Genomic DNA, 54648 nt, shown 5'->3' on the forward strand with positions numbered 1-54648 from the left:
GCCAACCGCCTACAGGAGAGCCTGCCCATGCTGTCGGAAATCCACCGCCGCTTCGAACACTGGATCGACGTGTTCCGCGACGCCCCGAGCGACGCGCCGCCTGGCACGGTGTGGGCTTTCTACGTGTACTACATCCGCCAGGTGTGGCCAGTGTTCCTCACCCTGATGGTGGTGGGCCTGGTCGCGGCGCTGATCGAGGTGGCGCTGTTCAGCTACCTCTCGCAGATCATCGACATGGCCAACGCCACCGGGCCGAAGGATTTCTTCCGCGAACACTGGGGCGCGCTGGTGTGGATGGTCGTGGTGGCGCTGGTATTGCGGCCGATTTTCGTCGGCCTGCACGACCTGATCGTGCACCAGACCATCACCCCCGGGATGACCAGCCTGATCCGCTGGCAAAACCATAATTACGTGCTGCGCCAGAGCATGACGTTCTTCCAGAACGACTTCGCCGGGCGCATCGCCCAACGCATCATGCAAACCGGCAACTCGCTGCGCGACTCCGCGGTGCAGGCCATGGACGCCCTCTGGCACGTGACCATCTACGCGGCCAGCTCGCTGGTGCTGTTCGCCGAGGCCGACTGGCGGCTGATGATCCCGCTGATCGTGTGGATTTTCGGCTTCGCCGCGGCGCTGATGTACTTTGTACCGCGGGTGCAGGCGCGCTCGGTGGTGTCGTCCGATGCCCGCTCCAAGCTGATGGGCCGCATCGTTGACGGCTACAGCAACATCACCACCTTGAAGCTGTTCGCCCACACCAACCTCGAGCAGCAGTACGCCCGCGAGGCGATTGCCGAGCAAACCGAAAAAACCCAGGTGGCCAACCGCACCATCACCGAGATGGACGTGGTCATCACCACCCTCAACGGCTTGCTGATCGTGTTCACCACCGGCCTGGCGCTGTGGCTGTGGACGCAATCGCTGCTGAGCGTCGGGGTGATCGCCCTGGCCACCGGCCTGGTGATCCGGATCGTCAACATGTCGGGCTGGATCATGTGGGTGGTCAACGGCATTTTCGAGAACATCGGCATGGTCCAGGACGGCCTGCAGACCATCAGCCAGCCGGTGGCGGTGGCCGACAAGCCCAGCGCCCCGCCACTGAATATCGAACGCGGCGGCATCCAGTTCGAGCATGTGGACTTCCACTACGGCAAGGCGCGGCCGATCATCACCGGCATGGACCTGACCATCCGCCCGGGCGAGAAAATCGGCCTACTGGGCCCCTCCGGCGCCGGCAAGTCGACCTTGGTCAACCTGCTGCTGCGCCTGTATGACCTCGACGGCGGGCGCATCCTGATCGACGGCCAAGACATCGCCAGCGTACAGCAGGAAAGCCTGCGCTCGCAGATCGGCCTGATCACCCAGGACACCTCGCTGCTGCACCGCTCGATCCGCGAGAACCTCATGTACGGCCGGCCCTACGCCAGCGAAGACGAGCTGCTCGAGGCGATCCAGAAGGCCAAGGCCGACGAATTCATCCCGCTGCTCTCCGACGCCCAGGGCCGGGTGGGGCTGGATTCGCACGTGGGCGAGCGCGGGGTGAAGTTGTCGGGTGGCCAGCGCCAGCGCATCGCCATTGCCCGCGTGTTGCTGAAGAACGCCCCGATCCTGGTGATGGACGAAGCCACCTCGGCGCTCGACTCCGAGGTCGAAGCGGCGATCCAGGAAAGCCTCGAAAGCCTGATGGAAGGCAAAACCGTGATCGCCATCGCCCACCGCCTGTCGACCATCGCCCAGATGGACCGCCTGGTGGTGATGGAAAAAGGCCGCATCGTCGAGCTGGGCAACCACGAAGAGCTGCTGGCCCACAACGGCCTCTACGCGCGGCTGTGGAAGCACCAGACCGGCGGCTTCGTCGGGCTGCATTAAGGCCATGGCGATGGACCTGGTCATCGCCCGCCCGGAGGGCCTGTACTGCCCGCCGGGCGACTTCTACATCGACCCCTGGAAGCCCGTGGCGCGGGCGGTGATCACCCACGGCCACGGCGACCACGCCCGCACCGGCAGCGAGCATTACCTGGCCGCCGAGCCCGGCGAAGGCATTTTGCGCACCCGCCTGGGCGCCGGCATCAACCTGCAAACCTTGGACTATGGCGAGCGCCTGTTGCACCACGGCGTGACCGTGAGCCTGCACCCGGCCGGCCATGTGCTGGGCTCGGCGCAAGTGCGCCTGGAATATCAGGGCCAGGTGTGGGTCGCCTCGGGCGACTACAAGGTCGAGGCCGACGGAACCTGCGCGCCGTTCGAGCCGGTGCGCTGCCACACGTTCATCAGCGAATCGACCTTCGGCCTGCCGATCTACCGCTGGCAGGCGCAACGGGAGATCTTCGAAGAGATCAACCAATGGTGGCGCGCCAACGCCGCCGCCGGCCGCCCCAGCGTGCTGTTCGCCTACGCCTTCGGCAAGGCGCAACGCATCCTCCATGGCATCGACCGCGGCATCGGCCCGATCCTCGCCCATGGCGCGGTCGAGCCGCTGAACCGGGTGTACCGCGAGGCCGGCGTGGACATTCCGCCCACGCTGTACGCCACCGACTTCAAAAAAACCGACCCGGCCCTGCGCGAGGCGCTGATCATCGCCCCGCCGTCGGCCGCCGGCAGCACCTGGATGCGCCGCTTCGGCCACTACAGCGACGGCTTCGCCAGCGGCTGGATGCGCCTGCGCGGCACCCGCCGGCGGCGTGGGGTCGACCGCGGCTTCGTGCTCTCGGACCACGCCGACTGGCCGGGGCTGCTGTGGGCCATCGAGCAGACCGGCGCCGAACGGGTGATGGTCACCCACGGCTCGGTGGAGGAACTCTCGCGCTACCTGCGCGAGGCCCGGGGGCTAGACGCCCGGGGCTTCAGCAAGGCAGGCTTGGAGGGTTTCGAAGCCAACGAGGATGACTGATGACCCCCACCCTGCGCCCCGCCGTGGCGGCGGACATTCCGGCGATCACCGCCATCTACGCCCACCACGTGCTCAACGGCACCGCCAGCTTCGAACTGGCCGCGCCCACCGAAGCCGAGATGCACGCGCGCAGTGCCGGGGTGCAGGAAAAACAACTGCCGTACCTGGTTGCCGAGGCCGCCGGCGAGGTCATCGGCTATGCCTACGCCACGCCCTACCGGCCACGCCCGGCCTACCGCTTTACCGTGGAAACCTCCGTGTACATGCGCCATGACCAAGCCGGCCGAGGCCTGGGCCGGGCGTTGATGGAACAGGTGATCGCCCGCTGCCAGGCCCAGGGCTACCGGCAGATGATCGCAGTGATCGGCGACAGCCAGAACCACGCCTCGATCGGCCTGCACCAGCGCCTGGGCTTTCGCCAGGTCGGGGTGTTCGAGGCGGTGGGCTTCAAGTTCGGCCGCTGGCTCGACACCGTGCTGATGCAACGCGCCCTCGGCGAAGGCCAGGGTAGCTTGCCATGACGCCACTCGGCGTACTGCGCCGGCGCTTGTCTTCGGTACGCTGGCGTACCCGCATCACCCTGTGGGCCGCGGCCACCCTCGCCGGCCTGCTGGTGGTGATGTTCGCGCGCCTGGCCGACCTCGCGCTGGCCACCTTCGCCGGTATCAGCGCCGGCCGGCCATGGTTGCCGTTTGTGCTCACGCCCGCGTTGGGCATGCTGGTGGTGTGGCTGACCACCCGTTATTTTGCCGGCAGCCAGGGCAGCGGCATCCCCCAGGTGATCGCCGCCACGCGCCTGGCGCAGCAGCACAAGCCGATCGGCCACCTGGTGTCACTGCGTATTGCCGCGGGCAAGATCGGGCTGGGCTGCATGGCCTTGCTCGGCGGGTTTTCCGCCGGCCGCGAGGGGCCGTCGGTGCAGGTCGCGGCGTCGGTCATGCATTACTTTCACCGGTGGCTGCCCCATGCGCGGATCATCCGCGCGCCAGACCTGATCCTCGCCGGCGGCGCCGCGGGCATTGCCGCGGCCTTCAATACGCCGCTGGCAGGCATCGCCTTCGCCGTCGAAGAACTGGGGCGCAAGCTTGAAACCCGCACCAGCGGCGTACTGCTCAGCACCATCATCCTCTCCGGGATGGTCGCCATCGGGCTGCAGGGCAATTACAACTATTTTGGCCAGCTCAACGCCCAGGATGGTCACTGGCAGGTGGTTTGGCTGGTGCTGGGCGCGGGCGTTGGCTGTGGCCTGCTGGGTGGGCTGTTCAGCCGCCTGCTGCTGTGGCCGCAACGCCGCCCGGAGCTGGCGCTGTGGCGCTGGCGGCGGGCCAGGCCGGTGTGGTTCGCCGGCGCCTGCGGCCTGCTGGTGGCGCTGTTGGGTTGGCTCAGCGGCGGGATGTCGTTCGGCAGCGGCTATGGCATTACCGCGCAGATGGTCAACAGCGGCGCCGACCTGCCCTGGCACGCGGCGCTCGCGCGCTTCCTGGCCACGGCGGTCACGTATTTCTCCGGCATCCCCGGAGGGATTTTCGCGCCGTCGCTGGCGGTGGGCGCCGCGGTGGGGGCCAACGTTGCCCACTGGGCGGGCCTGGGCAGCCAGGCGCTGCCGGTGGTGGCGCTGTGCATGGTGGGGTTTCTCGCCGCCGTGACCCAGTCGCCGATCACCTCGGCGATCATCGTGATGGAAATGATCGACAGCCACGGCATGGTCATCAGCCTGCTGGCCGCAGCGTTGATCGCCCGCGCGGTCAGCTCGCGGCTGGGCCCAGAGCTGTACCAGCAACTGGCCCACGGTTTTATCAAGGCGCCGCCGCCTTAGGTGTACGGGCCCGGCCATCGCGGCTAAGCTGGCAGCACCGCACATTGAACGGGCCCCACCATGACCGAACCCCGCCCCCCGCTGCCGCCGTTCGAAAGCTTCGAGCAGGCCGCGCAAAAAGCCCGCCTGGCCGAAGACGCCTGGAACAGCCGCGACCCCGCCCGGGTCGCATTGGCTTATACCGAAGACAGCCGCTGGCGTAACCGTGACAAATTCATCAGCGGCCGCGCACAGATCGAGGCCTTCCTCAAGCAAAAATGGGCGCGCGAGCGCGAGTACCGGTTGATCAAAGAAGTCTGGGCCTACACCGCCGAGCGCATCGCCGTGCGCTTCGCCTACGAGTGGCACGACAACCTCGGCCGCTGGTGGCGCAGCTACGGCAACGAAAACTGGGAGTTCGACGAGCATGGCCTGATGCGCTACCGCCACGCCAGCATCAACGACCTGGCCCTGAGCAGCGCCAGCGAGCGGCTGTTCCACTGGCCCCAGGGGCGCCGCCCGGACGACCACCCCGGGCTGAGCGACCTGGGCCTTTAACGCCATTTGAATGCCACGCACAAGGAGATGCCCATGCCACCGCAACAGCGCCTGACCGCCAAGGATTTCTCGCCCGAGCTGCTGGAAATCTACGACGGCTACGTACACGGCAAGATCAACCGCCGGGAGTTTCTCGACCGCGCCGCGGCCTTCACCGTGCTCGGCATGACCGGCCCGGCGCTGGTGGCGGCGCTGGCGCCGAACTACGCGCTGGCCGAGCAGGTACCCTTCACTGACCCGGAGATCGTCGCCGACTACGTGCACTACCCCTCACCCAAGGGCCACGGCAACGTGCGCGGCTACCTGGTACGCCCAGCGAAAGCCGCCGGCAAGGTGCCGGCGGTGGTGGTGGTGCATGAGAACCGCGGGCTGAACCCCTACATTGAAGATGTCGCCCGGCGCGTGGCCAAGGCCGGGTACATCGCCTTGGCGCCGGATGGCTTGAGCTCAGTGGGCGGCTACCCCGGTAATGACGACAAGGGCCGTGAACTGCAGGCCAAAGTCGACCCGGCCAAGCTGATGAACGATTTCTTTGCCGCGATCGAGTGGATGGCCAAGCACGAAGGCGCCACCGGCAAGGTGGGCATCACCGGGTTCTGCTATGGCGGCGGCGTGGCCAACGCGGCAGCGGTGGCCTACCCGGAGCTGGCCTGCGCGGTGCCCTACTACGGCCGCCAGCCCAAGGCCGAAGAGGTGGCGCGGATCAAGGCGCCGCTGCTGCTGCACTACGCCGAGCTGGACAAACCCATCACCGACGGCTGGCCAGCCTATGAGCAGGCGCTGAAGGCCGATGGCAAGGTGTACCAGGGGTATGTGTACCCAGGGGTGAACCACGGCTTCCACAACGACTCCACCCCGCGCTATGACAAGGCGGCGGCGGAGCTGTCGTGGCAGCGGACGCTGGCGTGGTTCAAGCAATACCTGGTGTAGCGGGTGGCCCTTCGCCCGGCACAGCCGGAGTGCCGGACCACGGCCTCCCACGGATTCTGTGTTGCCTCGTAAATCAAGTACTTACACAAAACCGTGGGAGGCCGTGGTCCGGCACTCCGGCTGTGCCGGGCGAAGGGCCCTTGAAACTTACTTCACAAACCGCGGCCCCTGGTTCTTCTCGGGCTCGTAGAACACCGGGTCGTCCTTGCCTATCTCCATCGCCCCCACCAGTTTGAGGTAGGCCTCCAGGTCGTCGGTGCTGAGCTTGCCGTCAGCGCCGTCACGTTTCCAGAACACGTCGAGCATGTCGAAGAAGCCCTTGTTGTCGAGCAGGAACTGCGCGGCGTCCTTCTCCTGCTGGCTGCCATCGCCGCTGGCGATCTTGCGCAGGTCTTTGTCGCTGACGATCTTGTCCTTGCCGTTCCAGTCGTCCCAGCGCTCGTGGATATAGTCGATCACCTCCTTGTGCGCTTCGTAGAACGGCTTGCCGTACTGGTCCATCGCCAGGCCGTTGGTGTTGTAGCCCTGGATGCCGTTGTCGTCCTTGTGCAGGCCTTCATCCAGGCGGTTGACCGAGCTGCCTTGGTCTTGCGGGGTTTGCTGGAAGTGCTCCCACTCCTGGTCCTGGTAGTCGAAAATGCTCTGGTCGGTCGGGCCGTCGCGGCCTTCGTACTGGTAGAAGCTGTAGCGCGCGTATTCAAGCTTGTCGCCCCAGTCGTCCTGGGCCAGGCCGAGGTCGGCGAGGTCCTTGAACCACTGGCCTTCCTTGTCGGTGGCTTTCTGTTTTTTCTGGTGGTCCACGAACACACCGATGATGCCGGTGATGAAGCCCAACGCCGCGGTGACGAAAAACAGCGGCGCGGTGGCCCCGGCCAGGGCGCCGATGCTGCCCATCAGGCCGGCGATGCCGATGCCGCCGGCCACTGTGCCGGCCACCCCGGACACGATCTGCAGGCTGCCGTTGGCGATCGCCAGGCCGCTGCCGGACTTCATGCCGTCCTTGATGGCGATGCCGCCCATCACGATGTCGGCGATGCTCATCACGTCCGGCGCCACCCCCAGCACCTTGACCACCGAGCCGGCGACCTTGGCGCCAATCCCCGGCTTCGGCACCCCGGCACCGCTGGCGGCGCTTTCCACGTCGCTGGCGATGCTCGAAGCGTCGAACAGGCTGGAACCGTCGCGGCCGGGCAGCGGTGTATTGATCGCCTCGTCGAGGTTGCCGGCCAGGCCGTCGATCACCTCGCTGGCCGGCGGCGTGCGGCCGTCCTTCTCGAACATCACGTTGATCGAATCGCGGTCCAGGCCGCCGTCGTCGAACAGCTCGGCGATGCCGCTATAGCGCGCGTCGTCGTCGGGAATCGCCTGGCCGTCGCGGCTCAGGCGGTCTTCGATGCCGGCGTTGAAGGCTTCGCGGGTGGGCGGCGGGATGTCGCGGGCGGTGAAGTACTCCACCGCGCTTTCATACAGGCTGCTGACCGCGTCGTAGTAGGTGGTGGCCCCTGAACTGGCCACCGACGGCGCGCGGCTAGCGGCGTTGGACACATCCTGGGCAACGTCTTCGACCACCTCGGCATCCAGCGCCGGCAGGCCGTTCTGCGCGCGCTGGGCGTTGATCGCGTCGGTCACGGTCTGCTCGTTGATGGTGATGCCTTGCTCGTCGGCCAGTTGGTTCAGGCCGCGGAAATCATCGTAGTTGGCCGGCGGCTGGCCGCCGCTGCGGGTGATGATGTCATCGAGCAGGGCGCGGGTCTGATCGTTGCTCCAGGTGCCGCCGTCGTTCACTTCGTTGATCAGGTTGAGCTGGTCGACCACGCTGCCGCTGCCATTGCCGGCGGTGATCTCGCTCAGCTCGTAGGCGCTGTTGAGGCGGTCCTGGAAGCCTTCGTCCATGTCGGGCACATGGTTGCTGGCCTGGCCGTCTTCGATCTTCTTGCCCCACAGGCCCTCTTTGCCCCAGATCTCCGGCAACGACTTCGACAGCCCGAGCAGGTCGGCGGTGTTGGTCTTGGTGAAGAGGTCGAACACCTTGGTTTTTTCGAACTGCGCGCCGGTGCCGAGGAAGGTGATGAAGTCCTTGGCGATCGCCAGGCGCTCGAGCGGGTCGTCGCTGAGCTGGCCGTTCTTCGCCGAGAGCATGTAGATGGCCCCGCCCAGCGAGGCAAAGCCTGAAATCGAGCCGAGCACGCCGTACTTGTTGAGGGTGCCGAGGGCTTTCTTGAAGCCGTCTTTGTCCTCCATGCCCACGTACTTGTTGGCCATGCTTTCTTCGAACTGCTCCTGGGTGATTTCACCGCGGTTCAGCCGGTCGAGCTGGTTGGAGAAGTCGCCCATCTTTTCTTTGTCGTTCATCAATTCGTTGATGAACTTCTCCAGGGTGTCCTGGGTGCGCCGCGGCAGGTCGGCGATGCCTTTCACCCCGGACTTGATCGCCTGGAAGATGTCCTTGAGGGCCAGCTCTTTGTATTCCTCGGGGATCGCGCTGGGGTCGGCCATCAGTTGGTCGACTTCGGCCTGGATGCTGTTCTTCTTCAACTCGTTCTGGGCGTCTTTGGCCAGGTCCGGGTTGAGCATCTCCAGGCTGGAGAGCAGCCGCGCCACTTCGGTCTGGCCCTCGGCCTGCATGCCGTTGGCTTCGAGGTCGTTGAGGTAGTCGGTGAAGTCGCGGCTGACCAGCTTGTCGTGCAGGTCCTGGGCGAGGGCGTCTTTGTCGCCACCGCTGACCTTGCCGATGGCGTCGTCGAGGGCGTCCTGGTACTCCTTGCCGATCTTGGCGTTCTCGCCGTCGCCGTTGGTGAACAGCTCGGTCAGGGTTTTATCGATGGCGTCGCCGTCGAGGATGTCCTGCATGTCGGAGTTGGTCAGGTCTTCGCCTTCGTCGTCGAACATCCGCCAGGATTCGGCGCCGCGCGGGTCTTCGATGTACGGGGTGATGGTGTGGCCGCTTTCCAGGGTGGCCTTGGCCTCGATGGCCTTGACCAGCTTGTAGATGTCGCTGTCCTTGCCGACCTTGCCGTCATCGACCAGCTTCTTGTACTTGTCCATCAGGTTCTTGGTGGCCAGCTCCACCACGCTGAGGTCTTCACCGTCGTCGGTTTTCTCGCCGGTGGGCTTGCTGAGGATGTCGAGCGCGTCGAGGTCGCCCAGGTTGTGCTTGTCGCGCAGGTCCTGGATGTCGCCCTTGTCGTAGTCGCTGCGCTTGTCGGCCACGCGGTCGTACAGCTCTTTGTTGTCGAACTGCGACACCACGTAGTGCTTGCCATCCTTGGTGTCGAACTGGATCACGCCGTTGCCGAACTCGTCCGGCCAGCCGAAGGTGGAAATGTCGTGGTCGGCGACGTAGGTATCGGCGCCAGCCACCTCGCGGCCAGAGTCCTTGGCGCGGCTTTCGAGGGTAAAGCGCGACAGGCCCATGGCCTTGACCGTTTCGAACAGCTCGGGGGTGAGCGCCTTGCTGACGCTGACCTTGTCGCCCTCCTGGGTGGTGTAGGTCACCACTTCGGCGTCTTCCAGGTTGCCTTGCCACTCAAACTGCTTCACATCACCCCAGGCCGGCGCCTGGCTATTACGGTCGGCCACCACATTGCCGTCTTCGATCGCCTTTTCGACCTGGGCCTTCTGCCCGGGCGCCTGGTTCAGCTCGTTGAGCTGGGTCAGGAACTTGAACAACTGCGGGTTTACCGCAGCCTCGACCACCACCCCTTGCCCATCGCGTTCGTAGCGGATCTGCCCGTTGCTCGGCGCCTCGACGGTGGTGCCGTCGATGGGCGGCCACACTTCGTTGTCGGTGGCGGTGCGGTCGGGCTTTTTCTCGTTCTTGCCCTGGGTGGCCAGGACCACGCGCTTGATCAACGCGTCGAAGGTGGGCTTGCTTTTGTTATCAGGGGTTTCAGTCTTGGGCTGAATTTGCATCGTGGCCTCGCGGAGCGATAGGGGCGCGGCACCCAGCGATGCGCGCGAACGAAAAGGGCGGGCAGGCTAGCCCCCTGCGCGGCCATGCCGCCGTCTTGCGCGGGCGTGCACACCAAGGGCCGGAGGTGGCGGGTAAATTCTGTTGTTCATGGGCTTGTCATGGTTGTGAAACGTTGTGGCTTTTCGTGAACGGCGCCGCGGCGCTGCGGTACACCTGCCCGTCGCTACCGGACACAACCCCCCTGCCCCAGGCGCGGATCATCACGGCATAAGCACGACCGCCTTGTGGGTATGCCCGCACGGGGTGCCCCCAGGTTGAAGGCCTATAACGATAATCAGGAGCCTTGTATGCCGGGTACGCCCCTCACCCTCGACGAACTGCCCATCGGCCGGTTTCATATCAAGATCGCCGCGCTGACCTTCGGCGCGCACTTCACCGACGGCTACATCCTTGGGCTGGTGGGCATCGCGCTGACGCTGATCACCCCGCACATGGACCTCTCGCCCTTCTGGCAGGGGCTGGTGGCGGCCTCGGCGCTGTTCGGCTTGTTCATCGGCAGTTTGTTCTTTGGCTGGTTGTCCGACCGCCTGGGCCGGCAGAAGATTTTCCTGCTCAGCTTCGGCCTGATCACCCTGGCCAGCGTGGCGCAGTTTTTCGCCGACACGCCCACCCAACTGTTCGTGTGCCGGTTGTTGCTGGGCATCGCCCTGGGTGGGGACTTTTGCGTCGGCCATGCGATGCTCGCGGAGTTCTCGCCCAAGCGCCACCGCGGCGTACTGCTGGGCTCGTTCAGCGTGATCTGGACCTTCGGCTACGTGGCCGCGACCCTCGTCGGCAGTTGGATGACCGGCTGGGGCGACGACGCCTGGCGCTGGATGCTCGCCTCTTCGGCGGTGCCGGCGGCGCTGGTGCTGGTGGGGCGCATCGGCACGCCCGAGTCGCCACGCTGGCTGGTGCACCATGGGCGCATCGACGAAGCCCGGGCCATCGTGCGCAAGCACCTGGGGCCCAACGTGCGCCTGGACGACGAAATCGGCGAGCCCGAGCACGCCGGCTTCGGCCAGTTGTTCAGCCGGCTGTACCTCACCCGCACGCTGTTCAACTGTTTGTTCTTTGTGTGCATCGTGATGCCGTATTTCGCCATCTATACCTTTTTGCCGGTGATCCTCAACACCATGGGCCTGGCCGAGGGGTTGGGCACGGAAATCCTGCTCAATGGCTTGCTGGTGCTGGGGGTGTTGATCGGCATCCTGTGCACGGTGAAATTCAGCCGCCGCGGCTTTTTGATCAACTCGTTCCTGATCCTGGCGGCGGCGCTGTTCCTGCTGGCGGCCATGCCCGGCAGCCTGGCCTGGGCGACGGTGGCGCTGTTCGGGGTGTTCACCCTGGTGTTGTCGGCGGTGAGCAACCTGGTGGGGGTGTACCCGGCCGAGAGCTTCCCCACCGAGCTGCGCGCCAGTGGCATTGGCCTGGCCACCGCCTGCAGCCGGCTCAGTTCGGGCTTGAGCACCTTCTTGCTGCCGATGAGCGTGGCCGGGCTGGGGCTGATGCCGACCATGGCGATGCTGGCGGGCATCCTGCTGCTGGGGGCGATCGTGTCGATTGCCTGGGTGCCGGAAACCAAGGCGCTGTCGCTCACCGCCGCTGGCCGGGGCGAGGCCGCCGGCGCGGCCGAACCGCTGGCGGGCTGCAAGGCGGCGGCCAGCGTGCGATGATCCCCGCCTTGCACCACGGGGAGCCTTGACCATGCCATTGAACTGGCGCTGCAAACACCACAGCACACTGACCATCCACGAGCTGTACGCCTTGCTGCAACTGCGCTGCGAGGTGTTCGTGGTGGAACAGCAGTGCGCCTACCTCGACGTAGACGGCCAGGACCTGGCCGCGGATAACCACCACCTGATGGCCTGGCAGGGCGAGCAGTTGCTGGCCTACGCGCGGCTGCTGGTGCCGGCCGAAGGCGAGGTGGCGATCGGCCGGGTGATCATCGCCGCCGCCGGGCGCGGCCAGGGGCTGGGGCACCAACTGATGGCGCACGCCCTGGCCGAGGCCACGGCGCGCTGGCCGGGGCGGCCGTTGTTTCTCGCGGCCCAGGCGCACTTGACCGGGTATTACGGGCGCTATGGCTTCGTCGCCCAAGGGGAGGCCTACCTGGAAGATGGCATCCCCCACGTGGACATGCGCCGGGGGTAGGCTACTTCACCTGTGCCTGTTCATCCCGCGGCCGGTAGAACACGAACCGTGCCGTACGCTCGGTGCGCACCATGTTCTTGAAAATCGCCGGCGCCACGCTGTGGTCGTGGAAGAACTGCGCGCCATGGGTGCGGTCCGCCAGTTGGCGATTCAGGGCCTTGCGCGCCACGTCCTTGGCCAGGGTGTAACGGTCATCCTCCTGCACCTGGTCCGGCTTGCCGTCGCACCACCAGGAGAACTGGCAGCCGGCTTTTTCCGAGCCCTGCTTGACCACCCCGCACACGGTGTCGGGGAAGTCCGGCTGGCCGAGGCGGTTCATCACCACGCTGGCCACATCTTCCATGTCCTGGCGGCTGCCGCCCTTGGCTTCCCAGTAGATCGAGCGCGCCATGCAGGTGAGCGCGTCGTCCAGCGGCGCCTGGCCGGCTGGGTCTACCGCCTGGGCCTCGGCGGGGGTGATCGCCTGGCTGGGCGGCGCGGGTTTGGCCAGCGGGTCGCTGGCGGCTTTTTCCTCGAGCACTTCGGCTTTTTGCGTGGCGCTGGAGGCGGGGGTTTGGGCGGCATGGGCCAGGCCCATGGAGGTGCACAGTAACGCGATGAGAACGTAGGTAGGGCGCATGATCGAACCTTCTGTCGGGCTTTTCTGATCCTGGGGTACGCGCCGTGTCGGGCCAGCCTTCTCCGAGGCTCGTTGGCCAGGGCGGGCAGCCTGCGGGCAACCCACCGTGGTGACTGTGCGGTGCGCTATTGACCGCGGCGCCAGGTAATCATTCCCTGCCCCCTTGCCAGCGGGCGCATCGCCCTGCGATAAAAGCCCCATGAACCCCGACACGCTGCACCTCATCCCGCTGCTGGTCTTTACCTTTGTCGCCGCCGGGCTGGTCAAGGGCGTGACCGGCATGGGCCTGCCCACCGTGGCCATGGCCCTGCTCACCACGGCGCTGCCACCGCTGGCCGCGGCGGCGCTGCTGGTGGTGCCATCGTTCGTCACCAACCTCTGGCAACTGCTGGCCGGCCCCAGCACCCGCGCCGTGCTGCGGCGGCTGTGGCCGATGATGCTCGGCATCGTGCTCGGCACCGTCGGCGGTGCCGCCGGCCTGGCGCGGGTTGACCCGCGTTGGTCTGGGGTGGGCCTGGGCCTGGCGCTGATCCTCTACGCCGCCTACGCCCTGCGCGCGCCACAGTTGGCGGTGCCAAAGGCCGCCGAGCCCTGGCTGGGGCCGCTGGTGGGCGTGCTCACCGGGCTGATCACCGGCGCCACCGGGGTGTTCGTGATGCCCGCGGTGCCCTACCTGCAGGCACTGCGGCTGAGCAAGGACGACCTGGTGCAGGCGCTGGGCTTGAGCTTCACCGTCTCAACCGTGGCACTGGCCGTGGGCCTGAGCGGGCACGGGGCGTTCAGCGTGGGGCAACTGGGGCTGTCGGTGCTGGTGATCCTCCCGGCGTTGGCGGGGATGTGGCTGGGGCAGGTGATCCGCCAGCGGATCAGCGCGGTGTGGTTCAGGCGTGGGTTTTTGCTGTTTTTGTTGGGGTTGGGGGTGGAGTTGGTGGTGCGGCCGTTTTGGTAAATGGCCACGTAGGCAACGCTGATGAACGGTTCCTCGCGAACATGGGCAACTGTCAAAAAATGTAGTAACGTTGCTACATGTTTTTGTAGGAGTACCGACATGCCCACTTCCATGACCAGCAGGGAATTTAACCAAGACACCAGTGGGGCCAAGAAAGCCGCAGCCCAGGGACCTGTGTTCATCACAGATCGCGGAAAGCCTGCACATGTTCTGCTCAGCTTTGATGACTATGAACGCTTGAGTGGCTCACGGCCGTCCATCGTCGACTTGCTCGCCATGCCCGGCGATGAATACTTCGATTTTGATCCACCAAAATCGAACGTAAAAAGCAAACCGGCGGAATTTGACTGATGTTTGTACTCGACACAAACATAGTATCTGAGTTGCGCAAAGCTAAATACGGACGCGCTAACAGTGGCGTATTCGATTGGGCGAAGGCGACACCCGACCACTTGATGTTTATCAGTGCACTGACGCTCATGGAAATTCAGGAGGGTATTTTACGAGTTCAGCATCGGGGCGATACTCAACAGGCGGCGCTTCTGACACAGTGGCTGGAACACGGCGTCCTACCAAGCTTCAGAGGAAGAGTATTGCCTATCGATACCCATGTCGCATTGCTCTGTGCGCGGTATCACGTACCTGATAGAAAGTGTGACCGGGATGCGCTGATTGCAGCAACTGCCCAGGCAAATGGCATGACGGTCGTAACCCGAAACGAAAAAGATTTTTGCGAAACCGGCGCCGACATCCTGAACCCTTGGGTTTAGCGTCATATCTTCTAAGCTTCCCAGCCTCTAAAACAATTCCAACCACAGGAGCGCCCCATGCAACCCATCCGCCTCGGGCTGGCCGGCTACGGCAAGATCGCCCAGGACCAGCACCTTCCCGCCATCACCAGCAACCCGGCGTTCGAGCTGGTAGCGGTGGCCAGCCAAGGCGCGCCCTGCCCTGGCGTGGCGAACTTCGGCTCGCTCGGCGAGTTGCTGGCCACGGGCCCAACGGTGGATGCTATTGCCTTTTGCACGCCGCCCCAGGGCCGCTTCGCGCTGGTGCAGCAGGCGCTGGCGGCGGGCAAGCATGTGCTGGTGGAAAAACCACCCTGCGCCAGCGTTGGCGAAGCCCTGGCGTTGGTTGCCGTGGCCGAGCGGCAGCAACTGGCCGGGTTGTTCGCCTGGCATTCGCGCTTCGCCCCGGGGGTGGAGCTGGCGCGAGAGTGGCTGGCCAACTTGGCCCTGCAGCAGGTGCACATCCAGTGGAAGGAGCAGGTGCGCAAATGGCACCCTGGCCAGGAGTGGATCTGGCAGCCCGGCGGCCTGGGGGTGTTCGACCCGGGTATCAACGCGCTGTCGATCGCCACGGCGCTGTTGCCGGCGCCGCTGTTGCTGCAGGGCGCCGAGCTGAGCTTCCCCAGCAACCGCCAGGCGCCGATCGCCGCGCAATTGCAGATGCAGGCCGGCAGCGTGCAGGTGCGCGCCGAGTTCGGCTTCGACCACCCGGGCGATGACGAGCTGTGGAGCATCGAGCTGCGCGGCGCCGAGGGCACCCTGCGGCTGGACAACGGCGGCGCCGTAGTGCACGTCGATGGCGTGCCGCGGGCACTGGCCGATGAGGGCGAATACACCCTGCTGTACCGGCATTTCGAGCAACTGGTGCGCAGCGGCCAGCGCGACATGGACGTGCAGCCGCTGCGGGTGGTGGCCGATGCGTTCTTGATGGGCAGCCGGCGCCAGGGCGCGGCGTTCGAGTGGTGAGGGAGCCGGGGCAAGGCTTGGGGCTGGGCCTTCCGGGCAAGGTTTCAGGGCCTATCGCCCGGCACAGCCGGAGTGCCGGACCACGGCCTCCCACGGGTTCTGTGTTGCCACTTAAATCAAGTACTTACACAAATCTGGTGGGAGGCCGGCTGTGCTGGGCGATAGGCCCTGAAGCTCATGCACTCAGTAAAACCACTTGAAGCAATCAGTGCTTTTCACACCCTGATTGCTCACGTGAACCGCAGGCTCACGCCTGTGGCTGCCTGATAGCCCGAATCAGTACCCGGCATTGCCCTATCCCCCGCGCTAACAGCACCGCGGCGATAATCACCACACAGCCCAAGTTGGTGTGCCACCAGCCCACCTGGGCCATCAACAGCGACGGCAAAAAAGCCCCCGCGGCGGCAAACAGGCCGATGGTCGTGTCGTTGATCCCCTGCCAACGGTGGCCGATGCCCTCAGGAAACATCCCGGCCAACAACGCCCCACCGCCGACATAGGTGAAATTCCACCCAATGCCCAACAGCACCAACGCAGCCGCCATGGCCTCGTACCCCTGCGCCAGCAGGTTGAGCAGCGCGGTGGCCATCAGCAGTACCAGGCCCGCGCTGGCGATTGCCTGGCTGCCAAACCGCTGTATCAAGCGGCCGGCAAAAAAAGAGGGAACGAACATCGCCAGCACGTGCCATTGGATGGCAAGCCGAACCTGTTCAAAACCCTGGTGCTGATGGGCCATTTGCAGTGAAGCCTGCACCATCAGCAGGTTCATCACGCCATACCCCAGGGCCGCCAGCAGAATCGTCCCGTATACCCGGGCGCTGGGCGCCTGGGCGAAAGTGCCGCCAGTATCGCCGCTGCTGGCCGGGGCCACCGGGTTGGCCGGCAAGCGCCAGGCGATCAGCGCCGCACCCGCCGCCAGGCCGATAAACGCCAGATAGCACAGGGCGAAGTCCACCTCCCCCGCCACCACCCGCAAGCCCTGCACCAGTAACGGCCCGGCCACCGCCGCCACCACGCCGCCGGCGACCACCAGCGATAGAGCCCTGGGCCGCAAGGGCGCAGGCAGGCCATCGGTGGCGGCAAAGCGATTGTAATTGGCGAAGGCAATGTACACCCCCAACGCCCCATGGCTGAGGATCAACCCTGGGAAGCTTGCACGCCCCACTGCAAGGTACCCGCACACCCCAGCCACGGCCAACGCCGCCGCGCCCAGCAGGAACCCGGCACGCCGGCCAACACGGCGCATCACGGCCGCAGCGGGGTAGGTAACCAACAGCATCGCCAGGAACTGCACCCCATACGGCACCGTCGCCCAGCCCACCGCCGGGGCCAATGCCGCGCCCACCGCAGCAGCCATGGTCACCGACATCACCGCCGTGGTGAGGTTGATCGACTGGGCGCTGAAGTACAGCCAGGTACGCAGCGGCAACCTGTTCATGCTGGCACCTCTAGGCCTGGGTTGATGGCACCGCGCGCGGGCAGTGTGGCCAGGTAGGGATGGGCGCAAGGCCACTGGGGGATATGGCGTGATTGCGGGGTGTGCATGGGGGCCTCCTTAACGTGCCGTGGAGCCACGAATCATCGCGTGTGGCGCGCCGGTGCGGCCGATCAGTTGGCGTTGTATCCCGCCATCTGTTAGGTTTTTCCATCGATCAGTTCACGGCAACGAACCATGCCCGGTACGCCCTTCTACCTTCAACTCAAGCAGCGCATCGCCCGCGGCGAGTGGGCCGCGGGCCAACGTTTGCCGTCGGTGCGGCAACTGGTGGCCAGCGCCGGGGTGAGTTACCACCAGGTGGTCAGCGCCTGTGGCCGGCTGGTCAGTGAAGGGCTGCTCGATGCCCAGCAGGGCCGGGGGTATTTCGTGACCCCACTGGGGGTGGCGGCGGCGCCGCGGCCAGTGCCGCCCAGCGGGCTTAACGACCCGTTGTTCAAACTGCTGCAGGCCGGCCCTGGCAGCGTGCCTTTGGGCGGCGGCTGGCTACCGGCGGCGTGGCGCGACAGCGCGCTGCTGGCCCGGGCGATCCGCCGCACCGCGCGGCTGGAGCCAGGCTCGCTGGGGGACTACGGCGACATCGCCGGCTACCTGCCGCTGCGCCAGCAACTGTGCAACCACCTGCGCCGGCTGGCGCGGCTCGACCTCCCGGCCAGCCAGGTGCTGACCACCCTCGGCGCCACCCAAGCGCTGGACCTGGTGCTGCGGCTATTGGTGCAGCCAGGGGACGTGGTGCTGGTAGACGAACCCGGCAACGGCAACCTGATCAAGCTTATCCAACTGGCCGGGGCCCAGGTGCTGGGCGTGCCGCGCACCCAGCTGGGGCCCGACACCCAAGCCCTGCAACAACTGGCCCGGCAGCACAAGATCAAAGCCTTTGTGTGCAACAGCACCCTGCACAACCCCACTGGCGGCAGCCTCTCGCCACGCACAGCGTTCGAGCTGGTACGGCTGGCCGGCGAGCATGGCTTCTGGCTGATCGAAGACGACGTGTATGGCGACTTTTGCCTTGGCCCGCGGCAAACCCTGGCCGAGCTGGACCACCTGGAGCGGGTGATCTACATCGGCAGTTTTTCCAAAAGCCTGTCGGCGTCGCTGCGGGTGGGCTTTATCGCCTGCGCCGCCGAGCTGATCGAACCGCTCACCCGGCTCAAGCTGCTCACCTCAGTGGCGGTACCGGGCTTTTGCGAGCGTTTTACCAACACCATCCTCAGCGACGGCACCTACCGCAGCCACATCCAGCACATCCAGCAACAACTGCTTACCCGCCAGGCACACACCCAACGGCAGTTGAAGGCGCTCGGCTGGGCGTTCGACATCCAGCCCGAAGGCGGCATGTTCCTTTGGGTGCACCACCCCGAACGGCCCAACCTGGCGCGGTTCATCCAGGCCCTCGGGCAACGGCGCATCCTGCTGATGCCGGGCACGGCGTTCGCGGTCGATCAGCCCTGCGCCCACCTCACCCGGCTGAACTGCGCGCACTTCAGCGAAGAGGTGGCGGCGGCCTTTGCCGCCGCGCCCTAGCCGCTACCACTGGATGAGGTCACGCAACCCGGTGCCGCTGGCCAGCCGGTCGAAACCGGCGTTGATGCCTTCGAGGGGGATTTTCTCGCCGATCAGGCGGTTCACCGGCAAGCGCCCGGCCTTGTACAGGCCGATGTAGCGCGGGATGTCGCGGGCCGGGATGCACGAGCCAATGTAACTGCCCTTGACCGTGCGTTCCTCGGCGGTCAGCGACAATTGCAGCAGCGGCCACTGCGCCTCTGGGTGTGGCAGGCCGGCGGTGACCGTGGTGCCGCCGCGGCGGGTGGCGGCGTAGGCCAGTTGCATCGCCGGCACCGCGCCGGCGAACTCGAAGGCGTAATCCGCGCCGCCCTGGGTGTACTCACGGATTTTCGCCACGGCGTCCGGGTCGGTGGCGTTCACCGCGTGGGTGGCGCCCAGTTGCAGTGCCAGCTCCAGTTTGCCGGCGTGCATGTCGACCGCCACCAACGGCTGCGCCCCAGCCGCCCGCGCGCCCAGCAGCGCCGCCAGGCCGACACCGCCCAGGCCCACCACCAGCGCTGAAGAGCCCGCCTTGAGCTGGCCGGTGTTGATCACCGCACCCACCCCAGTGAGCACCGCGCAGCCAAATACCGCCGCCTCGACCGGGTCGATGTCGTCGGGGATCGGGATGCACGAACGCGCCGACACCACCGCGTGGTCGGAAAACGCCGACACCCCACAGTGGTGGCGCACGTGCTCGCCGGCCTCGCTCAGCCGCTGGCCACCGCCAAGCAGCACGCCCTCGGCGTTGGCCGCGCCGCCCGGCTCGCAGAGCGCCGGGCGGCCTTCCATGCACGGCGTGCAATGCCCGCAGCTGGGCACGAACACCAGCGCCACTGGCTGCCCGGGGCGCACATGGGTCACCCCCGGGCCGACCTCGACCACCCGCGCGCTGGCCTCGTGGCCCAGCGCCATGGGCAGCGGCCGCGGGCGCACACCGGTGATCACCGACAAGTCCGAATGGCACAGGCCGGAGGCTATCAGCTTGACCAGCACCTCGCCCGGCCCGGGTGGCGCGAGCTCGAGTTCAGTGATAACCAACGGCTGGCTGTTGGCGAACGGAGGGGCCGCGCCCATCTGGCGCAGTACCGCGGAGCGTATTTTCATTGTTATGCCTCGTGGGTGTTTGCCCACGAGTGTAGTGCGCCGCTGGCAGTGCTGCGCCGCCGCGGTAGAATCGCTGGGCAGGCCCCTACCTTTTCGCAGCGAGGCATCATGGACCGATTACTCAGCGCAAGCGCCCTGGCCACCCTGGCGCAACAGGCGCACAACGCAGCGCCCTGCGCCTGCCTGGCGCGCGACCTCAGTGCCTGGAGCGCCTGGCCGGTGGGCTACCGCGAAGCGCAGTTCAGCGAAGTGGGCACCCTCTGCCGCTACGCCGCGGAAGACGCGATCATTAGCGAGTACCACCCTGGCGGTACCTCGTATTGGTCCGCCGAGGCGCCGATCGCCCCGCGTTACTACCCCTACAACCAAAGCACCGTGTGGGCCTGCGTCAGCTGCCAGCGGCTGTACCTGCGCCACAACGACGACGGCGCCTACCACGTGGCGCCGCGCATTCGCCGGGTGCAGCCCGAGCTGATCGTCGATGCGCCGCATGCCTATGACGGCCGCGAGGCGCCCAGGGCGTTCTAGGCCAGCCAGTCCAGGGTCAGAATCAACCGCCGTTCCTCGGCGCTGGCGCTGGGTGAACGGTGCGCCAGCCCGTGCCCCTCGTTCCCCACCCAGCGTTCGCCCTTGAGCAGCGCCACGTCACCGGCGCGCATCTGCTCCGGCGCCTGGCTGTGTTCCGGCCCCGGCAGCCATTGGGTGGCCGGGCCCTGGTAAGTGGTGATCAAGCGCACCGGCACTTGGTCAACGTGAAAGCGCGGGCACATGGGTTTATCCAGCGTGCGCAGGCGCAGCCCTACCCGGCTGACGCCCAGCAGGCAGGCGTAGGCCTCCACCAGCCAGGTCACATCCTCAACGAACGCGGCATGCCCGGGCAGGTGCTTGAAGGTGCTGGCCAGGCTCGGCATGGCGGCGCTGTTGGCCACCTCGATGTGCGCTTGCTCCAGCAACGGCGCCTGCTGCGCCAGCACATGCTCCACGAACAAGGCGGCCGCGCTGGGCAGATCACGCTGCCAGACGGCGAGGTTCACTTCATCCTGGTGGATTTGCGCCAGGACCGCGGGGCCAGTGCCCAGCGCTTGGCGGCGAGTGTCGGAACGGGGGGCGATTGCGAGTACCTGGCCCATGGGGCGTGGCTCCTGTGTGCGGGAGGGGGCAGGCGCCTATAGTATTGTTATGTTATAACACTAACAAGTGGTGACGGTGATAACGGCGACAATGCGGGCAAGGGCGACGCTGCATTTGCCAACAGCCCTACCGGGCCACCATGAGTTGGTCCAGCCGCGTGGTGTAGCTCTGGCTCATCAATTCACGGCGCATGCCCCACTCCGCCAGCAACGGCACCGAGCCGGTACGCAAGGTGCCCCTGCCCCAGCGGCCGTTGATTGCATCGAGCACGCCCATCAAGCGCTCGGCCGCCGCCGGCTGGGTGCGGGCGAACAGGTCGCCGGTGTATTCCCCGCGCTGGCACAGCTCCAGCAGCATCACTTCGGCCTTGCTGTAGCGAAACCCCGGGCGGTACAGCCGCTGCAGCGCTTCGCAGGCGGCGCGCGTCATCAAGCGCGTATCGTCGGTCGGGTACGGCAACTCGATCACCACGCCCTTGGCATATTTAGCTTCATCGGGGTTGAACAGCCCAGTGCGGATGGCCACGCGCATCTTTTTGCACAGCGAGCCTTGGCTGCGCAGCTTCTCGGCCGCGCGGAAGGTATAGCTGGCCACCGCCTCGCGGATAGGCGCCAACTCGGTGAGGCAGTCACCGAACATGCGGCTGCAGCAGATTTCCTGGCGCGGTGGGTTCACGTCTTCGAGCTCCAGGCACGGCGTGCCGGCCAGCTCGCGGATGGTTTTTTCCAACACCACGCTGAACCGCAGGCCAAGCTGGCGCGCATCGGCCTGGGCCAGGTCCCAGGCGGTCTTGATGCCCAGGGGCTCGAGGTGGGCCTTCATGCGCCGGCCAATGCCCCACACTTCGCCCACGTCACAATGCTTGAGCACCCAATCGCGCGCGTGGGCCGGGCGCAGGTCTACCACGCCGCCGGTGTGTGTTTGCCAGGCCTTGGCGGCGTGGTTGGCCAGCTTGGCCAGGGTTTTAGTGCCGGCAATGCCCACGCCCACCGGGATGCCGGTCCATTGCCGGACCCGGCTGCGGATGTCTCGGCCCAGCCGCTCCAGGCTGCCGGGCACGCCGCTGAGGTCGGCGAAGGCCTCGTCGATGCTGTACACCTCAAGGCGCGGTACCAGGCCTTCGATGGCGGCCATCACCCGCTCGCTCATTTCGCCGTACAGCGCATAATTGGAGGAGAACGCCAGAATGCCGTGGCGGCGCAGCACGTCCCTGACCTGAAAGTACGGCTGGCCCATTTTCACGAACGGCTTGGCGCAGGCGGAACGGGCGATCACGCAGCCATCGTTGTTGCTCAGCACCACGATCGGGGTTTTCGCCAGGTCTGGCCTGAATACCCGCTCACAGCTGGCATAGAAGCTGTTGCAGTCGATCAGCGCGTAAGCTGGCTCAAGCGTTTGGTGCATGGCTGCGCACGCTGAAGGTGACCACGCCCCAGATCTGCAACTCGTCGCCCTCGAGAATGTAGCGCGGCGGGAAGCGTGGGTTCTCCGACAGCAAGGTGACCTCCTGGCCCTCGCGGCGCAGGCGCTTGCACAAAGGCTCGCCGTTCACCGCGGCGATCACGATCTGCCCGCTGGCAGGCTCCAGGGCGCGGTCGACGATCACCAGGTCGCCATCGAAGATGCCCGCGCCGACCATGCTGTCGCCCTCGATCCGTACCAGGTACACGTGCGGCGCGCGCAGGCAAAGCAGTTCGTCCAATGAAATGGCCTGCTCCAGGTGGTCAGTGGCCGGCGATGGGAACCCCGCCGGGACGCGAAAGGAATACACCGGCAGGCGGGCCGCGCCGGGCGAAAGTGAACCGATGTAGGTGACCATGTTGAACAACCACTATACTGTATACACATACAGTTAACCTCTTTCGCCCGGCGATGGTCAATCACCGGGTGAAGCAACGCGATAGGTGGCAACCGTGTGTGGGCGATTCGTACAAGACCGCAGCCTGGCCGATTATGTCGACTGGCTGGGCATCCGGCCCAGCAGCGGCTACGACGGCGTGCCGCTGCAGCGCTATAACATCGCGCCCACGGCGCAGGTGAGCGCGTTTCATCGCGGCGCCGAAGGGCTGCTGATCAGCGCCCTCAAGTGGGGCTGGCAGCCCCATTGGGCCAGCGGCCAGCGGCCGCCGCCGATCAACGCACGGGTCGAAACAGTGGCCAGCAACCGCTTCTTCAAGGAGGCCTGGCCCCATCGCCTGCTGGTGCCGGCCACGGGCTGGTATGAGTGGCTGCCAGCAGCGGAAGGGCCCAAGCGCAAGCAGCCGTATTTCATTCACCTGGCCTCGGGCGAGCCGCTGTTTTTCGCGGCCATCGGCCGAGAGGGCGAAGGGTTTGTGATCCTCACCGCGGACGCGTTGGGCGGGATGGTCGACATCCATGACCGCCGGCCGATCGTGCTGGCGCCGGAACTGGCGCGTGAATGGCTGGATGAGCGCACCTCCGCGGCGCGGGCGGAGGTGATCATGCGCGAGCTGGGGACCGGGCCCGACGCGTTCAGCTGGTATGCGGTGGGGCGGGAGGTGGGGAATGTGCGTAGTCAGGGGCGGCAGTTGCTGTTGCCGTTGGTTGAGGGGGGGCTGGAGGGGCTTTTTTAACGTTTGGTGTGTGTGTGCCGCGCCAAAGGGCTGTTTGTGCAGGGCCAAAAACGCAAAAACCCTCACGGGGAGGGTTTCTACAAGAAAATGGTGGGTCGTGTAGGATTCGAACCTACGACCAATTGGTTAAAAGCCAACTGCTCTACCAACTGAGCTAACGACCCTCTTGGTGGCGTGCATGATACTGATTTATAACAACTATTCAATACCCTGCGGCAAAAAAACTCACACGTAGCGGGTCGGGTCGCTCACACCGGCGTTGGCGAAGCCCTCGGCGCGCAGGCGGCAGCTGTCGCACTTGCCGCAGGCCTGGCCCTCGTCGTTGGCCTGGTAGCACGACACCGTCAGGCTGTAGTCCACCCCATGCTGAATACCGGCACGGATGATGTCTGCCTTGCTGAGCATCTGCAGCGGCGCCTGGATGCGGAACGGCTGCCCTTCCACACCGGCCTTGGTGGCCAGGTTGGCCATGCGCTCAAAGGCTTCGACGAACTCGGGGCGGCAGTCTGGGTAGCCGGAATAGTCCACCGCGTTCACGCCGATGAAAATGTCCTGCGCGCCCAGCACCTCGGCCCAGCCGAGCGCCAGGGAGAGAAACACCGTGTTGCGCGCCGGCACGTAGGTGACCGGGATGCCTTCGGTGGGCGCTTCGGGTACGGCAATGCTGCTGTCGGTCAGGGCCGAGCCGCCGATGCCGTTGAGGTTCAGGCCGATCACCTTGTGCTCGGCCACGCCCAGGTCTTGGGCGACACGGGCCGCGGCGTTGAGCTCGGCGCGGTGGCGCTGGCCGTAGTCGAAACTCATGGTGTAGCAGGTGTAACCCTCGGCGCGGGCCATGGCCACGACGGTGGCCGAGTCCAGGCCACCCGACAACAAAATAACAGCGTTCTTGGTACTCATCGGGGGCTCCTCAGCGGCCGGGCTCGTCGTTCCACAGGATTTTATGCAACTGCAACTGCATGCGTACCGGCAGGTTGTCGGCCACCACCCAGTCGGCCAGCTCGCGGGCGCTGACTTCCTGGTGGCTGGGCGAAATCAGCACTTCGCCGGCGCGCCGCTCCAGGCCGTACTCGATCAACTTGCTCACCGCCCAGTCGTAGTCTTCCCGCGAACAGATCACGAATTTGACCTGGTCGTTGCGGGTGAGCAGCGCCATGTTTTCATAGCGGTTGCGGTGCACTTCCTTGGAGCCTGGGGTTTTCAAATCGACCACCCGGCTCACGCGCGGGTCGACGGCGCTGATGTCCAGCGCGCCGCTGGTTTCCAGCGACACTTCGTAACCGGCGTCGCACAGGCGCTCGAGCAGCGGGATGCAGTTGGGCTGGGCCAGCGGTTCGCCGCCGGTCACGCACACATAGCGTGGGCGAAAACCAGCCACCTGTTCGAGGATGTCATCGAGGCTGCGCACGGTGCCGCCACTGAAGGCGTAAGCGCTGTCGCAGTATTGGCAGCGCAGCGGGCAGCCGGTGAGGCGTACGAACACGGTGGGCAGCCCACTGGTCCGCGTCTCCCCCTGCAATGAGTAGAAGACTTCGGTAATGCGTAATGTGTTGTGCATGGTCGCCACGGGCGTGACAGCTAAACAGGCCGTCCGCCTCCGTAAGCACCCTCGCCGCCCGCGTGAGCGCCGCGTGCGAGGGTTGTGTTCAAAGGGGCGCTGATTCTAACGAAAAAACCCGCGCCAGGCGCGGGTTTCTTCATGAAAGCGACGAGGTTACATCCGCGCCAGGTCACGCTGTGCGAGCGTGGCAGCCGAGGTACCGGGGTACTGGTTGACCACCTGCTGCAGGATCGGCTTGACCCGGTCGGTGTGCCCCAGGCGGCGCTCGACATCCGCCAGCTTATAGAGCGAATCCGGCACTTTCGGGTGCTTCGGGTAGGCCTGGCTGACTTTGGCGAACGCCTGGCCGGCGCCCTGCAGGTCACCCTTGGCGAGGTTGACTTCACCCAACCAGTACTGCGCGTTACCGGCGTACTGGCTGTTCGGGTAGCGGCGCAGGAAGGCGGTGAACGCCTGGCTGGCCTTGTCGAAATCCTTGGCTTTGATCAGGTCGAAGGCAGCATCGTAGTAGAGCTTTTCCTTCGCTGGGTCGGCCGGCTCACCGCCACTGGCGGGAGGTTGCGCGCTGGCCTGGTTGTCGGCCGCGGCGGGGGCGCCCCCGGCGTTGATCGCGCCGTTGGCTTGAGAATTGTCGGCGGGCATGGCTGGCTGCTGGGCAGCAGCGCCTGCGCCTATACGGCTGTCGAGGTCTTTGTAGCGGTCCAGGGCTTCCTGCTTCATTTGCTGGATCTGGTTCTGCTGGACTTCGACCTGGCCACGCAAGCTGGCGATGTCTTCCTGCATACGTTGCAGTTGCATGAACAGCTCGCCCTGCGCCGAGACGGGGGCCTGTTGGCCTCCCGACCCGGCATAGGCGCCGCTCGTGCCGTAACCGGAGGGTGGGTTGCTGCTGCCGCCATAGTTATTGGCGTCACCATCGACCACGGGAACCGCTGCCATCACCGAGACCGGCAAGGACAGCGCCAAAGCAGTTACGACCAAACGGCACTTTCGCATGGCAACTTACTTACGCAGTTCTACGCGACGGTTTTGAGCCCAGGATTGCTCGTCGTTGCCGGTAGCAACTGGACGCTCTTCACCGTAGGAAACGACTTCCAGCTGAGCAGGCGAAACGCCTTGCAGAACCAGGTAGCGCTGAACGGCCTTGGCGCGACGCTCGCCCAGAGCCATGTTGTACTCACGGGTACCGCGCTCGTCGGTGTTACCTTCCAGCACGACGTGAGCGCCGTTACCTTTCAGGTCCTTGGCGTGGACGTCCAGAGCACGCATAGCTTCCGGCTTCAGGTCGGAGCTGTCGTATTCGAAGTAGAAGGTGGTGATAGCGCGCAGAGCGGCTTCTTCACTCAGGCTACCGTCAACGGCGCCGGTGTTTGCACCGTAGCCAGCGTTCGGGTCAACGGCGCCAGCGCCGGCACCGGCGTTGTCGCCGCCTTTGGACGAGCAACCTACAGCTACAGCCATGGCCAGAGCCAGCGCAGCGAACTTACCAAACTTCAGCATTTCCATCGTGAAACTCCTAATGAACCCCAGTGTGTTAAGTAAAACGTCTTGCGCCGCGTCAGTTCAAGAAAGGGGACCAGGATGGTTCTCTGACTTCGCCTTGTGCGGTTGGAAGTGGAATCCTGACGCGTCCGTTCAAGGACACCAGCATCAAGACGCCCCGCCCCTGAGAACGGGTGGCGTAGATTACCATGGTGCCGTTGGGCGCAACAGTAGGCGACTCATCGAGACTTGAGTCCGTGAGTATCTTCACATTACCCCGCTCCAGGTCCTGCGAAGCGACCTTGAAGTTGGTAAAGCCGTCCTGGCGGTGAATCATCACCAGGGTTTTTTCATCAGCCGACAGTTTCGGGGCCGCGTTGTAGTTACCGACGAAGGTCACCCGCTCCGCATTGCCAGCGCCGAGGCTGGTTTTGTAGATCTGCGGCTTGCCGCCACGGTCGGACGTGAAGTAGATGGTGCGGCCGTCTTTACCCCAGGTCGGTTCGGTGTCGATCGACGGGCTGTTGGTCACGCGGGTCAGGTTACGGCTGCCCAGGTCCATCACGTAGATTTCCGGGTTGCCGTCTTTGGACAACACGAATGCCAGCTTGGTGCCATCGGGCGAAAACGCCGGGGCGCCGTTCAGGCCTTCGAAGTTGGTGATCATCTCACGGCGGCCCGTGTCGACGTATTGGATGAAAATGCGCGGCTTGCGCTGTTCGAACGACACATACGCGATGCGCTTGCCGTCAGCGGCGTAACGCGGCGAAAGAATCGGCTCGCGCGATTGCAGCAGGGTCACCGCGCGGGCACCGTCGTAGTCGGAGCGCTGCAGGGTGTAACGGGTGTTGCCTTCGGAGAAGCGCTCGGCGGTGACATAAAGGATGCGCGTGGAGAACGCGCCCTTGATGCCGGTGAGCTTCTCGAACGCCTGGTCGGCGATGTAGTGCGACATGTCGCGCAACTGGTCGGTACCGCCAGACACACTACCGGTCAACACTTGCTGCTGGCTGTTCACGTCGTACAGGCCGTAGGTCACCTGCAGGCGGCCGCCGTTGGGCACGATGCTGCCGATCACCACGTAGCGGGCACCCAGTGCTTGCCAGTCGCGGTAGATGATGTCGGCCGGCTGAGTGGGCTGGCTGATCATGTTCTGCCGCGGGATGGGCGCGTAGTAGCCCGAGTTGCGCAGGTCGTTGCCGATGATGTCGGACATGTCCTCGGGCAACACCGCGCCGCCCTGGAAGCCGAACGGTACTACCGCGATCGGGGTGGCGCGGTCGGTACCGCTGGTGACCAGGATGTTTTTTTCATCCGCGCTAGCGAACCCTGCCACGCAGCAGAGCACGATGAGCAGTCCTCGAAAAAGGTTTATCACAACGCAAGATCCTCAGGTGTGAAGGTGATCGTGAAATTACGGTACGGGGCGAAGTCCTGTGGGCTCAACCCTTGCATTTCCGTGAGGCGGCCGATGTTCTGCACCGCGGCCACCGCCGAGGCATCGAACGCCGAATCGCCGCTGCTCTTGTCGACTACAACCCTGCTCACGGTGCCATCAGGCAGCATGTTGATGCGTACTCTAACCGCCATGCCTTTACGGGCCGATGGCGGCCGGTTCCAGTTTTCCGCGGTGCGAGAGCGAATCAGGTCGTCGAAGTCGCCCGCGACCGAATCACCCATTTCGTCAGCCTTGGTGGCCTGGCGCTCGACCTTGTCGCCCAGCAAATCGGCCAGTGCCTGGGCCTTTTTGTCTTCCTGGGCCTTACGCGCCTTGTCCTGCGCCTGTTGCTTCTTGGCGGCGTCGGCGGCCGCCTGTTTCTTGGCGTCGTCAGCGGCTTTTTTCTTCGCGTCGTCGGCAGCCTGTTTTTTGGCGTCTTCGGCGGCTTTCTTTTTAGCGTCCTCGGCGGCCTGTTTCTTGGCATCCTCGGCGGCTTTTTTCTTCGCGTCTTCCTCGGCCTGCTTCTTGGCGTCGTCCTCGGCCTTTTTCAGGGCGATGGCGGCGTCTTCAGCCTTCTTGGCTTCAGCGGCCTTGGCGGCATCAGCGGCTTTCTTCGCGTCGGCGGCCTTGGCGGCGTCGGCGGCGGCCTGCTTCTTGGCTTCATCGGCCTGGCGTGCCTGTTCGGCTTTTTGAGCAGCGTCGGCTTTCTTTTGTTCCGCTTCGGCCACAGCCTCCTGCTCGGCCTTCTTCTGCTCCATCTGGTCGATTTCAGTCTGGCGCGCAGCCGTGCGCTTGGACTCGCCGGCGATCTTCTGGTTGGTCTGGGTGGTGGCCGGGCTCTTGGACTTGAGCTGGTACAAGGTGGCCTGCACGATCGGTTTGCTCGGCGGCAGTTCAGGGGTGAAAGCAAAGCTCACGAACAGCGCGCCAAAAATGAACACGTGCAGCAAGATGGCCCAGAAGCTGGGCCAGAAATAGCTTTCAGAGCTGGATGGCTCACGCTCTCGCATTACGGCGCCTCGGTGATCAGGCCGACGTTATCGATACCGGCCTTCTGCAGCCCACCCATCGCGCCCATCACCGAGCCATAGTCGACGGTTTTGTCGGCGCGGATGAACACCTGGGTTTTCTTGCCGTTCTGCACGCCCTGGCGAATGATCGCGCCAGCGGCCTGGGCCATCTGGTCGAGGGTTTGCGCGCGGTCCATCTGCTTCTGCGTATCGACCTCGGTGCCGACGTTCCAGTAGTAGGTTTTGTCGGGTTTGATCGAGATGGTCAGAATCTGGACGTTGTTGTCCTGGGGCAGGGCCGAGTTGGAGACCTTGGGCAGGTCTACCTTCACGCCCTGTTGGATCATCGGTGCGGTAACCATGAAGATGACCAGCAGCACCAGCATCACGTCGATGTAGGGCACTACGTTCATCTCGGCTACCGGCTTGCGTTTTTGCCGGACTCGAGCCATGGGAAATTACCTGCTTATTCTTCGCTGGTGTGCACCTTGCGGTGCAGGATGGCCTGAAACTCGTCGGCGAAGGTGTAGTACCGGTTGATCAGGGTTTCGCTGCGAGCGGCAAAGCGGTTGTAGGCGATGACCGCCGGGATCGCCGCGAACAGGCCGATGGCGGTGGCGACCAGGGCTTCGGAAATACCCGGGGCGACGGTGGCGAGGGTAGCCTGCTGCGCGGTGGCCAGGCCGCGGAAGGAGTTCATGATCCCCCACACGGTGCCGAACAGGCCGATGTACGGGCTGGTGGAACCGACGGTGGCCAGGAACGGCAGGGTCGATTCGAGTTTTTCTTCCTCGCGGGAGATCGCCACGCGCATGGCCCGGCCAACGCCTTCCATGACCGCGTCAGGGTCTACACCCGGTTGCTGGCGCAGGCGCGAGAATTCCTTGAAGCCGGCGCGGAAGACTTGCTCCACGCCGGAGTCTGGGTCTGGGTTGCTGCCGGCCTGGCGGTACAGTTTGGACAGGTCGATGCCCGACCAGAAGCGCTCTTCGAAACTGTCGAGCGCGCGGCGGCCAGCGCGGATCATGTTACTGCGCTGGAAAATCATGACCCAGGAGGTGACCGAGGCGGCCACCAGGATCAGCATCACCAACTGGACCACGATACTGGCGTTGCTGACCAGGCTCCACATGGAGGTATGGTCGACGGCGGTTGCTTCCACGCTTGTTCTCCTGATGTTTCAGTTTAAGCCCGGGCCATCGGCGGCGAACGCGGTTCGCAACGCGGCAGGCATGGCCTGGGGTTTGAAATTGCTGGCATTTACACAGGCCACCGTTACGTGGCCCTCGCAGAGCAGCGTGCCATCACTGGCGCGAACCACCTGCTGGCGGAAGCGCACCCGGGCACGCCCCAACTCAACCACCTCGGCGCTGACCGCGAGTTCGTCGTCCAGCCGGGCCGGCACCAGGTAACGGGCCTCGCTGCTGTGGACCACGAACAACAGCCCTTCGGCGGCCATCCGTGATTGTACGAACCCTAGCTCGCGCAAGCGTTCGGTACGCGCCCGCTCCATGAACTTGAGGTAATTGACGTAATAAACGATGCCGCCCGCGTCGGTGTCTTCGTAATAAACGCGACAGCGAAGGGAGAACGGCCCTGACCCGTTTTGCGCGCGCATACTCTAGTGCTTACTCCTCGGGTTGCCAATCCGGCCGGGCAACTGTTTTTTGCCAATTGCCCGGGTAACGGCCCATATCGCACCTATGACCCTAAAAACCCTGAATAAATCATTGTGTAGCATGATTTTTCATTCACCCTCCAGGCCGCCCTGGCTCAGGGGCCCGAGGGTACCTGGCACATTGAGGCCAAAATGCAGGTAGGCGTGGCGGGTGACCACCCGCCCGCGGGGTGTGCGCATGATGTACCCCTGCTGGATCAGGTACGGTTCGAGCACGTCCTCGATGGTGTGGCGTTCCTCGCCAATGGCCGCGCTGAGGTTGTCGAGCCCCACCGGGCCGCCGTCGAATTTCTCGATCATGGTCAGCAGCAGGCGGCGGTCCTGATGGTCGAAGCCGCGCTCGTCGACGTCGAGCAGGTTCAGCGCCATGTCGGCGGTGGCCTTGTCGATGTGGCCCTTGCCGCGCACCTGGGCGTAGTCGCGCACCCGCCGCAGCAGGCGGTTGGCGATCCGCGGGGTGCCGCGGGCACGGCGGGCGATCTCGAAGGCGCCCTGCTCGTCGATGGCCAGGCCAAGGATGCCGCCGGAGCGCGACACGATGGTCGCCAGGTCTGCGGTGTTGTAGAACTCCAGCCGCTGGACGATACCGAAACGGTCCCGCAGGGGGTTGGTGAGCATGCCCGCGCGGGTGGTGGCGCCGACCAGGGTGAACGGCGGCAGGTCGAGCTTGATCGACCGCGCTGCGGGGCCCTCGCCGATCATGATGTCGAGCTGGAAGTCTTCCATGGCTGGGTACAGCACTTCTTCGACCACCGGCGACAAGCGGTGAATTTCGTCGATGAACAGTACATCGTGGGGCTCGAGGTTGGTCAGCATTGCCGCCAGGTCGCCCGGGCGCTCGAGCACTGGGCCCGAGGTGCTTTTGATCGACACGCCCATTTCTTCGGCAATGATGTTGGCCAGGGTGGTTTTACCCAGCCCCGGCGGGCCGAAGATCAGCGTGTGGTCGAGCGACTCGCTGCGCGAGCGGGCGGCCTGGATGAACAGCTCCATTTGCTCGCGCACCACCGGCTGGCCGATGTATTCGGCCAGGCGCAGTGGGCGAATGGCGCGGTCTTGCTGTTCTTCGCGGTTCGGCCCGCTGCCGCCCGCGCCACCGGCGGCAGACACCAGGCGATCGGCTTCGATCACTTAAATCATCCCCTTCAGTGCGCGGCGGATCAGCTCTTCGCTCGGCAGGCCCTTCTCGCGGATCGCCCCCACCGCCTTGCTCGCCTCCTGGGGTTTGTAGCCCAGGGAAATCAACGCGCTGACCGCATCGGCTTCGGCCGACGCCACCGGCGCGGCCGGCATGGCGGCATCGCTGGGCACCAGTTCGAACATCGCCGGGGTGGTTTGCCAGGCCTTGAAGCGGTCCTTGAGTTCGACCAGCAAGCGCTCGGCGGTTTTCTTGCCCACGCCCGGTACCTTGATAAAGGCACTGGTGTCCTGGGCCTGCACCGCGCGCACCAGCTCATCGGCCTCAAAGCCGGACATCAACGCCAGGGCCAGCTTGGGGCCCACGCCATTGAGCCGGATCAGCTCGCGAAACAGCTCTCGCTCGCGCTTTTCGAAAAACCCATAGAGTAGCTGGGCGTCTTCGCGCACCACCAGGTGAGTGTGCAGGGTGACCGGCTGGCCGACCGACGGCAGGCGGTAGAGGGTGGTCATCGGCACCTCGAGCTCATAGCCCAGGCCGTTGACGTCGAGAATCAGGAACGGCGGTTGTTTTTCCGCCAGGGTGCCACGCAAACGTCCGATCACATCGTCTTCCAGAGGGCTGCCGGCACAGGCCGCGCATGCCCGGTTCGAATGAAATTCACAGCCTCAGGCGCCCGCCACGGCGGCGCGCGCTGCCCAGGCCGTGGGGCACCAGGCTGGAGCGGGTATGAGCATGACACAACGCGATGGCCAGGGCATCCGACGCGTCGATCTGTGGCTTCTGCGTGAGCTTGAGCAGGTGCATGACCATCAACTGCACCTGCTCTTTATTCGCCGCGCCGCTGCCGGTCACCGCCTGCTTGACCTGGGTGGCGCTGTATTCGGCAACCTCCAGCCCCTCCTCCACCGCCGCGACGATCGCCGCGCCGCGGGCCTGGCCGAGCTTGAGCGCCGAGTCGGCGTTGCGCGCCATGAACACCCGTTCGATGCCCATGGTCACCGGGCCATGCCCACGGATGATTTCGCGCACGCTGCGAAACACCACCTGCAGGCGCTCGGGCAGCTCGCCGTTGCCGGTGCGGATGCAGCCCGAGGCCACGTACTCACAGCCGCGGCCCGGGCCGAGGTCACGCACCACACCATAACCGGTGATGCGCGAGCCGGGGTCGATGCCGAGAATGAGGGTCATGCATGCATCCTGAAATAAACCGGGGCCGGCCACGCCTGCGCGCGCCCGGCCCCGGACAGTGGTAACGCGGGATCAGCCAAGCTGTTCCATGATCTCGTCGGAGATCGACGCATTGGAGTACACGTTCTGTACGTCGTCGAGGTCTTCGAGCATGTCGATCAGCTTGATCACCTTCTCGGCCATGTCTTTGTCGAGCTCGGCGCTGGTGCTCGGCTGCATGATGATTTCAGCATCGGCGGCCTTGAACTGCGCGGCTTCCAGCGCGTTGCGCACGCTGTAGAACTCGCTGAAGGAGGTGAACACGTCGGCCGAACCGTCTTCGTGGGTGACCACGTCGTCGGCGCCGGCTTCCAGGGCCGCCTCCATCAGGGCGTCTTCGTCGAAGCCCGGGGCGAAGCTGAGCTGGCCCTTGCGTTCGAACAGGTACGCCACCGAGCCGTCGGTGCCGAGGTTGCCGCCACACTTGCTGAACGCGTGGCGCACGGCCGCCGCGGTGCGGTTGCGGTTGTCGGTCATGGCTTCGACCATCACCGCCACGCCCCCGGGGCCGTAGCCTTCGTAGCTGAGCTCTTCGACGTTTTCGCTGTCGTTGGTGCCGGCACCACGGGCGACCGCACGGTCGATGATGTCGCGGCTCATGTTGGCGCCGAGGGCTTTGTCGAGCGCCAGGCGCAGCCGTGGGTTGGAGGCCGGGTCACCGCCCCCCTGCTTGGCGGCGACGGTCAGTTCGCGAATCCATTTGGTGAAGATCTTGCCACGCTTGGCATCCTGGCGTTCTTTGCGGTGCTTGATGTTAGCCCACTTGGAATGACCGGCCATATTGACTCCGAATTCTTGTTTCTAGAGGTTGCAGACAAAGCCCCGGCCACGGGGCCAGGGCTTTGTCGAAGGGCGTGCGGCTACCCGACGGGCTTATTCGGCCTTGGCCTGCTCGCGCAGGCGAATGTGCAGCTCACGCAGGGCTTTGGCGTCTACCGCGCCTGGGGCCTGGGTCATCACGTCGGCGGCGCTCTGGGTTTTCGGGAAGGCGATCACTTCACGAATCGACTGCGCGCCGGTCATCAGCATCACCAGGCGATCGAGGCCGAAGGCCAGGCCGCCATGGGGCGGCGCGCCGAACTTCAGGGCGTCGAGCAGGAAGCCGAACTTCTCTTCCTGTTCCGCGGCCTCGATGCCGAGGATGCGGAACACCGCCTGCTGCATGTCTTTGCGGTGGATACGGATCGAACCACCGCCCAGCTCGGTGCCGTTCAGCACCATGTCGTAGGCACGCGAGAGCGCGCCGGCCGGGTTGGCTTCGAGCTCCTCGGGGGAACACTTCGGCGCGGTGAACGGGTGGTGCAAGGCGGCGAAACCGCCGTCTTCGCCTTCTTCGAACATCGGGAAGTCGATCACCCACATCGGTGCCCACTGGGTGGTCAGCAGCTCGAAGTCGTGGCCCAGGCGGATACGCAGGGCGCCCAGCGCCTCGCTGACCACCTTGGCTTTGTCGGCGCCGAAGAACACGATGTCGCCGTCGACCGCGCCGACGCGATCGAGGATCACGTTCAGGTTGGCCTCGGGGATGTTCTTCACGATCGGCGACTGCAGGCCTTCGACGCCTTTGGCGCGTTCGTTGACCTTGATGTACGCCAGGCCCTTGGCACCGTAGATGCCGACGAACTTGGTGTAGTCGTCGATCTTGCTGCGCGGCATGCTCGCCCCGCCCGGCAGGCGCAGGGCCGCCACGCGGCATTTCGGGTCATTGGCCGGGCCGCTGAACACCTTGAAGTCGACACCCTTGAGCTGGTCTTCGACGTCGACCAGTTCCAGCGGGATGCGCAGGTCGGGTTTGTCCGAACCGTAGCGGCGCATGGCCTCGGCGTAGGTCATGTGGGGGAATTCGCCGAATTCCAGGTCGAGCACTTCCTTGAACAGCTTGCGGATCATGCCTTCGGTCAGGCCCATGATGTCGCTTTCTTCGAGGAAGCTGGTCTCGATGTCGATCTGGGTGAATTCAGGCTGGCGATCGGCGCGCAGGTCTTCGTCGCGGAAGCACTTGGCGATCTGGTAGTAGCGGTCGAAGCCGGCGACCATCAGCAGTTGCTTGAACAGCTGCGGCGACTGCGGCAGGGCGAAGAAGCTGCCGGGGTGGGTGCGGCTGGGCACCAGGTAGTCGCGGGCACCCTCGGGGGTGGCGCGGGTCAGGATCGGCGTTTCGACGTCGAGGAAGCCGTTTTCATCGAGGTAGCGGCGGATGCTGCTGGTGATCCGCGAACGCAGGCGCAGCTTGTCGGCCATTTCCGGGCGGCGCAGGTCGATGAAGCGGTAGCGCAGGCGGGTTTCTTCGCCGACGTCGGAGTATTCGTTGAGCGGGAACGGCGGGGTTTCGGCTTCGTTGAGCACGGTCAGCTCGTAGCCCAGCACCTCGATGGCGCCACTGGCCATGTTCGGGTTGACCGCGCCGGCCGGGCGCAGGCGCACCTTGCCGGTGAGCTTGACCACGTACTCGCTGCGCACGCGGTCGGCGGTGGCGAAGGTGTCGGCGCGGTCGGGGTCGAAGACCACCTGGGCCATGCCCTCGCGGTCACGGATGTCGAGGAAGATGACCCCGCCGTGGTCGCGGCGGCGGTGCACCCAGCCGCAAAGAGTGACTTCCTGGCCGTCCAGGCTTTCGTTCAGTTGGCCGCAATAGTGGCTGCGCATCATCGGTCTATTCACTTCTCGTTCGGTAATCGGGCGTGCCGGCCAGTGTGTGCGGCGCGGCGGCTCGGTTCAACTCAATCGGCCTTGTCGCCGGCGAGGTTCTTTTTCGCGCCGGTTTTGAAGTCGGTTTCGTACCAGCCGGTGCCCCCCAGGCGGAAACCCGGCATGGACAGCAGCTTCTTGAGTTGCGGCGTATTGCAGGCTGGGCAATCGGCCAGTGGTGCTTCGCTGAGGTTCTGGATGATTTCCAGTTGATGGCCGCAGCCATCGCATTGGTAGTCGTAGAGCGGCATTTCCGGGCGTCTCGAGGGTGATCTGCGCACACAGGCGCCAACAGGGACAAAGAGCGGGAGTATATCCGGTAAATCGGCGCCGTGCAGCACCGCGCCTAACCGTGGCGGGCCTGGTAGGCCACGCAGATCACCCGCACCAGGCCACTGAAGTTTTTCACCCCGCCATGGCGCAGGTGCACTTCGCGATCGAGGTACGACAGCACCTGGCTGACGGTGCAGGCGTTGTCGCGGGCGATGCGCTCGAGCAACGCCCAGTAGACACGCTCCAGGCGCAGGCAGGTGGCAAAGCCGTTGAGGCGCACCGAGCGCGAGATCGGCGTGGCCAGGTCCATGTCGAAGTCTGCGGCAAAGGGGTCGCTGAGTACCGTTCCGGCACGCTGGCACAGCCATTTGGAAGAAGAGCAAGGCGCAGGCATAGGGGGTGACCATCCGTGGTTCAGCGGCCCGAAACATGGCTGGCGACGCGCCAGCCCCATGGCCCCATGAAACCCCGTGCGCCCACGTTGGCCGTACGTACCTGAGCACGCCGGCCATGTAGGAAAGATCATCCAGCGTTGTGGGAACGCTGGCGATGCAATCAGCCCTCGAGCAGCGAACGCAGCATCCAGGCGGTTTTCTCGTGGGTCTGCATGCGTTGGGTCAGCAGGTCCGCGGTGGGCTCGTCGCTGGCTTCGTCAACCACCGGGAAGATGCTCCGGGCGGTGCGGGTTACCGCTTCCTGGCCTTCGACCAGTTGGCGGATCATCACTTCAGCCGGCGGCACGCCTTCTTCTTCCTTGATCGAAGACAAGCGGGCGTAGGTCGCGTAAGTGCCCGGCGCCGGGTAGCCCAGCGCGCGAATGCGTTCGGCGATCGAGTCCACCGCCAGCGCCAGTTCGTTGTACTGCTCTTCGAACATCAGGTGCAGGGTGCGGAACATCGGGCCGCTGACGTTCCAGTGGAAGTTGTGGGTTTTCAGGTAGAGCACGTAGGTGTCCGAGAGCAGGCGCGAGAGCCCGTCGACGATGGCCTTGCGGTGTTCTTCACTGATGCCGATATCGATAGCCATGGGATTTTCCTTCATCGGGATGGGTTGATATTTTCAGCGAATTTAACAAGTTGCTCGGGCGCTGGCAGCTTGATTATGCCTATGGCGGGTATAGGCAAAGGTGTTACACCCTGAAACTCAACATCCTTGGGCATGGCGCCCAGCGGGTTTGAGTAGGGGCGGGCTTTGCGGTTAAATAAAGCCTGCGCGTTTCGCTGGGCTTCAACACCCGGCAGCGCCGCGCAGGTTCCCGCCAGGTTTTTCCCGTGTCATTCATCTGCCGACCGCCCTGCCGGGATCCGCTTTCAATCGTGATCCTGAGAAGAGTCAAGCACCATGTTGAAAATCGTTCACACCCTCACCGGCGCAGCCGCCCTGGCGCTGTCGCTCATACCCAGCCTGCATCCGGAGGCTGATCCCTTCCTTTATCAACCCGATGCTATCTACCTGGCCTTCATCGGCCTGCTCAACCTGCTGCTGGCACCCATCGTGCCGACCTGGAAAAAAGCCCCGCGCCAACACGTGCAGGCATTCGTCAGCGCCGCCCTGGTGCTGGCCGCCGTGCTCCAGGCGCTGGTACTGCTGGCGCCGCTGCCTGTAGTCGGCGAACAACCGGCGGTGTTGCTCAGCCTGCTGGCCACCGCGCTGGCGGTAGTGCTGCAAGCGGTCGCCAGCCTGCCGAAAAAACACACCCTGGCGCCACCACCGGCCAATTACGACCCCGCCAAGCGCGATACCGGCACCGTGAAGTGGTTCAACACCTCCAAGGGCTTCGGTTTCATCTCGCGCGACTCGGGCGATGACATCTTCGTGCACTTTCGCGCCATCCGCGGTGAAGGCCACCGCGTGCTGGTCGAAGGCCAGCGCGTGGAGTTTTCCGTCATGAACCGCGACAAAGGCCTGCAGGCCGAAGACGTCGTCGCCACCTCGGCCCGCCGCTAAGCCGCCGGTGCGCCCCCGCCTCTATCAGTAATGGGGCGGCGGCGCGTCGTCTGGCTCGCCGGGCACTTGTACCGCCATCTCCTCGAAGCGCCGGATCAACTCGCGCATTTGCAACTGCAAGTGGTCGAGTTCGCGCCGTTGCTGCACCAGCGCATCGTTCAGGGCCTGAATGGTGTCATCCTGGAACGCGCCGCGGGTTTCCAGCTCGGTGATGCGCTCCTGCAGTTCCAGCATGCTTATGCCGCCCATATGAAACCCTCGCCCAGCAGGGGTTGCAGCCGCGCGCGCAGGGCATCGGCTTCGGCCGCCTGATACGGCTTGGCCGGCAGCTTGCCCCACACCGGCGCTGGCCAGGCCGGGTCATGGGTAAAGCGCGCGATCACGTGCACGTGCAGCTGGCGCACCACGTTGCCCAAGGCGGCGATATTCACCTTGTCGGCGCCAAACGCCTGCTGCACGCAGGCACCCAGGTGCGTTGCCTCTTGCCACAGTTGTTGCTGCTCGCTGGCCGGCAGTTCGAAGATCTCGGCGATGCCTTCGCGGCGCGGTACCAGGATCAACCAAGGGTATTGGCTGTCGTTGCTGAGCAACAGGCGGCACAACGGAAAATCACCCAGCGGATGGGTGTCGGCCTGCAAACGGGGATCGAGCGAAAACACAGGTAGGCGCCTCGGCGTGTTGGTAAACGTCCGCCAAGGATACCCCCTCGCGCCCGCTACGCCGAGCGCCCTCGGTGCGCGGCGGCGCACCAAGAGGCAGCACGCCGGCGGCCGCCCGGCACCGCCACGAAGCCAGGCGGCGCGCCGGGTTGCCGGCGCTTCGCCGCCAACGCGCGACCCAGGGCCGTTTTGCCCACTCAGGGGCATGCACTTCAACCACTTGCTTTACCCGCATGCTCGGCTAGCCTCAGTGCTGCCAGTGCTACTTTTCGCACCATTTGGGGTCATCGGGCACGTTCCCAGTGCGCACTCCCGGCCCCAACCCGCGGCAAATACGGTGGCACGGGTAACGTTTTCTCAGCGCCACACGGCAGAGATTTGCCACTCCTCCTACGGAATTTTAACGTTTCACCAGGGTCGCGATGCCCGGTTTTGCTGGGCCCGCGCCGCGAATGCGAAAAAAAAGTGAAAAATCCGTGAGGCTGGCATGAGTTTGAGCACGCTTGTTGCTACATCATCCAGCAAGCTCCGAAGGCGAAGTAAAGGGCCAGGCCCAGGCGGGAAAACGCTTTCGGAAGTTGGTTAACGAGGTGGCCGTAGTGAAGGCCCCTGAAGCGACACTGGCGAAACTGTTAGCGACATCGCCATAAAGAAGCCGCCAGGCCGCTTCACCCTGTATCGCAAAGAATCGTTGGCGTGATGTAAGTTGCGCCGGCAAGAAAAAGAAGAGCCGACCGTAAAAAAACCAAAGGCCGGCAGCTATCTTCCTAAAAACCAAAGGAGCAAGTCACGATGAGAGTGATGAAGTGGAGCGCAATCGCACTGGCAGTATCGGCGGCGGCAGCCTCGCAACTGGCCATGGCAGCACCGTTTGTTAGCGATCAGTCTGAAGCCAAAGGCTTTGTGGAAGACAGCAGCCTGAACCTGCTGCTTCGCAACTACTACTTTAACCGCGGTCACAACTCCGGCAGCGACCAGCGCGACTGGACCCAAGGCCTGCAAGCTGTGTACAACTCCGGCTTCACCACCGGCACCGTGGGCGTAGGCGTCGATGCCTTCTTCTACGGCGGCGTGAAACTGTGGGGCCCTGACCGCTACGCGGGTTCGGGCAACCTGACTCTCGACGATGGCGACAACAACTCCGAGTACGGCAAGGCCGGCGCTGCGCTGAAACTGCGCTTCTCCAAGACCATGCTGAAGATCGGTGACCAGCAGCCTGCCACCAGCCCGGTATTCGCCGTCGGCGGCAGCCGCCTGAACCCGCAAACCGCCAGCGGTATTACCATCCTGAGCAGCGAACTGCCAGGCCTGGACCTCGAAGGCGGCCACTTCTACTCGGCAACCAGCCAGAACACCACCGCCCGTGACGGCGAGCTGTTCGCAAACTACGCTGGCGTTGCTGCCAAGAGCGCTGATTACCTCGGCGGCCGCTACTCGGTCAACGACCAACTGACCCTGGGCCTGTACGCTTCCAAACTGGAAGACATCTGGGACCAATACTACGCGAACGTGAACTACGTGATGCCGTTGGGCGGCGACCAATCGCTGGCCTTCGACTTCAACTACTACAACACTCAGGATGAAGGCAGCAAAAACGCTGGCGACATCAACAACAACACGTTCTCGCTGGCAGCTTCGTACTCGTTCCTGACCGCGCACACCGTGACCCTGGGCTTCCAGAAGGTCAACGGCAACACCCCGTTCGACTACATCGGTGTAGGTGGCCGCGAAGGCACCAGCGGCGAAGGCGCGAACAAGGGCGGCGACTCGATCTTCCTGTCCAACTCCGTTCAATACTCTGACTTCAACGGCCCGGGCGAGCGCTCCTGGAAGCTGCAGTACGAGCTGAACATGGCCAGCTTCGGTGTACCCGGCCTGACCTTCATGGCCCGCCACATCCGCGGCGACAACGTTCAGGGCACCGTCAACAACCCGTTCTACAGCTACTACTCGGCTGATGGTGAAGCCAAACACCACGAGACCAACGTGGAAGCCAAGTACGTGGTTCAAAGCGGCCCAGCCAAAGACCTGTCGTTCCGCATCCGCCAAGCCTGGCACAGCGCCAACCAGTACCAGGCCGACGGCGACGCCAACGAGTTCCGCCTGATCGTCGATTACCCGATCTCGATCCTGTAATCCAGGCGCAAGCCCGCTGCACCGAGAGCCCGGCCTTCGCGCCGGGCTTTTCTTTGGGTATACGCCGCCCGGCCCGCGCCGTACAATGCCGGCAACCCATAAAACCCAGCAAACACACTGGTTTACCATGCGCACTAGTCAATACCTGCTCGCTACCCTCAAAGAAACCCCGTCCGATGCGGTGGTGATCAGCCACCAGCTGATGCTGCGCGCCGGGATGATCCGCAAGCTTGCCTCGGGCCTCTATACCTGGCTGCCGATGGGCCTGCGGGTGATGCGCAAGGTGGAAGCGATCGTGCGCGAAGAAATGAACGCCGCCGGCGCCCTCGAGGTGCTGATGCCGGCCATCCAGCCCGCCGAGCTGTGGCAGGAATCCGGCCGCTGGGTGCAGTACGGCCCCGAGCTGCTGCGCCTGAAAGACCGCCACGCCCGTGAATTCTGCGTGGGCCCGACCCACGAGGAAGTGATCACCGACCTGATGCGCAACGAGCTCAGCAGCTATAAACAGCTGCCGCTGAACCTGTATCAGATCCAGACCAAATTCCGTGACGAAATCCGCCCGCGCTTCGGCCTGATGCGCGGCCGCGAGTTCGTGATGAAAGACGCCTACTCCTTCCATGCCGACCAGGCGTCGCTGCAACACACCTACGACCGCATGCACCAGGCGTACTGCAACGTGTTCACCCGCCTGGGCCTGGACTTCCGCCCGGTCGAAGCCGACAACGGCTCGATCGGCGGCGCCGGCTCCCACGAGTTCCACGTGCTGGCCAGCTCCGGTGAAGACGACGTGATCTTCAGCGACACCTCCGACTACGCCGCCAACATCGAAAAAGCCGAGGCCATCCCACGGGAAACCGCCCGCGCCGCGGCCACCGAGGCCATGCGCCTGGTCGACACGCCGAACACCAAGACCATCGCCGCGCTGGTCGAAGGCCATGGCCTGCCGATCGAGCGCACGGTGAAAACCCTGATCGTTCACGCCGCCGAGGCTGGCAAGCTGGTGGTGCTGGTGGTCCGCGGTGACCACGAACTGAACGAAATCAAGGCGACCAAGCTGCCCCAGGTGGCCGAGCCGCTGGTGATGGCCGGCGAAGCGGAAATCCGCGCCATCGTTGGCGCCGGCCCTGGCTCGCTGGGCCCGCTAAACATGCCGCTGCCAGTGGTGATCGACCGCTCGGTGGCGATGATGAGCGACTTCGCCGTGGGCGCGAACATCGACGACAAGCACTACTTCGGCGTGAACTGGGAGCGCGACCTGCCGCTGCCGGAAGTGGCCGACCTGCGTAACGTCGTCGAGGGCGACCCAAGCCCCGATGGCCAGGGCACCCTGGTGATCAAGCGCGGCATCGAAGTGGGCCACATCTTCCAGCTGGGCAGCAAATACAGCGAGGCGATGAAGTGCCAGGTGCTGGGCGAGAACGGCAAGCCGGTCACCCTGGCCATGGGCTGCTACGGCATCGGCGTGTCGCGCGTGGTGGCCGCCGCCATCGAACAGCGCCACGACGACAAAGGCATCATCTGGAACGACACCCTGGCGCCGTTCCAGGTCGCCCTGGTACCGCTGCGCTACGAAACCGACGCCGTGCGCGAAGCGACCGACGCCCTGTACGCCCAGCTCACCGCGGCCGGCTACGAAGTGCTGCTCGACGACCGCGACAAGAAAACCAGCCCGGGCATCAAGTTCGCCGACATGGAACTGATCGGCATCCCGCACCGCCTGGTGGTCAGCGACCGCGGCCTGGCCGAGGGCAAGCTGGAGTACAAGCACCGCACCGAAGCCGACGCGCAAAGCATCGACGCCGCCGACGTACTGGCGTTCCTGGCTGCGCGCGTTAAACGCTGAGTGCCGCCCATGCGAGCCTACCGCCAATGGGCCGGCACTACGCTGGGTTGCGCGCTGCTGTTAAGCGGCTGCGCCAACCCGATGTCGCCGCGCAGTGACCACGAGCAGCGCACCGAACGCACCCTGGTCGACCACCACCTGGTGATCGACGCCGGGGAGCCCGCGCAATTGCAGCAGTCGCGGCGGCGCATCCGCGTGACCGAGCAGCGTACCTTCGAGGTCACCGACTTCGAGGTCACCCGCCGCTACGACCGCTACACCCCCTACCAACCGTGGCGCAAGGTGTACGAAATCCCCGCTGGGGCGGTGGCACTCGTTGGCGGTATCGGTGCCAACGTGGCCAACGTGTTCGCCCTGGGCCACCTGCCCAGCAGCATGACCCACGACTGGCTGAGCTACGGGGTGTCTGGGCTCAACCCGTTCATGAACATGCCGTCCAACGGCCGCGCCGAGCAAAACCTTGCCGGCATCGACGAAGTGCAAACCGACAAGCGCCAGGAAGTGGTGACCCAGCCCTGGGCCCAGCGCCCAGTGGAAGTCAGCGCCGGGCGCGAGCTGTATTCGCTGGCCACCGACCCCAAGGGTTACCTGCACCTGAACCTGCTCGACAACCCGTTCTCCGAGCGCAGCCTGCGCGGCCTCACCCGGGTGGGCCTGAGCGTGGAGAACGACGACGACCACAGCCGCGCCGAAGCCTGGCTGCCGCTGGCGCCGGGGCTGCAAGCCAAGCTGGTGGAGGCGCGCGGGTTGATCTACGACGACCTCGAAGACGACGAAGTGAGCCAGTGGGTGGGCCGAGTCAAGCGCTTGTCGCAGCTGGGGCTGCCAGACGATGCCCATGAGCTGGAGCAAAGCCTGATCGAACTGACCCAGAACGACCCGCAACTGCAGCATGAGTTTTTGACGGCGTTGAGGCAGGGCGGGCGTTAACGGTTTCAGGGCCCTTCGCCTGGCGCAGCCGGGATGCCAGCGAGGCCGGGCGAAGCCCCCTGAAACCTACACCACGCTAAACAACTCCAATTGCTGCACCGCCGCGCGCAAATCATGCAAGCGCACCCCCACCCCCAACAGCCGCACCGGCTTGCCGCCACGGGCAAACGCCTGCCCCAACAACTGCTGGTAGCTGTACAAATCGCGCGCCGCGCCGGCCTGCTCCAGGGTGGTCTGGCTGAAATCATGGAACTTCACCTTCACGAACGGCTTGCCCGGGCGGTAGCTGCCCTCCAGCCGCTGCAGGCGTTGCTCCAGGGTTTCGATCAGCTCGGGGAGTTTGGCCAGGCAACTGGCCAGGTCTGGCAGGTCGTGGTCGTAGGTGTTTTCCACGCTGGCGGACTGGCGGCGGTTGTCGTTTTCCACCGGGCGCTCGTCGATGCCCTGGGCCAGCTCGTGCAGGCGCTGGCCAAAACTGCCGAACTCGCGCACCAGCGCCAAGCGCGGCCACTCACGCAGTTGCCCGCAATGCTCGATGCCCATGCGCTGGAGTTTTTCCGCCGTGACCTTGCCCACCCCGTGCAAGCGCGCCACGGGCAACTGCGCGACAAAAGCCTCGACCTGCGCCGGGGTGACCACAAACAAGCCGTCGGGCTTGCGCCAGTCGCTGGCGATCTTGGCGATGAACTTGTTCGGCGCCACCCCGGCAGACACGGTAATGCGCAAACGCCGGGCCACCTGGCGGCGGATGTCTTCGGCGATGCGGGTGGCGCTGCCGCCGAACTGGCTGCACTGGGTCACGTCAAGGTAGGCCTCGTCGAGCGACAGTGGCTCGATCTGGTCGGTGTACTGGCGGAAGATGTCGTGAATGTCTCGCGACGCCTCTTTATAAGCGTCGAAACGCGGCCGCACGATGGTCAGGTCAGGGCACAGCTTCAGCGCATGGCGCGAGGCCATGGCGGACTTGACCCCATAGGCCCGCGCCTCGTAATTGCACGTGGCGATCACCCCGCGGCGGTCTGCCGAGCCCCCCACGGCCATGGGCTTGCCGGCCAGGCGCGGGTCGTCACGCATCTCGATGGCGGCGTAGAAACAATCGCAGTCGATGTGGATGATTTTGCGTTGGGCCATGGCCATACAGGAACGTAACCGTAGGTGATCAAATATACAGTGTTTTACGCCAGCAACCAGCCCGCTCGCCGAGCGGTAGCCCTGCCCCGCCCCGGCGGCGTGCGCTAAATAATTGAACAAGAAGCGCTTTTTTGTAAAAACAGATTGACAGCCCAACGCGTTTGCGTAGAATGCACACCACTGGCGCGGGATGGAGCAGCCTGGTAGCTCGTCGGGCTCATAACCCGAAGGTCGTCGGTTCAAATCCGGCTCCCGCAACCAAATCAAGATGAATGCCACCTTCGGGTGGCATTTTTCGTTGAGGCTTGGATTGCCAAAAATGTTTTTGCAATCAATACCTTGACAAGCAAGGCGGATGCTGTAGAATTCGCCACCAATGACGCGGGATGGAGCAGCCTGGTAGCTCGTCGGGCTCATAACCCGAAGGTCGTCGGTTCAAATCCGGCTCCCGCAACCAACATGAAAAAGGCCACCTTTTAAAGGTGGCTTTTTTTTGCCTGCAAAAAACTGCCCACCCCTCAAGGGCTTAGCCAGCCGCCCCGGCGCCAGGCACCTCGCGCGGCTGGAATATCCATGAAACTTGCCCTATAGCTGATGGGTCTGGTCGCAGTGTATCGACCAACGGGGTAATATCCCGGCACATTTACATCGAAGGGATTGGTGAGTTGGCTGGATACCCACATCCGGCGCACAATCCGCGAGGCTATTGATGCGCCCTGAAACGCCTGAAGTAAACGACACCACGGCCGTACCTCCCCCGCCCTCCTCGGCCCGCCTGCGCGGCCTCGAATGGCTGAGCCGTAACCGCCAGCCGATTGGCCTGGGCGTTACGTTGCTGATGTTCGCGGTGGCGCTGCTCGCCTGCCGGCACCTGCTCGCCGAACTCGACATCTATGCCCTGCACGACGCCGTGCTCGGCACCCCCAAGCACGCCTTGGCGGGCGCCTTCGCCGCCACGGTGCTGGGGTTCATCATCCTGCTCGGCTATGAATGGTCTGCCGCCCGTTACGCGGGCGCGCCGCTCAAGCCACGGTCGCTGGCGCTGGGCGGCTTTACCGCCTTTGCCATCGGCAACGCCGTGGGCCTGGCGTTGTTGTCGGGCGGGTCGGTGCGCTACCGCCTGTACTCACGCCTGGGCGTGGGGGCCGGTGAAGTCGCGCGGATGTCGTTGTTTGCCGCGTTGTCGCTGGGTTGCGCGCTGCCGCCGCTGGCCGCGCTGGCCACCCTCAGCGATGTCAACGCCGCCGCCACCGCGCTGCGCTTGCCGGCGCCACTGCTCGGCCTGCTGGCAGTGGTGGTGCTGGCGCTGTTCATTGCCTTGGCGGTGGGCGTGTACCGCCGCCGCGTCGAGGAACAACCCTACCCGCACAACCTAGTGGTGAAGGTCGGCAGCCGCACGCTGCGCTTGCCGTCGGTCAAGCTGACCCTGCTGCAGTTGGTGATCACCGCGCTCGACGTCGCCGTGGCCGCCACCGTGCTGTACTGCCTGCTGCCGGAAACCCCACCGTTCGGCGCCTTCGTGCTGGTGTACCTGTTGGCGCTGGCCGCCGGCGTGCTCAGCCACGTGCCGGGCGGGGTCGGCGTGTTCGAAGCCATCCTGCTGGCGGCGTTCACCAACGAACTGGGCGCCGCGCCACTGGCCGCCGCGCTGCTGCTGTACCGGCTGATCTACGTGGTGCTGCCGTTCCTGGTGGCGTGCCTGGTGCTGCTGATCAACGAAGGCAAGCGTTTGCTGTTCGCCCGCCAGGCCATTCGCGTGGCCTCGGGCCTGGCGGCGCCGATCCTGGCGGTGCTGGTGTTTCTCTCCGGCGTGGTGTTGCTGTTTTCCGGTACCACCCCGGAAATCGACACCCGCCTCGAGCACATGGGCTTTTTGCTGCCGCACCGGCTGATCGACGCCTCGCACTTCATCGCCAGCCTGATCGGCGTGCTTTGCCTGTTGCTTGCCCAGGGCCTGCGCCGGCGCTTGTCGGCCGCCTGGATGCTGACCATGGTCATGTTGCTGGCCGGCGCGCTGATGTCGCTGCTCAAAGGCTTCGACTGGGAAGAAGCGAGCATTTTGATCATCACCGCCTCGCTGCTGAGTATCTTCCGCCGCTCGTTCTACCGCCCCAGCCGGCTCACCGAGCTGCCGCTGTCGCCGTTGTTCCTGCTGGCCGCGGCCTGTGTGGTGGGCGCGTCGATCTGGCTGCTGTTCTTCGCCTACCAGGACGTACCCTACAGCAATACCTTGTGGTGGCAGTTCGCGCTTGATGCCGACGCCCCACGCGGCCTGCGCTCGGCCCTGGGCAGCGCGGTGCTGTTAATCATCGTCGCCCTGACCTGGCTGCTGCGCACCGCGCGGCCGGTGATCCACCTGCCCAACCATGAAGAACTCGAGCGCGCGGCGAACATCCTCAAGGCCTCGCACCAGCCCGACGGCGGCCTGGCCCTGACCGGCGACAAAGCCCTGCTGTTCCACCCGCAAGACAAAGCCTTCATCATGTATGCCCGCCGCGGCCGCAGCCTGGTGGCGCTGTACGACCCGATCGGGCCGACCCAGCCGCGCGCCGAGATGATCTGGCAGTTCCGCGACCTGTGCGACTTTCACCACGCCCGCCCGGTGTTCTACCAGGTGCGCGCGGAGAACCTGCCCTTCTATATGGACATCGGCCTGACCGCCATCAAACTGGGCGAGGAAGCCCGGGTCGACCTGCAGCGCTTCGACCTCGAAGCCAAGGGCAAGGAGATGAAAGACCTGCGCTACACCTGGAACCGCGGCACCCGCGACGGGTTGTCGATGGAGGTGTACGAAAACGGCCAGGCGCCGCTCGACGAGCTGAAGGTGATTTCCGACGCCTGGCTGCTGGGCAAGAACGTGCGCGAGAAAGGCTTCTCCCTCGGGCGCTTCAGCCCGGAGTACCTGAAGCACTTCCGCATCGTGATCATCCACTTCGAAGGGCACCCGGTGGCCTTTGCCAACCTGCTCGAAACCGACAGCAAGCAGTTGGCCAGCCTCGACCTGATGCGCTCGCACCCCGAGGCGCCGAAGCTGACCATGGAATTCATGATGGTCGGGTTGATCCAGCATTACAAAGCCGCCGGCTACGACAAGTTCAGCCTGGGCATGGTGCCGCTGTCGGGCCTGCAGCCACGCAAGGGTGCCCCGCTCACCCAGCGCTTGGGCTCGATGGTGTTCAGCCGCGGCGAGCAACTGTATAACTTCCAGGGGTTGCGGCGCTTCAAGGACAAGTTCCAACCCGACTGGGAACCCCGCTACATGGCCGTGCCGGCGGGCCTCGACCCGCTGGTGGCATTGGCCGACACTGCCGCCCTGATCGCGGGCGGCCTGACTGGATTGGTGAAACGCTGATGATTCGACGTTACTGGCGCGTAGTCCTGATTATCCTGGTGGTGCTGTTGGCACTGGCGGGCGCCGGCTACTGGTGGTGGAGCCGGCCGGTGCCGGCACCGACCCTGCAAGCGGTAAAACTCACCGACGGCAGCCCGGCGACCCAGGTGGTGCCGGGCCAGAGCGCGCAAAACTACGTGCTGCTGCTGGTGCCGCCGGAGCAAGCCATGGCCGACAAACAACTGGCCGACGTAAGCCGCCAGGCCGCCGCGCGCATCGTGCAGGTGGTGCTGCCGGCCGACTGCAAGCTGCAGCAGGCCGCCTTCGACGCCGGCCTCAAGCAACTGGGCCATACCCCCAACGTGGTCGGCGGTATCGCCGTGGGCGCCAGCCAGGCCTGGAACTGGCTGGCCGGGCAAAGCAACGACAAGGCCAAGGCGGTGTCGGTCGACTTCGCCCGCGACGAGCAAACCTGCAAACCACCGCTGGCGCAAAAGGCCGACCACGGCCACTGGTACGTGGCTTGGAACGACTGGCCAGACGACACCGGCTCGCTGCTGGTGCGGGCCCAGCCCAACGCTGAGAACAGTATTTCCGACTACGACGTGAAGCTGCCGGAACTGCTCAAGGCCCAACTGGCCCGCGCCCTGCTCGGTGAAGCCGCGCCCACCCTGAAAATGCCCGTGGTCGAAGTACCTGCCACCGGCACCCCAGGCGACACGGTGACCCTGTTCCTGTCTGGCGACGGCGGCTGGCGCGACCTCGACAAAGACGTGGCCGGCGACATGGCACAGTTGGGCTACCCCGTGGTTGGCATCGACACCTTGCGCTACTACTGGCAGCACAAGGCCCCGGAGGAAAGCGCCGAGGATTTGTCCGAGGTGATGGAGTACTACCGGCACAAGTGGAACGCCAAGCACTTCATCCTCGCCGGCTATTCCTTTGGCGCCGACGTGCTGCCAGCGATCTACAACCGCCTCGGCGAAGACGACCAGAAGCGCGTGGATGGCCTGATCCTGCTGGCATTCGCCCGCAGTGGCAGCTTTGAGATCGAAGTAGAAGGCTGGCTGGGCCAGGAAGGCAAAGAAGCCCCCACCGGCCCGGAAATGGCCAAGCTACCGCCCGAGAAAGTGCTGTGCGTATACGGCGAGGAAGAAACCGCCGAGAGCGGCTGCACTGACACCACCGCGGTGGGCCAGAAGCTCAAGCTGCCAGGCGGCCACCACTTCGACGAAAACTACCCAGCGCTGACCCAGAAGCTGCTGGCGGTGATCAATGGGTGGATCAAGGCCGAACGGTAGTGGGGGAAGCGGCAAGCGGCAAGCTAAAAGCTAAAAGCCAAAAGCCAAAAGCCAAAAGCCAAAAGCCAAAAGCGCCCAACCCCCAAAACGCCAAGCCCCCACACCACCACTTGCCCCTTGCCGCTTCCCCCTTCCAACTAACCCCAGGGCCAAAGGCCCTGGGGTTGCTCATATCTCCACCTGCGTCCCCAGCTCGATCACCCGGTTCAGCGGCAGCCTGAAGAACTTCAGGTTGCCGTTGGCGTTCTTCAGCATGAAGGCGAACAGGCTTTCGCGCCAACGGGCCATGCCCTTGAGCTTCGACGAAATCACCGTTTCACGACTGAGGAAGTACGTGGTGCGCATCGGGCTGAAGTCGAGCCCCTCGAGATGACACAGCGCCAGCGCGGCAGGTACATCAGGCTCGTCCATGAAACCGTAGTGCAGCAGCACCCGGAAGAACCCCTCACCGTAGGCCTCGACCTCGAAACGCTGTTCACGGGGCACCCGTGGGGTGTCTTCGTTGACCACCGTCAGCAGGACTACCTGCTCGTGCAGCACCTGGTTGTGCAACAGGTTATGCAACAGCGCGTGGGGCACGGCATCCGGGCGAGCAGTAAGGAACACCGCGGTGCCCTGCACCCGGTGTGGCGGCTGCACGCGGATACTGCCGATGAAGATCGGCAGCGGCAGGCTGCCTTCGTCGATGCGGTCCATCAGCAACTGCTTGCCGCGCTTCCAGGTGCTCATCAGGATGAACAGCGCGATCCCCGCCACCACCGGGAAGGCGCCGCCCTGGATGATCTTCGGCACGTTGGCGGTGAAGAACAGCAGGTCGACCGCGAGGAACCCCAGCAGCATCGGCACGCTGAGCAGCGGTGGCCACTTCCACAGGCGCAGGATCACCACCGACATCATCACCGTGGTGCACAGCATGGTGCCGGTCACCGCCACGCCGTAGGCCGAGGCCAGCGCGCCAGACGACTCGAACCCCAGCACCAGCAGGATCACCCCGACCATCAGTGTCCAGTTCACCGCGCTGATGTAGATCTGCCCCTGCTCACTGCTGGAGGTGTGCTGGATGTGCATCCGGGGGATGTAACCCAGTTGGATTGCCTGGTGGGTCAGGGAGAAGGCCCCGGAAATCACCGCTTGCGAGGCGATCACCGTGGCCACCGTAGACAACACGATCATCGGGATCAGCGCCCAGCTCGGCGCCAGCAGGAAGAACGGGTTGCGCACCGCCTCGGCATCGCCCAGCAGCAACGCGCCCTGGCCGAAGTAGTTGAGCACAAGCCCCGGCAGCACCAAAGCGAACCAGGCGCGGGCGATCGGCTTGCGGCCGAAGTGGCCCATGTCGGCGTACAGCGCCTCGGCGCCGGTCAGGGCCAGCACTACCGCGCCCAGCACCGACACGCTGATGCCCGGGCGCACCACGAAGAAGTTCACCGCCCAGCCCGGGTTCAGCGCCTTGAGCACCTCAGGGTGCTCGTGGATGCCATAGAGCCCCAGCAGGCCCAGCACCACGAACCAGCAGACCATCACCGGGCCGAACAGCTTGCCGATCTGCGCGGTGCCGTGCTTTTGCAGCACGAACAGGCCGATCAGGATCACCAGCGCCACCGGCACCACCCAGTGCTCGATGCCATCGACCACCAGCTCTACCCCCTCCACCGCCGACAGCACCGACACCGCCGGGGTGATCATGCTGTCGCCATAGAACAGCGCCGTGCCGCACAGGCCGAACACCACCAGCACCGCGCTGAGCCGCGGGTAGCCCTGGGCCGCGCGGCGGGCCAGCGACAACAGCGCCATGGTGCCGCCCTCGCCCTGGTTGTCGGCGCGCAGCACGAACAGCACGTATTTGATCGAGACCACCCAGATCAACGCCCAGAAGATCAACGAGAGGATGCCCAGCACGCCGTCATGGCTGACGGCCACACCATAGCCACCGCCGAACACCTCTTTGAGGGTGTACAGCGGGCTGGTGCCGATGTCGCCATACACAACGCCCACCGCGGCTACCAGAATACTCAGTGGCCGGGCGGCGCCATGGCCTTGCCCAACCTCACTGCTTGCGTGACCCATCCACTTCTCCTGCAGCCTGTGGTCGGCCCTGCCAGAATAGGCAGAAGCCGGATTGAAGCCGTGCGCAACCTGTGGCTGCGCAACGCGGCGAAGCATAGCGCAGCACTCGTCGCATTTCTCCCACCAAACGCTGGCAAAGCGCGGCGGGCATCGCTAGAATTGCGCACTTTTTGATCAGAGGCGCATCAGCGCCCTCGCGCAGGCCCCCTGCGCCGCCTATCAATACCGAGGTTAGCCATGCCCACCAGCACCCCAACCGCCACGCCGAAGGTCGGTTTCGTCAGCCTCGGCTGCCCGAAGGCCCTCGTCGACTCCGAGCGCATCCTGACCCAACTGCGCATGGAAGGCTACGAAGTCGTGCCCACCTACCAGGACGCCGACGTGGTGGTGGTCAACACCTGCGGCTTCATTGACAGCGCCAAGGCCGAATCGCTCGAAGTGATCGGCGAAGCCATCGCCGAAAACGGCCGGGTGATCGTCACCGGTTGCATGGGCGTGGAAGAAAGCGCCATCCGTGACGTGCACCCCAGCGTGCTCGCGGTCACCGGCCCGCAGCAGTACGAGCAGGTGGTCAACGCCGTGCACGAGGTGGTACCGCCCAAGCTCGAGCACAACCCGCTGATCGACCTGGTGCCGCCGCAGGGCGTGAAGCTCACCCCGCGCCATTACGCCTACTTGAAGATTTCCGAAGGCTGCAACCACAGCTGCAGCTTCTGCATCATCCCGTCGATGCGCGGCAAGCTGGTCTCGCGCCCGGTCGGCGAAGTGCTCGATGAGGCCCAACGGCTGGTCAAGGCCGGGGTCAAGGAACTGCTGGTGATCTCCCAGGACACCAGTGCCTATGGCGTCGACGTTAAATACCGCACCGGTTTCTGGAACGGCCAGCCGGTGAAAACCCGCATGACCGAACTGTGCCAGGCGCTGGCCACCCTCGGCGTGTGGGTGCGCCTGCACTACGTGTACCCGTACCCGCACGTGGATGAAATCATCCCACTGATGGCCGAAGGGAAGATCCTCCCGTACCTCGACATCCCCTTCCAGCACGCCAGCCCGAAAGTGCTCAAGGCGATGAAACGCCCGGCCTTCGAAGACAAAACCCTGGCGCGCATCAAGAAGTGGCGCGAGCAGTGCCCAGACCTGATCATCCGCTCCACGTTCATCGTCGGCTTCCCGGGCGAAACCGAAGAAGACTTCCAGTACCTGCTCGACTGGCTCAGCGAAGCCCAGCTCGACCGCGTGGGCTGCTTCCAGTACTCGCCGGTAGACGGCGCGCCGGCCAACCTGCTCGATGGCATCGTGCCGGACGACGTCAAGCAAGACCGCTGGGACCGCTTCATGGCCCACCAGCAAGCGATCAGCGCGGCCCGCCTGCAACTGCGTGTTGGCCGTGAAATCGACGTGCTGATCGACGAAGTCGACGAGCAGGGCCCGATCGGCCGCAGTTTCTTCGATGCCCCGGAAATCGACGGCAACGTGTACATCAACAGCGACCGCGACCTCAAGCCGGGCGACAAGGTGCGCTGCCGCATCACCGACGCCGACGAGTACGACCTCTGGGCTGAAACCGTCTGACCCCTGGCCGGCAAAGCCGGCCAGCCTTTCTATACTCCATGGCGTGACCCGTCATGGAGACTCCCGTCATGCAACCGCCCTTTCGCATCCAGACCCCACGCCTGGCTGAATACCCCGCCCTGGTCAAACTGTGGGACGCCTCGGTCCGCGCCACCCACCACTTTCTGCCGCAAGCCTATATCGACCAGATCAAACCGTTGATCGCCGATCATTACCTGTACCTGGTGATGCTCGCCTGCGCGGTCGACCGCCAGCGGCGCATCGCCGGCTTCGTGGGCGTTAGCCACGGCCGGGTAGAGATGCTCTTCATCGACCCTGCCCGCCGCGGCCAGGGCGTGGGCAAACTGCTGCTGTGGCACGCGGTGGAGCAGTTCAACGCCACTGAACTGGACGTCAACGAACAGAACCCACAGGCCCTGGGCTTTTACCTGCGCCAGGGGTTCGAGGTGGTCGGCCGCAGCGATTTCGACGGCCTCGGCCAACCCTACCCGCTGCTGCACCTGCGGCTGAACCACGCCCAGGCCAGAATCGCCTGAGCGCTTGCGCTACAATGGGCGTTTTTCGCCAGAAGGCCCGGGCACCCCGATGATCCACAACGATGTACTGCGCAGCGTGCGCTATATGCTCAACATCAGCGACGGCAAGCTGGTCGACATCATCCGCCTTGGCGGCCATGAGGTCGCCGTCGCCGAGGTGGCCCTGTACCTGAAGAAGGAAGAAGAAGCCGGCTACCTGCGTTGCCCGGACCGGGTCATGGCGCATTTTCTCGACGGCCTGGTGTTCCACAAGCGTGGCAAGGACGACAGCCGCCCGCCGCTGCCGATCGTGCTGCCGGTGAACAACAACGACGTACTGAAAAAACTGCGCGTGGCCTTCGAGCTGAAGGAAGACGACGTGCGCCAGGTGCTCGACAGCGTGGGCTTCGCGGTGAGCAAGCCAGAGCTCAGCGCGCTGTTCCGCAAAGAGGGCCACAACAACTTCCGGCCCTGCGGCGACCAACTGCTGCGCAACTTCCTCAAGGGCCTGACCCAGCGCGTGCGCCCGTAACATGCCGCACCAGGTCGAGCCGGTCGGCTACGTACGCAGTTGCTTCAAAGAGAAGTTCGCCATCCCCCGCCAACCGGCCCTGGCCCCCGCAGCGCGCGGGGTGCTTGAGCTGCTGCCGCCGTTCGACAACGGCGACGCCGTGCAGGGTTTGGAGCAGGTCAGCCATGTGTGGCTGTTGTTCCTGTTCCACCAGGCGCTGGAAGCCACCCCGCGCTTGAAGGTGCGCCCACCGCGGCTGGGCGGCAACCGCAGCATGGGCGTGTTCGCCACCCGCGCCACCCACCGGCCCAACGGCATCGGCCAGTCGGTGGTGCGCCTGGAGCGGGTAGAACCGGGGCGGTTGTACCTCTCCGGCATCGACTTGCTCGACGGCACCCCGGTGCTCGACATCAAGCCCTACGTGCCCTACGCCGACGCCGTGGCCGGCGCGCGCAACAGCATGGCGGCCGAGGCGCCGGGGTTGATCCAGGTGGGCTGGGCCGCCGAGGCACTGGCCAGCGCCCACGCCCATAGCGAGCGCCTGGGCGAGCCGTTGGTGGCGCTGATCGAGCAATGCCTGGCGCAAGACCCCCGCCCGGCCTACCAAACGCCCACGCCAGAGCGGCGCTACGGGGTGCGCCTGTGGGATGTAGAGGTGCGCTGGCATTATCCCCAGGCGGGGGTGATTCAGGTGTTGGGGGTGGCGTAAGGCCCAGCTCATCCAGTAGGAAGCC

The 54648-nt window shown here is 64.9% G+C and carries 53 protein-coding genes, 3 tRNA genes and 1 pseudogene; 28 read left to right on the forward strand and 29 right to left on the reverse strand.

The window, feature by feature from the left end:
• Positions 1–27 precede the first annotated feature (27 nt).
• From ACFZCE_RS11445 to yghX, 6 genes are read left to right on the forward strand one after another with little or no spacing between them, the layout of a single operon-like run.
• On the forward strand, positions 28–1869 hold the full coding sequence (locus ACFZCE_RS11445) for an ATP-binding cassette domain-containing protein (RefSeq protein ID WP_390938979.1): 1842 nt from the start codon (positions 28–30) through the stop codon (positions 1867–1869).
• A gap of 10 nt (positions 1870–1879) precedes the next feature.
• Complete coding sequence (locus tag ACFZCE_RS11450) at positions 1880–2890, forward strand: ligase-associated DNA damage response exonuclease (RefSeq protein ID WP_390938981.1); 1011 nt, start codon at positions 1880–1882, stop codon at positions 2888–2890.
• Positions 2890–3411: a GNAT family N-acetyltransferase gene (locus ACFZCE_RS11455; RefSeq protein ID WP_390938983.1), complete on the forward strand. Its 522-nt coding sequence runs from the start codon at positions 2890–2892 to the stop codon at positions 3409–3411. The genes ACFZCE_RS11450 and ACFZCE_RS11455 overlap by 1 nt, the downstream gene beginning before the upstream one ends.
• Complete coding sequence (locus ACFZCE_RS11460) at positions 3408–4706, forward strand: chloride channel protein (RefSeq protein ID WP_390938985.1); 1299 nt, start codon at positions 3408–3410, stop codon at positions 4704–4706. The genes ACFZCE_RS11455 and ACFZCE_RS11460 overlap by 4 nt, the downstream gene beginning before the upstream one ends.
• A gap of 60 nt (positions 4707–4766) precedes the next feature.
• Positions 4767–5243 (forward strand): DUF1348 family protein, encoded by a 477-nt coding sequence (locus ACFZCE_RS11465; RefSeq protein WP_390938987.1) that lies wholly within the window; start codon positions 4767–4769, stop codon positions 5241–5243.
• 33 nt (positions 5244–5276) lie between these two features.
• Positions 5277–6173, forward strand: coding sequence for a YghX family hydrolase (yghX, locus tag ACFZCE_RS11470; RefSeq protein ID WP_390938989.1), 897 nt, complete (start codon positions 5277–5279; stop codon positions 6171–6173).
• Between the two features lie 147 nt (positions 6174–6320).
• Here yghX and ACFZCE_RS11475 read toward each other — a convergent pair whose 3' ends face one another.
• The gene (locus tag ACFZCE_RS11475) at positions 6321–10085 is read right to left on the reverse strand and encodes a hypothetical protein (protein WP_390938991.1); all 3765 of its coding nucleotides are present in this window, start codon (positions 10083–10085) and stop codon (positions 6321–6323) included.
• Positions 10086–10433: 348 nt separating this feature from the next.
• Here ACFZCE_RS11475 and ACFZCE_RS11480 point away from each other — a divergent pair, with 348 nt between their 5' ends.
• Together ACFZCE_RS11480 and ACFZCE_RS11485 are read left to right on the forward strand one after the other, a co-directional pair.
• Positions 10434–11801, forward strand: coding sequence for an MFS transporter (locus tag ACFZCE_RS11480; protein WP_390938993.1), 1368 nt, complete (start codon positions 10434–10436; stop codon positions 11799–11801).
• Positions 11802–11832: 31 nt separating this feature from the next.
• Positions 11833–12279 carry a GNAT family N-acetyltransferase gene (locus ACFZCE_RS11485; protein ID WP_390938995.1) on the forward strand — a complete coding sequence of 149 codons (447 nt, stop codon included), beginning with the start codon at positions 11833–11835 and terminating at the stop codon, positions 12277–12279.
• A 1-nt stretch (position 12280) separates the two neighbouring features.
• Here ACFZCE_RS11485 and ACFZCE_RS11490 read toward each other — a convergent pair whose 3' ends face one another.
• Entirely contained in the window at positions 12281–12898 is a 618-nt protein-coding gene (locus tag ACFZCE_RS11490; RefSeq protein ID WP_390938997.1) for a cell wall hydrolase, read from the reverse strand.
• Between the two features lie 199 nt (positions 12899–13097).
• On the opposite strand from ACFZCE_RS11490, the gene ACFZCE_RS11495 reads away from it, so the two are divergent.
• From ACFZCE_RS11495 to ACFZCE_RS11510, 4 genes are all read left to right on the forward strand, one after another.
• Positions 13098–13847 carry a TSUP family transporter gene (locus ACFZCE_RS11495; protein ID WP_390938999.1) on the forward strand — a complete coding sequence of 250 codons (750 nt, stop codon included), beginning with the start codon at positions 13098–13100 and terminating at the stop codon, positions 13845–13847.
• A 99-nt stretch (positions 13848–13946) separates the two neighbouring features.
• Positions 13947–14198 carry a type II toxin-antitoxin system prevent-host-death family antitoxin gene (locus tag ACFZCE_RS11500; protein WP_390939001.1) on the forward strand — a complete coding sequence of 84 codons (252 nt, stop codon included), beginning with the start codon at positions 13947–13949 and terminating at the stop codon, positions 14196–14198.
• The gene (locus ACFZCE_RS11505) at positions 14198–14617 is read left to right on the forward strand and encodes a PIN domain-containing protein (protein ID WP_390939003.1); all 420 of its coding nucleotides are present in this window, start codon (positions 14198–14200) and stop codon (positions 14615–14617) included. The genes ACFZCE_RS11500 and ACFZCE_RS11505 overlap by 1 nt, the downstream gene beginning before the upstream one ends.
• A gap of 57 nt (positions 14618–14674) precedes the next feature.
• Positions 14675–15601 (forward strand): Gfo/Idh/MocA family oxidoreductase, encoded by a 927-nt coding sequence (locus tag ACFZCE_RS11510; RefSeq protein WP_390939005.1) that lies wholly within the window; start codon positions 14675–14677, stop codon positions 15599–15601.
• A 247-nt stretch (positions 15602–15848) separates the two neighbouring features.
• Here ACFZCE_RS11510 and ACFZCE_RS11515 read toward each other — a convergent pair whose 3' ends face one another.
• Positions 15849–17039, reverse strand: a complete 1191-nt coding sequence (locus ACFZCE_RS11515; RefSeq protein ID WP_390939007.1) for an MFS transporter — start codon at positions 17037–17039, stop codon at positions 15849–15851.
• Positions 17040–17273: 234 nt separating this feature from the next.
• Here ACFZCE_RS11515 and ACFZCE_RS11520 point away from each other — a divergent pair, with 234 nt between their 5' ends.
• Positions 17274–18620 (forward strand): aminotransferase class I/II-fold pyridoxal phosphate-dependent enzyme, encoded by a 1347-nt coding sequence (locus ACFZCE_RS11520; protein WP_390939009.1) that lies wholly within the window; start codon positions 17274–17276, stop codon positions 18618–18620.
• 3 nt (positions 18621–18623) lie between these two features.
• Here ACFZCE_RS11520 and ACFZCE_RS11525 read toward each other — a convergent pair whose 3' ends face one another.
• A complete protein-coding gene (locus ACFZCE_RS11525) occupies positions 18624–19748 on the reverse strand; it encodes a zinc-binding dehydrogenase (protein ID WP_390939011.1) in 1125 nt (374 codons plus the stop codon).
• Positions 19749–19856: 108 nt separating this feature from the next.
• Here ACFZCE_RS11525 and ACFZCE_RS11530 point away from each other — a divergent pair, with 108 nt between their 5' ends.
• Positions 19857–20276: a hypothetical protein gene (locus ACFZCE_RS11530; RefSeq protein WP_390939013.1), complete on the forward strand. Its 420-nt coding sequence runs from the start codon at positions 19857–19859 to the stop codon at positions 20274–20276.
• On the opposite strand, the gene ACFZCE_RS11535 is transcribed toward ACFZCE_RS11530, so the two are convergent.
• The 3 genes from ACFZCE_RS11535 to ACFZCE_RS11545 form a co-directional block, all read right to left on the reverse strand.
• Positions 20273–20878: a DUF1826 domain-containing protein gene (locus ACFZCE_RS11535; protein WP_390939015.1), complete on the reverse strand. Its 606-nt coding sequence runs from the start codon at positions 20876–20878 to the stop codon at positions 20273–20275. The genes ACFZCE_RS11530 and ACFZCE_RS11535 overlap by 4 nt on opposite strands.
• A gap of 127 nt (positions 20879–21005) precedes the next feature.
• Entirely contained in the window at positions 21006–22283 is a 1278-nt protein-coding gene (locus ACFZCE_RS11540) for a translesion error-prone DNA polymerase V subunit UmuC (protein WP_390939017.1), read from the reverse strand.
• Entirely contained in the window at positions 22267–22698 is a 432-nt protein-coding gene (locus ACFZCE_RS11545; RefSeq protein WP_390939019.1) for a translesion error-prone DNA polymerase V autoproteolytic subunit, read from the reverse strand. Before ACFZCE_RS11545 ends, ACFZCE_RS11540 begins: the two co-directional genes overlap by 17 nt.
• A gap of 94 nt (positions 22699–22792) precedes the next feature.
• Here ACFZCE_RS11545 and ACFZCE_RS11550 point away from each other — a divergent pair, with 94 nt between their 5' ends.
• On the forward strand, positions 22793–23473 hold the full coding sequence (locus ACFZCE_RS11550) for an SOS response-associated peptidase family protein (protein ID WP_390939021.1): 681 nt from the start codon (positions 22793–22795) through the stop codon (positions 23471–23473).
• A gap of 88 nt (positions 23474–23561) precedes the next feature.
• Here the strand turns inward: ACFZCE_RS11550 and ACFZCE_RS11555 are convergent.
• From ACFZCE_RS11555 to ACFZCE_RS11640, 18 genes are all read right to left on the reverse strand, one after another.
• Positions 23562–23637: transfer RNA gene (locus ACFZCE_RS11555), tRNA-Lys, on the reverse strand.
• 61 nt (positions 23638–23698) lie between these two features.
• Positions 23699–24373: a 7-cyano-7-deazaguanine synthase QueC gene (gene queC, locus ACFZCE_RS11560; protein WP_390939023.1), complete on the reverse strand. Its 675-nt coding sequence runs from the start codon at positions 24371–24373 to the stop codon at positions 23699–23701.
• 10 nt (positions 24374–24383) lie between these two features.
• Positions 24384–25031 carry a 7-carboxy-7-deazaguanine synthase QueE gene (queE, locus tag ACFZCE_RS11565; protein WP_390939025.1) on the reverse strand — a complete coding sequence of 216 codons (648 nt, stop codon included), beginning with the start codon at positions 25029–25031 and terminating at the stop codon, positions 24384–24386.
• A gap of 156 nt (positions 25032–25187) precedes the next feature.
• Positions 25188–26030 carry a tol-pal system protein YbgF gene (gene ybgF / locus ACFZCE_RS11570; protein ID WP_390939027.1) on the reverse strand — a complete coding sequence of 281 codons (843 nt, stop codon included), beginning with the start codon at positions 26028–26030 and terminating at the stop codon, positions 25188–25190.
• A 6-nt stretch (positions 26031–26036) separates the two neighbouring features.
• Positions 26037–26540 carry a peptidoglycan-associated lipoprotein Pal gene (pal, locus tag ACFZCE_RS11575; protein WP_390939029.1) on the reverse strand — a complete coding sequence of 168 codons (504 nt, stop codon included), beginning with the start codon at positions 26538–26540 and terminating at the stop codon, positions 26037–26039.
• Between the two features lie 52 nt (positions 26541–26592).
• Complete coding sequence (gene tolB, locus ACFZCE_RS11580) at positions 26593–27894, reverse strand: Tol-Pal system beta propeller repeat protein TolB (protein WP_390939031.1); 1302 nt, start codon at positions 27892–27894, stop codon at positions 26593–26595.
• Positions 27891–28964 carry a cell envelope integrity protein TolA gene (tolA, locus tag ACFZCE_RS11585; protein WP_390939033.1) on the reverse strand — a complete coding sequence of 358 codons (1074 nt, stop codon included), beginning with the start codon at positions 28962–28964 and terminating at the stop codon, positions 27891–27893. Before tolA ends, tolB begins: the two co-directional genes overlap by 4 nt.
• Positions 28964–29416, reverse strand: a complete 453-nt coding sequence (gene tolR, locus ACFZCE_RS11590) for a protein TolR (RefSeq protein WP_390939035.1) — start codon at positions 29414–29416, stop codon at positions 28964–28966. Before tolR ends, tolA begins: the two co-directional genes overlap by 1 nt.
• 14 nt (positions 29417–29430) lie before the next feature.
• The gene (tolQ, locus tag ACFZCE_RS11595; RefSeq protein WP_390939037.1) at positions 29431–30126 is read right to left on the reverse strand and encodes a protein TolQ; all 696 of its coding nucleotides are present in this window, start codon (positions 30124–30126) and stop codon (positions 29431–29433) included.
• An 18-nt stretch (positions 30127–30144) separates the two neighbouring features.
• The gene (ybgC, locus tag ACFZCE_RS11600) at positions 30145–30582 is read right to left on the reverse strand and encodes a tol-pal system-associated acyl-CoA thioesterase (RefSeq protein ID WP_390939039.1); all 438 of its coding nucleotides are present in this window, start codon (positions 30580–30582) and stop codon (positions 30145–30147) included.
• 129 nt (positions 30583–30711) lie between these two features.
• Entirely contained in the window at positions 30712–31773 is a 1062-nt protein-coding gene (ruvB, locus tag ACFZCE_RS11605) for a Holliday junction branch migration DNA helicase RuvB (RefSeq protein ID WP_390939041.1), read from the reverse strand.
• Positions 31774–32385, reverse strand: coding sequence for a Holliday junction branch migration protein RuvA (ruvA, locus tag ACFZCE_RS11610; RefSeq protein ID WP_390939043.1), 612 nt, complete (start codon positions 32383–32385; stop codon positions 31774–31776).
• 55 nt (positions 32386–32440) lie between these two features.
• Positions 32441–32971: a crossover junction endodeoxyribonuclease RuvC gene (gene ruvC, locus ACFZCE_RS11615; protein WP_390939045.1), complete on the reverse strand. Its 531-nt coding sequence runs from the start codon at positions 32969–32971 to the stop codon at positions 32441–32443.
• Positions 32972–33043: 72 nt separating this feature from the next.
• Complete coding sequence (locus tag ACFZCE_RS11620; protein WP_390939047.1) at positions 33044–33790, reverse strand: YebC/PmpR family DNA-binding transcriptional regulator; 747 nt, start codon at positions 33788–33790, stop codon at positions 33044–33046.
• A 93-nt stretch (positions 33791–33883) separates the two neighbouring features.
• Positions 33884–35659 carry an aspartate--tRNA ligase gene (gene aspS / locus ACFZCE_RS11625; RefSeq protein WP_390939323.1) on the reverse strand — a complete coding sequence of 592 codons (1776 nt, stop codon included), beginning with the start codon at positions 35657–35659 and terminating at the stop codon, positions 33884–33886.
• 71 nt (positions 35660–35730) lie between these two features.
• The gene (locus tag ACFZCE_RS11630; protein ID WP_390939049.1) at positions 35731–35949 is read right to left on the reverse strand and encodes an FmdB family zinc ribbon protein; all 219 of its coding nucleotides are present in this window, start codon (positions 35947–35949) and stop codon (positions 35731–35733) included.
• Between the two features lie 95 nt (positions 35950–36044).
• Positions 36045–36365: a ribbon-helix-helix domain-containing protein gene (locus ACFZCE_RS11635; protein ID WP_390939051.1), complete on the reverse strand. Its 321-nt coding sequence runs from the start codon at positions 36363–36365 to the stop codon at positions 36045–36047.
• 161 nt (positions 36366–36526) lie between these two features.
• The gene (locus ACFZCE_RS11640; RefSeq protein ID WP_390939053.1) at positions 36527–36997 is read right to left on the reverse strand and encodes a ferritin-like domain-containing protein; all 471 of its coding nucleotides are present in this window, start codon (positions 36995–36997) and stop codon (positions 36527–36529) included.
• 315 nt (positions 36998–37312) lie between these two features.
• On the opposite strand from ACFZCE_RS11640, the pseudogene ACFZCE_RS11645 reads away from it, so the two are divergent.
• Positions 37313–37582, forward strand: a pseudogene (locus tag ACFZCE_RS11645) (cold shock domain-containing protein membrane protein); the annotation flags it as partial.
• Between the two features lie 87 nt (positions 37583–37669).
• Positions 37670–37918 carry a cold shock domain-containing protein gene (locus tag ACFZCE_RS11650; protein WP_390939325.1) on the forward strand — a complete coding sequence of 83 codons (249 nt, stop codon included), beginning with the start codon at positions 37670–37672 and terminating at the stop codon, positions 37916–37918.
• A gap of 24 nt (positions 37919–37942) precedes the next feature.
• On the opposite strand, the gene ACFZCE_RS11655 is transcribed toward ACFZCE_RS11650, so the two are convergent.
• A complete protein-coding gene (locus ACFZCE_RS11655) occupies positions 37943–38149 on the reverse strand; it encodes a SlyX family protein (protein ID WP_390939327.1) in 207 nt (68 codons plus the stop codon).
• A gap of 5 nt (positions 38150–38154) precedes the next feature.
• Entirely contained in the window at positions 38155–38577 is a 423-nt protein-coding gene (locus tag ACFZCE_RS11660; protein ID WP_390939055.1) for an HIT domain-containing protein, read from the reverse strand.
• 792 nt (positions 38578–39369) lie between these two features.
• Between ACFZCE_RS11660 and ACFZCE_RS11665 the strand changes: the two genes are divergently transcribed.
• The 3 genes from ACFZCE_RS11665 (at position 39370) to ACFZCE_RS11675 (ending at position 43486) form a co-directional block, all read left to right on the forward strand.
• Complete coding sequence (locus tag ACFZCE_RS11665; protein ID WP_390939057.1) at positions 39370–40713, forward strand: OprD family outer membrane porin; 1344 nt, start codon at positions 39370–39372, stop codon at positions 40711–40713.
• Between the two features lie 127 nt (positions 40714–40840).
• A complete protein-coding gene (locus ACFZCE_RS11670) occupies positions 40841–42556 on the forward strand; it encodes a proline--tRNA ligase (RefSeq protein ID WP_390939059.1) in 1716 nt (571 codons plus the stop codon).
• 9 nt (positions 42557–42565) lie between these two features.
• On the forward strand, positions 42566–43486 hold the full coding sequence (locus tag ACFZCE_RS11675) for a hypothetical protein (RefSeq protein ID WP_390939061.1): 921 nt from the start codon (positions 42566–42568) through the stop codon (positions 43484–43486).
• A 66-nt stretch (positions 43487–43552) separates the two neighbouring features.
• Here ACFZCE_RS11675 and dinB read toward each other — a convergent pair whose 3' ends face one another.
• Positions 43553–44617 (reverse strand): DNA polymerase IV, encoded by a 1065-nt coding sequence (gene dinB, locus ACFZCE_RS11680; RefSeq protein WP_390939063.1) that lies wholly within the window; start codon positions 44615–44617, stop codon positions 43553–43555.
• A gap of 184 nt (positions 44618–44801) precedes the next feature.
• On the opposite strand from dinB, the gene ACFZCE_RS11685 reads away from it, so the two are divergent.
• The 4 genes from ACFZCE_RS11685 to ACFZCE_RS11700 all read left to right on the forward strand — a co-directional run bounded on the left by ACFZCE_RS11685 (position 44802) and on the right by ACFZCE_RS11700 (position 49249).
• Positions 44802–44878: transfer RNA gene (locus ACFZCE_RS11685), tRNA-Met, on the forward strand.
• Positions 44879–44997: 119 nt separating this feature from the next.
• A tRNA-Met gene (locus ACFZCE_RS11690) sits at positions 44998–45074 on the forward strand.
• Positions 45075–45326: 252 nt separating this feature from the next.
• Positions 45327–47969, forward strand: coding sequence for a bifunctional lysylphosphatidylglycerol flippase/synthetase MprF (gene mprF, locus ACFZCE_RS11695; RefSeq protein ID WP_390939065.1), 2643 nt, complete (start codon positions 45327–45329; stop codon positions 47967–47969).
• The gene (locus ACFZCE_RS11700) at positions 47969–49249 is read left to right on the forward strand and encodes an AcvB/VirJ family lysyl-phosphatidylglycerol hydrolase (RefSeq protein ID WP_390939067.1); all 1281 of its coding nucleotides are present in this window, start codon (positions 47969–47971) and stop codon (positions 49247–49249) included. Before mprF ends, ACFZCE_RS11700 begins: the two co-directional genes overlap by 1 nt.
• A gap of 168 nt (positions 49250–49417) precedes the next feature.
• Here ACFZCE_RS11700 and ACFZCE_RS11705 read toward each other — a convergent pair whose 3' ends face one another.
• Entirely contained in the window at positions 49418–51316 is a 1899-nt protein-coding gene (locus ACFZCE_RS11705) for a KUP/HAK/KT family potassium transporter (RefSeq protein WP_390939069.1), read from the reverse strand.
• A 237-nt stretch (positions 51317–51553) separates the two neighbouring features.
• Between ACFZCE_RS11705 and rimO the strand changes: the two genes are divergently transcribed.
• From rimO to tsaA, 4 genes are all read left to right on the forward strand, one after another.
• On the forward strand, positions 51554–52888 hold the full coding sequence (gene rimO, locus ACFZCE_RS11710; protein WP_390939071.1) for a 30S ribosomal protein S12 methylthiotransferase RimO: 1335 nt from the start codon (positions 51554–51556) through the stop codon (positions 52886–52888).
• A 68-nt stretch (positions 52889–52956) separates the two neighbouring features.
• Positions 52957–53424, forward strand: coding sequence for an acetyltransferase (locus ACFZCE_RS11715; protein WP_390939073.1), 468 nt, complete (start codon positions 52957–52959; stop codon positions 53422–53424).
• Positions 53425–53473: 49 nt separating this feature from the next.
• Positions 53474–53935: a DUF1456 family protein gene (locus tag ACFZCE_RS11720; RefSeq protein WP_390939075.1), complete on the forward strand. Its 462-nt coding sequence runs from the start codon at positions 53474–53476 to the stop codon at positions 53933–53935.
• 1 nt (position 53936) lies between these two features.
• On the forward strand, positions 53937–54623 hold the full coding sequence (gene tsaA / locus ACFZCE_RS11725; RefSeq protein ID WP_390939077.1) for a tRNA (N6-threonylcarbamoyladenosine(37)-N6)-methyltransferase TrmO: 687 nt from the start codon (positions 53937–53939) through the stop codon (positions 54621–54623).
• The last annotated feature ends 25 nt before the right edge of the window (positions 54624–54648 follow it).

Source organism: Pseudomonas sp. NPDC007930, assembly GCF_042958985.1.
Taxonomy (GTDB): Bacteria; Pseudomonadota; Gammaproteobacteria; order Pseudomonadales; family Pseudomonadaceae; genus Aquipseudomonas.

Excerpts from the sequence above, each read along its gene's own strand:
- ACFZCE_RS11445 (WP_390938979.1), top strand. The coding sequence starts at position 28 with ATGCTGTCGGAAATCCACCGCCGCTTCGAACACTGGATCGACGTGTTC.
- ACFZCE_RS11450 (WP_390938981.1), top strand. The coding sequence starts at position 1,880 with ATGGACCTGGTCATCGCCCGCCCGGAGGGCCTGTACTGCCCGCCGGGC.
- ACFZCE_RS11455 (WP_390938983.1), top strand. The coding sequence starts at position 2,890 with ATGACCCCCACCCTGCGCCCCGCCGTGGCGGCGGACATTCCGGCGATC.
- ACFZCE_RS11460 (WP_390938985.1), top strand. The coding sequence starts at position 3,408 with ATGACGCCACTCGGCGTACTGCGCCGGCGCTTGTCTTCGGTACGCTGG.
- ACFZCE_RS11465 (WP_390938987.1), top strand. The coding sequence starts at position 4,767 with ATGACCGAACCCCGCCCCCCGCTGCCGCCGTTCGAAAGCTTCGAGCAG.
- yghX (WP_390938989.1), top strand. The coding sequence starts at position 5,277 with ATGCCACCGCAACAGCGCCTGACCGCCAAGGATTTCTCGCCCGAGCTG.
- ACFZCE_RS11475 (WP_390938991.1), bottom strand. The coding sequence starts at position 10,085 with ATGCAAATTCAGCCCAAGACTGAAACCCCTGATAACAAAAGCAAGCCC.
- ACFZCE_RS11480 (WP_390938993.1), top strand. The coding sequence starts at position 10,434 with ATGCCGGGTACGCCCCTCACCCTCGACGAACTGCCCATCGGCCGGTTT.
- ACFZCE_RS11485 (WP_390938995.1), top strand. The coding sequence starts at position 11,833 with ATGCCATTGAACTGGCGCTGCAAACACCACAGCACACTGACCATCCAC.
- ACFZCE_RS11490 (WP_390938997.1), bottom strand. The coding sequence starts at position 12,898 with ATGCGCCCTACCTACGTTCTCATCGCGTTACTGTGCACCTCCATGGGC.
- ACFZCE_RS11495 (WP_390938999.1), top strand. The coding sequence starts at position 13,098 with ATGAACCCCGACACGCTGCACCTCATCCCGCTGCTGGTCTTTACCTTT.
- ACFZCE_RS11500 (WP_390939001.1), top strand. The coding sequence starts at position 13,947 with ATGCCCACTTCCATGACCAGCAGGGAATTTAACCAAGACACCAGTGGG.
- ACFZCE_RS11505 (WP_390939003.1), top strand. The coding sequence starts at position 14,198 with ATGTTTGTACTCGACACAAACATAGTATCTGAGTTGCGCAAAGCTAAA.
- ACFZCE_RS11510 (WP_390939005.1), top strand. The coding sequence starts at position 14,675 with ATGCAACCCATCCGCCTCGGGCTGGCCGGCTACGGCAAGATCGCCCAG.
- ACFZCE_RS11515 (WP_390939007.1), bottom strand. The coding sequence starts at position 17,039 with ATGAACAGGTTGCCGCTGCGTACCTGGCTGTACTTCAGCGCCCAGTCG.
- ACFZCE_RS11520 (WP_390939009.1), top strand. The coding sequence starts at position 17,274 with ATGCCCGGTACGCCCTTCTACCTTCAACTCAAGCAGCGCATCGCCCGC.
- ACFZCE_RS11525 (WP_390939011.1), bottom strand. The coding sequence starts at position 19,748 with ATGAAAATACGCTCCGCGGTACTGCGCCAGATGGGCGCGGCCCCTCCG.
- ACFZCE_RS11530 (WP_390939013.1), top strand. The coding sequence starts at position 19,857 with ATGGACCGATTACTCAGCGCAAGCGCCCTGGCCACCCTGGCGCAACAG.
- ACFZCE_RS11535 (WP_390939015.1), bottom strand. The coding sequence starts at position 20,878 with ATGGGCCAGGTACTCGCAATCGCCCCCCGTTCCGACACTCGCCGCCAA.
- ACFZCE_RS11540 (WP_390939017.1), bottom strand. The coding sequence starts at position 22,283 with ATGCACCAAACGCTTGAGCCAGCTTACGCGCTGATCGACTGCAACAGC.
- ACFZCE_RS11545 (WP_390939019.1), bottom strand. The coding sequence starts at position 22,698 with ATGGTCACCTACATCGGTTCACTTTCGCCCGGCGCGGCCCGCCTGCCG.
- queC (WP_390939023.1), bottom strand. The coding sequence starts at position 24,373 with ATGAGTACCAAGAACGCTGTTATTTTGTTGTCGGGTGGCCTGGACTCG.
- queE (WP_390939025.1), bottom strand. The coding sequence starts at position 25,031 with ATGCACAACACATTACGCATTACCGAAGTCTTCTACTCATTGCAGGGG.
- ybgF (WP_390939027.1), bottom strand. The coding sequence starts at position 26,030 with ATGCGAAAGTGCCGTTTGGTCGTAACTGCTTTGGCGCTGTCCTTGCCG.
- pal (WP_390939029.1), bottom strand. The coding sequence starts at position 26,540 with ATGGAAATGCTGAAGTTTGGTAAGTTCGCTGCGCTGGCTCTGGCCATG.
- tolA (WP_390939033.1), bottom strand. The coding sequence starts at position 28,964 with ATGCGAGAGCGTGAGCCATCCAGCTCTGAAAGCTATTTCTGGCCCAGC.
- tolR (WP_390939035.1), bottom strand. The coding sequence starts at position 29,416 with ATGGCTCGAGTCCGGCAAAAACGCAAGCCGGTAGCCGAGATGAACGTA.
- ybgC (WP_390939039.1), bottom strand. The coding sequence starts at position 30,582 with ATGCGCGCGCAAAACGGGTCAGGGCCGTTCTCCCTTCGCTGTCGCGTT.
- ruvC (WP_390939045.1), bottom strand. The coding sequence starts at position 32,971 with ATGACCCTCATTCTCGGCATCGACCCCGGCTCGCGCATCACCGGTTAT.
- ACFZCE_RS11620 (WP_390939047.1), bottom strand. The coding sequence starts at position 33,790 with ATGGCCGGTCATTCCAAGTGGGCTAACATCAAGCACCGCAAAGAACGC.
- aspS (WP_390939323.1), bottom strand. The coding sequence starts at position 35,659 with ATGATGCGCAGCCACTATTGCGGCCAACTGAACGAAAGCCTGGACGGC.
- ACFZCE_RS11630 (WP_390939049.1), bottom strand. The coding sequence starts at position 35,949 with ATGCCGCTCTACGACTACCAATGCGATGGCTGCGGCCATCAACTGGAA.
- ACFZCE_RS11635 (WP_390939051.1), bottom strand. The coding sequence starts at position 36,365 with ATGCCTGCGCCTTGCTCTTCTTCCAAATGGCTGTGCCAGCGTGCCGGA.
- ACFZCE_RS11640 (WP_390939053.1), bottom strand. The coding sequence starts at position 36,997 with ATGGCTATCGATATCGGCATCAGTGAAGAACACCGCAAGGCCATCGTC.
- ACFZCE_RS11665 (WP_390939057.1), top strand. The coding sequence starts at position 39,370 with ATGAGAGTGATGAAGTGGAGCGCAATCGCACTGGCAGTATCGGCGGCG.
- ACFZCE_RS11670 (WP_390939059.1), top strand. The coding sequence starts at position 40,841 with ATGCGCACTAGTCAATACCTGCTCGCTACCCTCAAAGAAACCCCGTCC.
- ACFZCE_RS11675 (WP_390939061.1), top strand. The coding sequence starts at position 42,566 with ATGCGAGCCTACCGCCAATGGGCCGGCACTACGCTGGGTTGCGCGCTG.
- dinB (WP_390939063.1), bottom strand. The coding sequence starts at position 44,617 with ATGGCCCAACGCAAAATCATCCACATCGACTGCGATTGTTTCTACGCC.
- mprF (WP_390939065.1), top strand. The coding sequence starts at position 45,327 with ATGCGCCCTGAAACGCCTGAAGTAAACGACACCACGGCCGTACCTCCC.
- ACFZCE_RS11700 (WP_390939067.1), top strand. The coding sequence starts at position 47,969 with ATGATTCGACGTTACTGGCGCGTAGTCCTGATTATCCTGGTGGTGCTG.
- ACFZCE_RS11705 (WP_390939069.1), bottom strand. The coding sequence starts at position 51,316 with ATGGGTCACGCAAGCAGTGAGGTTGGGCAAGGCCATGGCGCCGCCCGG.
- rimO (WP_390939071.1), top strand. The coding sequence starts at position 51,554 with ATGCCCACCAGCACCCCAACCGCCACGCCGAAGGTCGGTTTCGTCAGC.
- ACFZCE_RS11715 (WP_390939073.1), top strand. The coding sequence starts at position 52,957 with ATGCAACCGCCCTTTCGCATCCAGACCCCACGCCTGGCTGAATACCCC.
- ACFZCE_RS11720 (WP_390939075.1), top strand. The coding sequence starts at position 53,474 with ATGATCCACAACGATGTACTGCGCAGCGTGCGCTATATGCTCAACATC.
- tsaA (WP_390939077.1), top strand. The coding sequence starts at position 53,937 with ATGCCGCACCAGGTCGAGCCGGTCGGCTACGTACGCAGTTGCTTCAAA.